At 62.0% G+C, this 54644-nt stretch carries 56 protein-coding genes, 1 other RNA gene and 1 pseudogene (2 of these 58 cut by a window edge); 37 read left to right on the plus strand and 21 right to left on the minus strand.

Annotated elements, in window-relative coordinates; genetic code table 11:
• The 6 genes from tolB to ybgC all read right to left on the minus strand — a co-directional run.
• Positions 1 to 642: the beginning of a Tol-Pal system beta propeller repeat protein TolB gene (tolB, locus tag RLEG4DRAFT_RS28950; RefSeq protein ID WP_003582110.1), read on the minus strand. Its footprint begins 666 nt before the window's first position; 642 of the gene's 1308 nt are visible here — the first part of the coding sequence; it begins with the start codon at positions 640 to 642; its stop codon lies off the left edge, out of view.
• 20 nt (positions 643 to 662) lie between these two features.
• Positions 663 to 1076 (minus strand): TonB C-terminal domain-containing protein, encoded by a 414-nt coding sequence (locus RLEG4DRAFT_RS28955; RefSeq protein ID WP_003582112.1) that lies wholly within the window; start codon positions 1074 to 1076, stop codon positions 663 to 665.
• Complete coding sequence (locus tag RLEG4DRAFT_RS28960; RefSeq protein ID WP_003582113.1) at positions 1077 to 2216, minus strand: hypothetical protein; 1140 nt, start codon at positions 2214 to 2216, stop codon at positions 1077 to 1079. It lies immediately after the preceding gene.
• Positions 2217 to 2224: 8 nt separating this feature from the next.
• Complete coding sequence (gene tolR, locus RLEG4DRAFT_RS28965; RefSeq protein WP_003542730.1) at positions 2225 to 2680, minus strand: protein TolR; 456 nt, start codon at positions 2678 to 2680, stop codon at positions 2225 to 2227.
• An 18-nt stretch (positions 2681 to 2698) separates the two neighbouring features.
• On the minus strand, positions 2699 to 3418 hold the full coding sequence (gene tolQ / locus RLEG4DRAFT_RS28970) for a protein TolQ (RefSeq protein ID WP_003582115.1): 720 nt from the start codon (positions 3416 to 3418) through the stop codon (positions 2699 to 2701).
• 374 nt (positions 3419 to 3792) lie between these two features.
• The gene (ybgC, locus tag RLEG4DRAFT_RS28975; RefSeq protein ID WP_003582116.1) at positions 3793 to 4248 is read right to left on the minus strand and encodes a tol-pal system-associated acyl-CoA thioesterase; all 456 of its coding nucleotides are present in this window, start codon (positions 4246 to 4248) and stop codon (positions 3793 to 3795) included.
• A 161-nt stretch (positions 4249 to 4409) separates the two neighbouring features.
• On the opposite strand from ybgC, the gene RLEG4DRAFT_RS28980 reads away from it, so the two are divergent.
• The 7 genes from RLEG4DRAFT_RS28980 to RLEG4DRAFT_RS29010 all read left to right on the plus strand — a co-directional run bounded on the left by RLEG4DRAFT_RS28980 (position 4410) and on the right by RLEG4DRAFT_RS29010 (position 11072).
• Positions 4410 to 5630: an NAD-dependent epimerase/dehydratase family protein gene (locus tag RLEG4DRAFT_RS28980; RefSeq protein WP_003582118.1), complete on the plus strand. Its 1221-nt coding sequence runs from the start codon at positions 4410 to 4412 to the stop codon at positions 5628 to 5630.
• A 351-nt stretch (positions 5631 to 5981) separates the two neighbouring features.
• Positions 5982 to 6806 carry a glycosyltransferase gene (locus RLEG4DRAFT_RS28985; RefSeq protein ID WP_003582119.1) on the plus strand — a complete coding sequence of 275 codons (825 nt, stop codon included), beginning with the start codon at positions 5982 to 5984 and terminating at the stop codon, positions 6804 to 6806.
• Entirely contained in the window at positions 6803 to 7720 is a 918-nt protein-coding gene (locus tag RLEG4DRAFT_RS28990) for an NAD-dependent epimerase/dehydratase family protein (protein ID WP_003582121.1), read from the plus strand. Before RLEG4DRAFT_RS28985 ends, RLEG4DRAFT_RS28990 begins: the two co-directional genes overlap by 4 nt.
• A gap of 55 nt (positions 7721 to 7775) precedes the next feature.
• Positions 7776 to 8483: a hypothetical protein gene (locus tag RLEG4DRAFT_RS28995; protein WP_003582123.1), complete on the plus strand. Its 708-nt coding sequence runs from the start codon at positions 7776 to 7778 to the stop codon at positions 8481 to 8483.
• Between the two features lie 113 nt (positions 8484 to 8596).
• The gene (locus RLEG4DRAFT_RS29000) at positions 8597 to 9184 is read left to right on the plus strand and encodes a 5-formyltetrahydrofolate cyclo-ligase (RefSeq protein ID WP_003582124.1); all 588 of its coding nucleotides are present in this window, start codon (positions 8597 to 8599) and stop codon (positions 9182 to 9184) included.
• A gap of 3 nt (positions 9185 to 9187) precedes the next feature.
• Complete coding sequence (locus RLEG4DRAFT_RS29005) at positions 9188 to 10012, plus strand: TIGR00282 family metallophosphoesterase (protein ID WP_003582125.1); 825 nt, start codon at positions 9188 to 9190, stop codon at positions 10010 to 10012.
• Positions 10013 to 10226: 214 nt separating this feature from the next.
• Positions 10227 to 11072 carry an MBL fold metallo-hydrolase gene (locus tag RLEG4DRAFT_RS29010; RefSeq protein ID WP_003582126.1) on the plus strand — a complete coding sequence of 282 codons (846 nt, stop codon included), beginning with the start codon at positions 10227 to 10229 and terminating at the stop codon, positions 11070 to 11072.
• 30 nt (positions 11073 to 11102) lie between these two features.
• Here RLEG4DRAFT_RS29010 and RLEG4DRAFT_RS29015 read toward each other — a convergent pair whose 3' ends face one another.
• Complete coding sequence (locus tag RLEG4DRAFT_RS29015; RefSeq protein WP_003582127.1) at positions 11103 to 11606, minus strand: pyridoxamine 5'-phosphate oxidase family protein; 504 nt, start codon at positions 11604 to 11606, stop codon at positions 11103 to 11105.
• A 136-nt stretch (positions 11607 to 11742) separates the two neighbouring features.
• Here RLEG4DRAFT_RS29015 and RLEG4DRAFT_RS29020 point away from each other — a divergent pair, with 136 nt between their 5' ends.
• A complete protein-coding gene (locus tag RLEG4DRAFT_RS29020) occupies positions 11743 to 12177 on the plus strand; it encodes a DUF6636 domain-containing protein (protein WP_003582128.1) in 435 nt (144 codons plus the stop codon).
• A 117-nt stretch (positions 12178 to 12294) separates the two neighbouring features.
• Positions 12295 to 13041, plus strand: coding sequence for a YebC/PmpR family DNA-binding transcriptional regulator (locus RLEG4DRAFT_RS29025; protein WP_003582129.1), 747 nt, complete (start codon positions 12295 to 12297; stop codon positions 13039 to 13041).
• Positions 13042 to 13127: 86 nt separating this feature from the next.
• Here the strand turns inward: RLEG4DRAFT_RS29025 and RLEG4DRAFT_RS29030 are convergent, their stop codons facing one another.
• Together RLEG4DRAFT_RS29030 and RLEG4DRAFT_RS29035 are read right to left on the minus strand one after the other, a co-directional pair.
• Positions 13128 to 14129: an LLM class flavin-dependent oxidoreductase gene (locus RLEG4DRAFT_RS29030; protein ID WP_003582130.1), complete on the minus strand. Its 1002-nt coding sequence runs from the start codon at positions 14127 to 14129 to the stop codon at positions 13128 to 13130.
• Between the two features lie 126 nt (positions 14130 to 14255).
• Complete coding sequence (locus RLEG4DRAFT_RS29035) at positions 14256 to 16571, minus strand: methyl-accepting chemotaxis protein (protein WP_003582131.1); 2316 nt, start codon at positions 16569 to 16571, stop codon at positions 14256 to 14258.
• 243 nt (positions 16572 to 16814) lie between these two features.
• On the opposite strand from RLEG4DRAFT_RS29035, the gene ruvC reads away from it, so the two are divergent.
• The 8 genes from ruvC to RLEG4DRAFT_RS29075 all read left to right on the plus strand — a co-directional run bounded on the left by ruvC (position 16815) and on the right by RLEG4DRAFT_RS29075 (position 21875).
• Entirely contained in the window at positions 16815 to 17324 is a 510-nt protein-coding gene (gene ruvC, locus RLEG4DRAFT_RS29040) for a crossover junction endodeoxyribonuclease RuvC (protein ID WP_003582134.1), read from the plus strand.
• Between the two features lie 57 nt (positions 17325 to 17381).
• A complete protein-coding gene (locus RLEG4DRAFT_RS29045; RefSeq protein WP_003566365.1) occupies positions 17382 to 17633 on the plus strand; it encodes an AbrB/MazE/SpoVT family DNA-binding domain-containing protein in 252 nt (83 codons plus the stop codon).
• The gene (locus RLEG4DRAFT_RS29050; RefSeq protein ID WP_003582136.1) at positions 17633 to 18046 is read left to right on the plus strand and encodes a type II toxin-antitoxin system VapC family toxin; all 414 of its coding nucleotides are present in this window, start codon (positions 17633 to 17635) and stop codon (positions 18044 to 18046) included. The genes RLEG4DRAFT_RS29045 and RLEG4DRAFT_RS29050 overlap by 1 nt, the downstream gene beginning before the upstream one ends.
• A gap of 13 nt (positions 18047 to 18059) precedes the next feature.
• A complete protein-coding gene (gene ruvA, locus RLEG4DRAFT_RS29055) occupies positions 18060 to 18674 on the plus strand; it encodes a Holliday junction branch migration protein RuvA (protein ID WP_003582137.1) in 615 nt (204 codons plus the stop codon).
• Positions 18675 to 18756: 82 nt separating this feature from the next.
• Positions 18757 to 19797 (plus strand): Holliday junction branch migration DNA helicase RuvB, encoded by a 1041-nt coding sequence (gene ruvB / locus RLEG4DRAFT_RS29060; RefSeq protein WP_003582138.1) that lies wholly within the window; start codon positions 18757 to 18759, stop codon positions 19795 to 19797.
• Positions 19798 to 20700 carry a metallophosphoesterase gene (locus tag RLEG4DRAFT_RS29065; RefSeq protein WP_003582139.1) on the plus strand — a complete coding sequence of 301 codons (903 nt, stop codon included), beginning with the start codon at positions 19798 to 19800 and terminating at the stop codon, positions 20698 to 20700. It abuts the gene before it with no gap.
• Positions 20701 to 20707: 7 nt separating this feature from the next.
• Entirely contained in the window at positions 20708 to 21217 is a 510-nt protein-coding gene (locus tag RLEG4DRAFT_RS29070; RefSeq protein WP_003582140.1) for an NUDIX hydrolase, read from the plus strand.
• A 94-nt stretch (positions 21218 to 21311) separates the two neighbouring features.
• Entirely contained in the window at positions 21312 to 21875 is a 564-nt protein-coding gene (locus RLEG4DRAFT_RS29075; RefSeq protein ID WP_003582141.1) for a DinB family protein, read from the plus strand.
• A gap of 60 nt (positions 21876 to 21935) precedes the next feature.
• Here RLEG4DRAFT_RS29075 and RLEG4DRAFT_RS29080 read toward each other — a convergent pair whose 3' ends face one another.
• Positions 21936 to 23318, minus strand: coding sequence for a virulence factor family protein (locus tag RLEG4DRAFT_RS29080; protein ID WP_003582142.1), 1383 nt, complete (start codon positions 23316 to 23318; stop codon positions 21936 to 21938).
• The gene (gene mprF, locus RLEG4DRAFT_RS29085; RefSeq protein ID WP_003582144.1) at positions 23315 to 25918 is read right to left on the minus strand and encodes a bifunctional lysylphosphatidylglycerol flippase/synthetase MprF; all 2604 of its coding nucleotides are present in this window, start codon (positions 25916 to 25918) and stop codon (positions 23315 to 23317) included. The genes RLEG4DRAFT_RS29080 and mprF overlap by 4 nt, the downstream gene beginning before the upstream one ends.
• Positions 25919 to 26154: 236 nt before the next feature.
• Here mprF and RLEG4DRAFT_RS29090 point away from each other — a divergent pair, with 236 nt between their 5' ends.
• Complete coding sequence (locus RLEG4DRAFT_RS29090; RefSeq protein ID WP_003582145.1) at positions 26155 to 26532, plus strand: DoxX family protein; 378 nt, start codon at positions 26155 to 26157, stop codon at positions 26530 to 26532.
• A 6-nt stretch (positions 26533 to 26538) separates the two neighbouring features.
• Here RLEG4DRAFT_RS29090 and RLEG4DRAFT_RS29095 read toward each other — a convergent pair whose 3' ends face one another.
• The 3 genes from RLEG4DRAFT_RS29095 to RLEG4DRAFT_RS29105 form a co-directional block, all read right to left on the minus strand.
• Positions 26539 to 28653 (minus strand): mechanosensitive ion channel family protein, encoded by a 2115-nt coding sequence (locus RLEG4DRAFT_RS29095; protein WP_003582146.1) that lies wholly within the window; start codon positions 28651 to 28653, stop codon positions 26539 to 26541.
• Positions 28654 to 28822: 169 nt separating this feature from the next.
• Positions 28823 to 29854 carry a phosphogluconate dehydrogenase (NAD(+)-dependent, decarboxylating) gene (gene gnd, locus RLEG4DRAFT_RS29100; protein ID WP_003582148.1) on the minus strand — a complete coding sequence of 344 codons (1032 nt, stop codon included), beginning with the start codon at positions 29852 to 29854 and terminating at the stop codon, positions 28823 to 28825.
• 137 nt (positions 29855 to 29991) lie between these two features.
• Positions 29992 to 30474, minus strand: coding sequence for an SRPBCC domain-containing protein (locus RLEG4DRAFT_RS29105; protein WP_003582150.1), 483 nt, complete (start codon positions 30472 to 30474; stop codon positions 29992 to 29994).
• A 70-nt stretch (positions 30475 to 30544) separates the two neighbouring features.
• Here RLEG4DRAFT_RS29105 and RLEG4DRAFT_RS29110 point away from each other — a divergent pair, with 70 nt between their 5' ends.
• The 3 genes and pseudogenes from RLEG4DRAFT_RS29110 (at position 30545) to RLEG4DRAFT_RS29120 (ending at position 33691) form a co-directional block, all read left to right on the plus strand.
• A complete protein-coding gene (locus RLEG4DRAFT_RS29110; RefSeq protein ID WP_003582151.1) occupies positions 30545 to 30880 on the plus strand; it encodes an ArsR/SmtB family transcription factor in 336 nt (111 codons plus the stop codon).
• A gap of 145 nt (positions 30881 to 31025) precedes the next feature.
• Positions 31026 to 31998: pseudogene (locus tag RLEG4DRAFT_RS29115) on the plus strand (NAD-dependent epimerase/dehydratase family protein).
• A gap of 205 nt (positions 31999 to 32203) precedes the next feature.
• Complete coding sequence (locus RLEG4DRAFT_RS29120) at positions 32204 to 33691, plus strand: esterase-like activity of phytase family protein (protein ID WP_003582152.1); 1488 nt, start codon at positions 32204 to 32206, stop codon at positions 33689 to 33691.
• Positions 33692 to 33768: 77 nt separating this feature from the next.
• On the opposite strand, the gene ssrS is transcribed toward RLEG4DRAFT_RS29120, so the two are convergent.
• The 3 genes from ssrS to RLEG4DRAFT_RS29130 form a co-directional block, all read right to left on the minus strand.
• Positions 33769 to 33927: non-coding RNA, 6S RNA (gene ssrS, locus RLEG4DRAFT_RS39420), on the minus strand.
• A gap of 69 nt (positions 33928 to 33996) precedes the next feature.
• Positions 33997 to 34374, minus strand: coding sequence for a cell division protein ZapA (locus tag RLEG4DRAFT_RS29125; RefSeq protein WP_003582153.1), 378 nt, complete (start codon positions 34372 to 34374; stop codon positions 33997 to 33999).
• A gap of 129 nt (positions 34375 to 34503) precedes the next feature.
• Positions 34504 to 34779 (minus strand): DUF4164 domain-containing protein, encoded by a 276-nt coding sequence (locus RLEG4DRAFT_RS29130; protein ID WP_037094330.1) that lies wholly within the window; start codon positions 34777 to 34779, stop codon positions 34504 to 34506.
• A gap of 333 nt (positions 34780 to 35112) precedes the next feature.
• Here RLEG4DRAFT_RS29130 and tkt point away from each other — a divergent pair, with 333 nt between their 5' ends.
• From tkt to RLEG4DRAFT_RS29170, 8 genes are all read left to right on the plus strand, one after another.
• Entirely contained in the window at positions 35113 to 37086 is a 1974-nt protein-coding gene (gene tkt / locus RLEG4DRAFT_RS29135; RefSeq protein WP_003582155.1) for a transketolase, read from the plus strand.
• A gap of 81 nt (positions 37087 to 37167) precedes the next feature.
• Positions 37168 to 38178 (plus strand): type I glyceraldehyde-3-phosphate dehydrogenase, encoded by a 1011-nt coding sequence (gene gap, locus RLEG4DRAFT_RS29140; protein ID WP_003582156.1) that lies wholly within the window; start codon positions 37168 to 37170, stop codon positions 38176 to 38178.
• A gap of 228 nt (positions 38179 to 38406) precedes the next feature.
• Complete coding sequence (locus tag RLEG4DRAFT_RS29145) at positions 38407 to 38721, plus strand: hypothetical protein (RefSeq protein WP_003582158.1); 315 nt, start codon at positions 38407 to 38409, stop codon at positions 38719 to 38721.
• 161 nt (positions 38722 to 38882) lie between these two features.
• Positions 38883 to 39062 carry a hypothetical protein gene (locus RLEG4DRAFT_RS29150; RefSeq protein WP_003582160.1) on the plus strand — a complete coding sequence of 60 codons (180 nt, stop codon included), beginning with the start codon at positions 38883 to 38885 and terminating at the stop codon, positions 39060 to 39062.
• A gap of 298 nt (positions 39063 to 39360) precedes the next feature.
• Positions 39361 to 41235 (plus strand): potassium/proton antiporter, encoded by a 1875-nt coding sequence (locus RLEG4DRAFT_RS29155; protein ID WP_003582162.1) that lies wholly within the window; start codon positions 39361 to 39363, stop codon positions 41233 to 41235.
• A 69-nt stretch (positions 41236 to 41304) separates the two neighbouring features.
• The gene (locus RLEG4DRAFT_RS29160) at positions 41305 to 42507 is read left to right on the plus strand and encodes a phosphoglycerate kinase (RefSeq protein ID WP_003582164.1); all 1203 of its coding nucleotides are present in this window, start codon (positions 41305 to 41307) and stop codon (positions 42505 to 42507) included.
• Between the two features lie 313 nt (positions 42508 to 42820).
• Entirely contained in the window at positions 42821 to 43846 is a 1026-nt protein-coding gene (locus RLEG4DRAFT_RS29165) for a class I fructose-bisphosphate aldolase (RefSeq protein ID WP_003582166.1), read from the plus strand.
• 371 nt (positions 43847 to 44217) lie between these two features.
• Positions 44218 to 45147, plus strand: coding sequence for a PhzF family phenazine biosynthesis protein (locus RLEG4DRAFT_RS29170; protein ID WP_003582168.1), 930 nt, complete (start codon positions 44218 to 44220; stop codon positions 45145 to 45147).
• Between the two features lie 40 nt (positions 45148 to 45187).
• Here RLEG4DRAFT_RS29170 and RLEG4DRAFT_RS41035 read toward each other — a convergent pair whose 3' ends face one another.
• Complete coding sequence (locus RLEG4DRAFT_RS41035; protein ID WP_003582170.1) at positions 45188 to 45352, minus strand: hypothetical protein; 165 nt, start codon at positions 45350 to 45352, stop codon at positions 45188 to 45190.
• Positions 45353 to 45526: 174 nt separating this feature from the next.
• Here RLEG4DRAFT_RS41035 and RLEG4DRAFT_RS29175 point away from each other — a divergent pair, with 174 nt between their 5' ends.
• Together RLEG4DRAFT_RS29175 and RLEG4DRAFT_RS29180 are read left to right on the plus strand one after the other, a co-directional pair.
• The gene (locus RLEG4DRAFT_RS29175) at positions 45527 to 46825 is read left to right on the plus strand and encodes an MFS transporter (RefSeq protein ID WP_003582171.1); all 1299 of its coding nucleotides are present in this window, start codon (positions 45527 to 45529) and stop codon (positions 46823 to 46825) included.
• A 67-nt stretch (positions 46826 to 46892) separates the two neighbouring features.
• A complete protein-coding gene (locus tag RLEG4DRAFT_RS29180) occupies positions 46893 to 47084 on the plus strand; it encodes a DUF1192 domain-containing protein (protein ID WP_003582172.1) in 192 nt (63 codons plus the stop codon).
• A gap of 91 nt (positions 47085 to 47175) precedes the next feature.
• On the opposite strand, the gene RLEG4DRAFT_RS40490 is transcribed toward RLEG4DRAFT_RS29180, so the two are convergent.
• Positions 47176 to 47460, minus strand: a complete 285-nt coding sequence (locus RLEG4DRAFT_RS40490) for a hypothetical protein (protein ID WP_125869666.1) — start codon at positions 47458 to 47460, stop codon at positions 47176 to 47178.
• A 14-nt stretch (positions 47461 to 47474) separates the two neighbouring features.
• Between RLEG4DRAFT_RS40490 and RLEG4DRAFT_RS29185 the strand changes: the two genes are divergently transcribed.
• A complete protein-coding gene (locus tag RLEG4DRAFT_RS29185; RefSeq protein WP_003542804.1) occupies positions 47475 to 47990 on the plus strand; it encodes a DUF1465 family protein in 516 nt (171 codons plus the stop codon).
• Between the two features lie 139 nt (positions 47991 to 48129).
• Here RLEG4DRAFT_RS29185 and rpmE read toward each other — a convergent pair whose 3' ends face one another.
• Positions 48130 to 48351, minus strand: coding sequence for a 50S ribosomal protein L31 (gene rpmE, locus RLEG4DRAFT_RS29190; RefSeq protein ID WP_003566413.1), 222 nt, complete (start codon positions 48349 to 48351; stop codon positions 48130 to 48132).
• 193 nt (positions 48352 to 48544) lie between these two features.
• On the opposite strand from rpmE, the gene RLEG4DRAFT_RS29195 reads away from it, so the two are divergent.
• The 5 genes from RLEG4DRAFT_RS29195 to RLEG4DRAFT_RS29215 all read left to right on the plus strand — a co-directional run bounded on the left by RLEG4DRAFT_RS29195 (position 48545) and on the right by RLEG4DRAFT_RS29215 (position 53686).
• Complete coding sequence (locus tag RLEG4DRAFT_RS29195; RefSeq protein WP_003582173.1) at positions 48545 to 50347, plus strand: ABC transporter transmembrane domain-containing protein; 1803 nt, start codon at positions 48545 to 48547, stop codon at positions 50345 to 50347.
• 144 nt (positions 50348 to 50491) lie between these two features.
• Positions 50492 to 51484 (plus strand): Bug family tripartite tricarboxylate transporter substrate binding protein, encoded by a 993-nt coding sequence (locus RLEG4DRAFT_RS29200; RefSeq protein WP_003582174.1) that lies wholly within the window; start codon positions 50492 to 50494, stop codon positions 51482 to 51484.
• 155 nt (positions 51485 to 51639) lie between these two features.
• Positions 51640 to 51828 carry a YegP family protein gene (locus tag RLEG4DRAFT_RS29205; RefSeq protein ID WP_003566419.1) on the plus strand — a complete coding sequence of 63 codons (189 nt, stop codon included), beginning with the start codon at positions 51640 to 51642 and terminating at the stop codon, positions 51826 to 51828.
• 261 nt (positions 51829 to 52089) lie between these two features.
• Complete coding sequence (locus RLEG4DRAFT_RS29210; protein ID WP_003582175.1) at positions 52090 to 52428, plus strand: YciI family protein; 339 nt, start codon at positions 52090 to 52092, stop codon at positions 52426 to 52428.
• Between the two features lie 7 nt (positions 52429 to 52435).
• A complete protein-coding gene (locus RLEG4DRAFT_RS29215) occupies positions 52436 to 53686 on the plus strand; it encodes an RNA polymerase sigma factor (RefSeq protein ID WP_003582176.1) in 1251 nt (416 codons plus the stop codon).
• Here the strand turns inward: RLEG4DRAFT_RS29215 and RLEG4DRAFT_RS29220 are convergent, their stop codons facing one another.
• Positions 53687 to 54644, minus strand: the 3' portion of a protein-coding gene (locus tag RLEG4DRAFT_RS29220; RefSeq protein WP_003582177.1) for a peptidoglycan -binding protein. It continues 74 nt past the right edge of the window; only the last 958 of its 1032 coding nucleotides appear in the window; the start codon falls outside the window, past its right edge — the gene reads right to left on this strand; its stop codon occupies positions 53687 to 53689.

Below are 54644 nucleotides of genomic sequence, written 5' to 3' on the forward strand. Positions count from 1 at the left end.
CCGGCTCGGCGAGAAGCGCGGCGTCAGCACGAGATCACTGCCATCGGTCAGCATGCGCACGTTGAAGCCGTCCTGGTCCATGATCGCCAGCTGCCGCTTGCGCTGCTGCTTGGTGCCGGATTCGGAAACGAAGACGACACGAGTGTCAAAATAACCTTCCTCACCAGTGATCTGCTTGTAGATCGCATCGGCGATGATGTGCGCCACACGGCGCCAGTTCTCCGGCTGCGTATAGAACTGCTGACCGGTCATCTGCTGCCCGGCGAATGGGTCCCAGAGCCGGAATTCGGCGCGAAGACGACCATCCGCTTCCTTGGTAACCCGGCCGGTGACCAGCGCCTGGGCGTTAATGACCTTCCAGTCCTCGAAACGCGGCGCGGCATCCGGATTGGAGATCTTTTCGATAAAGGCCGTCTTGTTGATCGGGGCAAACAGGCCGGAACGCTGCAGGTCGGCGGCGATGACTTGCGAGACCTGCGCGCCTATGTCGCCCTGGAAGTCAGTCACCGCAATCGGCATCGGCTGGACATTGCCTTTTCGGATGTCGAGGGTAACTAGCGCGTTGGCCGGCGTCGCGAAGACGGCAGCGGTCATCAGACCAGCTGCGACCAAAATGGCGCGAAAAAAGGAATATTTTGTCATACCAAACAGCCTTTCAGCATCTATGGAGTCGGATCGCCGGTTTCGAAGCGCAGGACGACTTCCCTCCAGGAATCGTATTTATCTTTCGGAAGCATGGTGAATGGCGACGAGCGCTGCACCGCCCGGAGAGCTGCAGCCGATAGGCTTTTGCGAGCAGCTTCGTTGCCGCCCGAGGCTGTTACCTCGGGTGAACCAACGATCGCCCCGTTCTTATCGAGCCGCAGATTGATGTTGATCACGACTCTGCCGTCCGTCGCCTGCCCGGGAGGAATATTGAAGGACGAAGCAATAACGTGCTGTAAATCCATGGCTGACTTCTTGGAGGTCGCCGCGTCGACCGACTGTGCCAACACCTCAGGCGCACAAGCCAGAATCGCTCCAAGCATGATAGCGGCTGCAAAAGACATGTTGCCATGGGACAGATCCGTCAGCATCTAGATTCCCATAGAACTCGGATCGAAATTTAGGTCGAACTCATTCCAAGCCTCATACTTGTCCTTCGGAAGCATCGAGAAGGGGGCGGATTTCATGACAGCTCTATAGGCCCCGCCTTCCAACGCACGGCGTGTGGCATCGCTGCCGCTGCCGCCCGATGACTCGACTTCTGGCTGGCCGATAATATTGCCATCCTTGTCGAGTTTCATATGCACCTTGATGACCATGCCGGAAAGGCCTTCCATCCCCGGGGTGACAAGCCAGTTCCCCTCGATCAAGCCGCGCACCGCATCTTCTTCGCTCTGGCTGAGCTTGGAACCACCATTGCTCTTCTTCGCACCAAGCGACGCTTCCTGCGTCGAGCGCTTGGCGCCGCCGGCGGAAGGATCAGTCTTATTCAGCAGCGCAGCAACCTCGTCGGCATTGAAGTCGCTCTTCATCGATGAGGCCGATTTCGCTGTTTCCTGCTTCTTGTCGGCCTTCTTCTTGTCGGTCGGTGTGTCGGCAGTCTTCGGCTGGTCCGGGGTCTTTTCCGGCGGCTTTTCGGCGGGCTTCTGCGGTTCCGGCGGCTTCACCTGCGGTTTGGCGACTGGGGTCGGCACATTGTCGGGCAGCGCCTCGGCGTCCGGCTTCGGCGGCTCCTCAGGCTTGGCCTGTTCTTCCGGCGGCTTTTCCTCGGGCTTCGGCGGCGTCACTTCGACGGGCTTCGGCGGCGGAATGGAAGCGACCTCCTTCGGCTGCTCGACTTCCGTTTCCTCCTTGACGATGTCCTTGACATCATTCGGCTTCGGATCGGTCTTCGGCATCGGCTTTTCGCTCGAATTCGCCGCGGCAGCCTCGCTATTGCTCGGCTTGGCATTCGGCACCGGCGGCGTTTTCAGGTCGACATTGTTGTCGCCGGCGTTCTCCGCGGGTTGGGCGATCGGCGGGCGCGTCGTCGGCACGGGCGCAGACGTCTCCTTCTTCGGAGCTTTCTTGTCGCCCTGCTGCATCTGGGTAATGGATTCCACCGGCACGAGATCGACCGGCATCGCTTCGAAATCCTCCACCTTGAAGGATTCCGGCGCACTGAGCGACACCATCGCCCAGGTAAGCACCAGGCAGTGCAGGACAGCAGATGTGACGACGCTGGTCTTCATCTTGAACGCTATTGGTCCTTCTTCTGCTGCGTCACGAGGCCGATATTCTTGAAGCCTGCGCCCTGGATGCGCGCCATGACGTCGGCGATGACGCCATAGGGTGCCGTTGCGTCGCCGCGCACGAAGATCCGTTCGTTATAGCCGGTCGTGGCGATCGCCTCGAGCTTGGCGGCAATCTCGGCGGCCGGGATCGGCGTTTCCTGCAGGAACACTTCGCCGTCATTCTTGACGGAGATGGTGATCGGCTGCGTCTCGGAATTCAGCGCCTTGGCCTGCGTTTCCGGCAGGTCGATCGGCACGCCGACGGTCATCATCGGTGCTGCGACCATGAAGATGATCAAAAGCACGAGCATGACGTCGACCAGCGGCGTCACGTTAATTTCGGAGATTACGGCCCTGTTCCGACCGCCGCGACGGCGGCGTCCGCCGCCCCCGCCGCCATTGCCTCCAACAGCCATACCCATGTCAGTATACTCCGTTGGTTACTGAGCGGCAGCGCGCGGCTGCAGTTTCTCGTCGATCTGGCGCGAAAGTATGGCGGAGAATTCATCCGCGAAACCTTCCATGCGGCCCGAGAGCTTGCCGGCATCGGCTGAGAACTTGTTGTAGGCGATAACCGCCGGGATAGCGGCAACCAGGCCGATCGCGGTGGCAAGCAGCGCTTCGGCGATACCGGGCGCCACGACCGCAAGGTTGGTCGACTTCGAACCGGCAATGGCCTGGAACGAGGTCATGATGCCGACGACCGTGCCGAAGAGGCCGATGAACGGTCCGGCCGAACCGATCGTTGCCAGTGACCCGAGACGGGCGCCGAGAAATTCCGATTCGCGTGACAGCGTCACGTCCATCGCCCGATCGATACGCATCTGCAGGCCGATCGGCGAACGGGCGCCGCGTTCGAAGGATTTCTTCCACTCGCGCATGGCGGCCACGAAGATCGCCGCCAGCCCCGTATTGTTGCGTTCCGACAGCGAGCGGTAGAGTTCTTCCAGCGACTGGCCCGACCAGAACACCTGCTCGAACTTGTCGAACTGGCGTCGTGCGCGGCCATAGGCCAGGTATTTGTCGATGACAATCGCCCAGGTCCACACCGAGGCCGCGATAAGCCCGAGCATGACGAGCTTGACGACGATACCGGCCTGCATGAAAAGCGACCAGAGGCTGACGTCCGTCGTTGCTGCTGCTAATCCTACTTGTTCCATTGATCCAAAATCCCCGAATCCAAACGCCCGGTGCTGGACCGGGCGGCACAAACTGATCTCGCAAGAAGTGTCCGGCGGCCGCCGCCCAAAGCCCTGGTCAAACTTCCAAGCTCATCTTCCGCCTTCTTGCCGTCAAATTTGGTCAAAGGAAGGCGTGCACCGCACAAACTCCGACTTTCCCAGTAAGACACTATTATGGTTAATAGATCGTTAGTGCCGGACTGTGACAGTAAGCCTGTGTTTGGAAGATTTCGTTCCATGGTTTACTTGACCGGAGCAAGATCCGGTTGCCGAAAGAGCGTTCATCCTGCGGCGCGGGAATTCCTTCACATAAACTCAAGTTTTGGCAAGCCTGAATTCCGGGCGATTCGCGCCTATAGCGGCGTGCTGCCTTCCAGGAATTTTGCCGCCAGTGTTTCCGGCAGCCGCCGCGGCCGCCCCTTGGCGTTGATGACGGCGATGATCACCTTGGCGGCGATCAGCAGCGTCTCGCCCGAACGGATCTGCTGATTGAGCACCATCTTGGCGCCGCCGGCTTTTTCCGTGTGCGTCAAGATCGTCAGCACATCGTCCATGCGCGCCGGGCTCTTGAAGTCGATCTCCATGCGGTGGACGACGAAGACCAGGCCCTCCTCGTCGGCGCTGATCAGCTCGCGCTGCTCGACGCCGAGGCAGCGCAGATAATCGGTGCGGCCGCGCTCGAGGAAATGCAGGTAGCGGGCGTGATAGACCAGGCCGGAGAAGTCCGTATCCTCATAATAGACCCGTTGGACGAGGCGGTGTCCGGCTTCCGTCAGCTCTCCCGAAATGGAAAAAGGGCGTTCCGTCATAATTTTCTCCAAACTTCGGTGCCCTCTTTGGCGCAACGCTTTCCGCCAGGCAAGCATTGAATGCCCGACCGGCAGGCGTTGAATGCCCAGCCGGCAGGCGTTGAATGATTGTCATAATTCCTAACTATTCCCGATAACGAACGAACCAAGGAGACGAAGCGATGAAGATTGCGGTTATGGGTGGAGATGGCTTCATTGGCTGGCCGACATCGCTGCATCTCTCCGATGCCGGTCACGACATCCATATTCTCGACAATCTCTCGCGCCGCTGGATCGACACCGAACTCGGCGTTCAGTCGCTGACACCGATGGATTCGATCCAGGAGCGTACCCGCATCTGGCATGCCGAAACCGGACGCCGCATCCACTTCAACTTGATCGATCTCGGCAAGGACTACGAACTCCTGAAGAACTGGCTTTCCGAGCATCGGCCCGATGCCGTCATCCATTTCGCCGAGCAGCGCGCCGCGCCCTATTCGATGAAGAGCGACCGCCACAAGAATTACACGGTCAACAACAATGTCAGCGCCACGCACAACCTCTTGAACGCGCTGACCGAGCTCAATCTCGACGCCCATCTCATCCACCTCGGCACCATGGGCGTCTATGGCTATTCGACAGTGGGCGCAGCGATCCCCGAAGGTTACCTGCCGGTCGGGATCGAAACCGCGGCTGGCGAAACGGTCAGCCAGGAGATCCTCTATCCCTCCAATCCCGGCTCGATCTACCACATGACCAAGTGCCTGGATCAGCTTCTCTTTCAGTTCTACGCTAGGAACGACGGCCTGAGGATCACCGACCTGCACCAGGGCATCGTCTGGGGCACACACACCGAGCAGACGCGCCGCCATGCGCAGCTGATCAACCGTTTCGATTACGACGGGGATTACGGCACGGTGCTCAACCGCTTCCTCATCCAGGCGGCGATCGGCTATCCGCTGACTGTGCACGGCACCGGCGGTCAGACCCGCGCCTTCATCCATATCCAGGATTCGGTGCGCTGCATCGAGCTGGCGCTTGAGAATCCGCCCGCCCGCGGCGCGCGCGTCGAAATCTTCAACCAGATGACGGAAACCCACCGGGTGCGCGACCTCGCCCAGATGATCGCGGGGATAAGCGGCGCCGATATCGCCTGGCTGCCCAACCCGCGCAAGGAAGCCGCCGAGAACGAGCTGATCGTTCAGAACGAGAAATTCCGCATTCTCGGCCTCGAACCGATCACCCTCGAAGCAGGCCTGCTCGGCGAGATCGTCGACGTCGCCAAGAAATTCTCCTATCGCGTCGACCGCTCGCGCGTGCCTGCTGTTTCCGCCTGGACCAAGGACATTGCCGCGACGATCAATCACGATCCGGAAGGCAAGCGGCTGAAGTCGGTGTCGTGAGCGATGAGATATGACGAACGCTAGGGAGCCTGCGGCCAACCCACAAATTCACCCTCATCACGTCAGCCCAACCATGGGGCGGCATCTCATTTGGACTCGTCAAAGCGGGAGGCTCGCAGCTTGCTCCCTCTTCTCCCCAGCGGGGAGAAGGTGGCCCGAAGGGTCGGATGAGGGGGCCACACGGTACGCCATTCATTGCTCTTCGCTCGCGCTCAGCGCATTCGCTCCTTGCGTCGCTCACCCCCTCAACCGCCTGCCGGCACCTTCTCCCCGCTGGGGAGAAGAGACGGGTAGCAACGCCTTGCCGACTCTCCTTCGCCAGAGCAAGATTTATCGGGGCAGTCAAACCCGATGAACCGCTCGCCCGTATTCGCCTACGTCACCCTCGTCACCAATGCCGACTACGCCATGGGCGCCACCGCCCTCGCCCGCTCGCTTCGCCGCACCGCCACCAGCGCCGACATCGTCGTCCTCCACACCGGCGGCGTCGACGCAGCCGCCCTCGCGCCTCTCGAAGCGCTCGGTTGCCGGCTGATCGAGGTCGCGCACCTGCCGCTGTCCGCCGCCTTCAACGAGCGCCATGCGCGTGGCCAGCTCCATTCGGCTGCCCCCTTCACCAAGGGCCGCAAGCCGGATTTCCATTCGCCGCTCGACAATTTCTGCAAGCTCAGGCTGTGGCAGCTCGTCGAATACGAGCGCTGCGTCTTCATCGATGCCGATGCGCTGGTGCTGAAGAACGTCGACAGGCTCTTCCTCTACCCGGAATTTTCCGCCGCCCCCAACGTCTATGAAAGCCTCGCCGATTTCCGCCGCATGAACTCCGGAGTCTTCGTCGCCAAGCCCTCGCAAGACACATTCCGGCACATGCTCGAAAGGCTCGACAGGCCGGACGCGTTCTGGCGCCGCACCGACCAGACCTTTCTCGAGACGTTCTTCCCGGATTGGCACGGCCTGCCGGTTTATTTCAACATGCTGCAATATGTATGGTTCACCATGCCGGAGCTTTGGGACTGGAACAGCGTTTCGATCCTGCATTACCAGTATGAAAAACCGTGGGAGAAAGATCATCCCAAGGCAGCGCGACTACAACCTTTGATCGATTTGTGGCACCGTTTCCACGATGGCCGCGATGTGCCCGAGATCGCGACGCAGGACAATCCGGAAGGGGCAACATGAAGGTACTGGTATCCGGCGGAACAGGTCTCGTCGGCCGCTATGTCGTCGAGGAACTGCTGACCGCCGGCTATCAGGTGATCGTCGGCGGACGCCGTGCGCCACATCCGCGCCTCTTCTCCCGCCCGGTCGAGTTCGCAGCTCTTTCGCTCGATCCCGACAAGGACCAGATCGATATATTCGACGACGCCTATTTCTTCGTCCATGCCGCCTTCAACCATGTGCCGGGCAAATACCGCGGCGGCGAGGGCGACGATCCGAAGACCTTCCACAAGTTGAACCTCGACGGCACCGTCCGGCTTTTCGAAGCCGCCAAACGCGCCGGCACGCGCCGCTGCATCTTCCTCTCCAGCCGCGCCGCATATGGTCAACATCCCGAAGGAACCGAACTCACGGAAACGATGCTGGCCGAGCCAGAAACGCTCTACGGCCAGGTCAAGCTCGATGCCGAACGTGCACTTACCCATCTCTCCACCCCGGGATTTGCCGGCGTCAGCCTGAGGGCGACCGGCATCTACGGCGATCTCTCGCCGAACAAATGGGACGGTCTCATCGCCGATTACCTCGCCGGTCGGCCGGTGGTTTCGCGCGCGGGAACGGAGCTTCACGGGCGCGACCTCGGGCGTGCGGTACGGCTGATGCTGGAGACGGAAAGCACCCGGATCTCCGGCGAGGTCTTCAACGTCTCGGACATATCGGTCGACACGCGCGATATCCTTTCACCCATCGGGCGCGAGACCGGATGTCGGCACCTGCTGCCGCCCGCCGCCGACAAGGCAGCGCTCAATCCCATGAGCACGGCGAAAATCCGCGCGCTCGGCTGGATGCCGGGCGGCGCGCCGTTGTTTGAGGAGACGATGCAACAGCTCGCCGCGACGCTGGCGGCAGCCCCACAACACAGGTCCACGCAAGTCTGACCTTGCAAGATGCGCCGAAAAGCAATCGAGGCCCCGAACTGTCGGGGGATTGTCCATGCAGGTCGCAACCACGTCTGCCTCCGTCATCTTGCGCGCCACGTCCTCAGCAGCGGGGATATCTGCCGCCGGAAGCGAGACTGATCAGGGGGTGCTGAAGCTGCAGCGCAGCACCCAGACGCTGCAGCAGATGCGGCAGACTTTGGCGAATTCCGGGGACGAGGCCAAGACGAAGGCGCAACGCAAGCTCGACGAGGCAAAGCAGCAATTGGAGATGCTTCGCAGCTCCAATATGCCGCCCGAGGTGGTCGCCCGTCTGGCCGCCGAACTGGCGCGCAAGCTCGGCACCGCCGCCTCGGAATTCACATCATCAGTCGCAACCGGCAGCTCGGCCGCGGTCGCCGCCGTGGATGCAACCACGGATCCAACCGCGGCCGCAACGAGCGGCGCCGATGCTGCGCTGACGGATACTTCAGGAGAAACCGGAACCGCCGCGACCGGCTTGCAGGAACCGGACGCCGCCACCAACGCCCGCAAGGCCTATCAGAGCGTCGCCGAGGATGCCCCGAAATTCTCGAACATCTCGGCCGATGATCGGGAAACGATGGAAGAATTCAAGGCGGTCGTGCGGGAACTCAAGCAATTGCTCGAAAAGGCGATGCACGACCTGCGGCAGCAGAACCGGCAAGCCGGGGCGAACGCCGGTCCTGATATGGCAGCCTTCTCCATCGTCACCGCGACAATACCGACAAGCATCGTCGTCTGACCTTCGGCCGAATCCCGCGGCGTGAAACGGGCGCAGCGCTGTCGCATCCGGCATTTGCATCGGACACCCAGCCGTCTATGCTCGCTCGAACTTTTCCAAATCCGGCGGATCGAATGACCGTGAAAGAACTGAAAGCGCAACTGCGCAACGAACGACTGTCGGCACGCGACGCCATTTCTCCCGAGAACCGCGCCTCCAAAAGTCTTGCGATGGCCGATCATGCCGGCGAGGCAGTGGGCTTTGCGCTGGGCACAATTGTCTCCGGCTTCCTGCCGATCCGTTCGGAAGCCGATCTCAGGCCGCTGATGGCGCGCTTTGCCGTGCGCGGTGCGCGGCTCTGCGTGCCGGCGATCCTTGATCGACAGACCATCGTCTTTCGCGAACTGGCGGACGGAGCGCCGCTTGTCGATACCGGTTTCGGCACGGTCGGCCCTGGTGCGGATGCCGCCATTCTCGATCCGGAAATCATGCTGGTGCCGCTTTCAGCCTTCGATATCAGAGGCCACCGCATTGGCTATGGCGCCGGCCACTACGACCGCGCCATCAGCCGGCTAAGGCAAAAAGGCCTGCATCCGAAGCTGATCGGCATTGCATTCGACTGCCAGGAAGTGGCACATGTGCCCGACGAGCCGCACGACATAAGCCTGGATGCCATCCTGACAGAAAGCGGCCTGCGCTTTTTTGCCTCTTGGATTGGATAGGGAATGCGGCTGCTTTTTCTGGGTGACATGGTCGGCAAGACGGGACGCACAGCGGTCTGGGACCGCCTTCCCGGCCTGATCTCCGACCTCAAGCTCGATTTCGTCGTCGTCAACGGCGAGAATGCCGCCGGCGGCTTCGGCATCACCGAAGACATCTTTCTGGAAACGATCAATGCCGGCGCCGATGTGGTGACGACGGGCAATCACGTCTGGGATCAGAAGGAAGCCGTGGCTTTTGCCGGGCGCCACGATCAATTCCTGCGACCGGCCAACTATCCGCAAGGCACGCCCGGCCGCGGCTCCGGCCTGTTCTATGCCAGGAACGGTGCGCGTGTGCTCGTCGCCAACGTCATGGGCCGGGTCTTCATGCATCCGGAGCTCGACGATCCCTTCAAATCGGCCGAGGTGATCCTGGACGCCTGCCCGCTGAAGGAGCAGGCCGATGCGATCATTTTCGATTTCCACGCTGAAGCGACCAGCGAAAAGCAGTGCTTCGGCCATTTCGTCGACGGCCGCGCCAGTTTCGTCGTCGGCACCCACACGCATGTGCCAACGGCCGACGCGCAGATCCTGAACGGCGGCACCGCCTATATGTCGGATGCCGGCATGTGCGGCGATTACGATTCCTCCCTCGGCATGGACAAGGAAGAGCCGCTCAACCGCTTCATCTCCAAGATGCCGAAGGGCCGCATGGAAGCAGCAAACGGCCCCGCGACGATCTGCGGCGTCGGCGTGGAGATTTCCGATGCCACGGGATTGGCCGAAAAGATCGCGCCGCTCCGGCTCGGACCGCGGCTGGCCGAGACGGTGCCGGAGTTCTGGCGCTAGCTAATGCATGTTGCCCGGAAGTGTGAAGCGGCTCCGGGAAGGCCACACGCATAAAAACAAAGAGCTGAAGCGTTGCGTGAATCACATTTGATGCGACACGCTTCAGCCCCACCTGCGCAACACGCGATTGTGAGCATCCCTAGTCTGGACCGCTGCGACCTCATGCCGCATCCTCCCGCCGCCAATTCAAAATGATGGAGTGCCGGAGGGTGGCATGAAGCCGCAATATTTTGTCCTCGCTATCGCATGCCTTGCGGCCTTCGCCGCGCCGGCTCCCGCCGGAGCACAGAACCAGCGAACGCCCGTCAGCCAGTGCCAGGCAATCGCGCAGAATGTCCCCAAGGTAACCTTCGCAAGCTTTTCCGGCACGGCCCCATTGGTGCCTGCCGTCTCCGAGGGCGAGGACGTCAAACTGACTTTTCTCGGCCATTCCACCTTCGAGATCGAAACTCCTGGCGGCATCGTCATCGCGACGGACTATAACGGCTGGTACAGGCCGGCGACGATGCCGGATGTGGTGACCATGAACAAGGCGCACACGAGCCATTTCACCTTGGCGCCCGATCCTGAAATCAAGCATGTGCTGCATGGCTGGAGCGATGTTCCGGGCGAGAAGGCCGAAATCAAACTCGTCGTCGGCGATGCCTATATCCGCAATGTCGCGACGGACATCCGCTTCAGCTACGGCCTCGGCGGCTCGCAGGAGAACGGTAATTCCATCTTCATTTTCGAAATCGCCGGCCTCTGCATCGGCCATCTCGGCCACCTGCATTACGAGCTGACGGATACCCATTACGCCGAGATCGGCCGCCTCGACATCGTCATGGTCCCGGTCGATGGCGGCCTGACCATGGGCGCCGACAGCATGAGCCGCGTCATCAAGCGGCTACGCTCGTCGTTGATTCTGCCGATGCATCGGCGCGGCCCGCCGGTCGAGGCCTTCGTCTCGATGTTCGGCAAGGATTTCGACGTCGCCAATGCGCCGGATGACAGCATCACCGTCTCCATGCGCACGCTGCCGAAAAAGCCGTTGATCTACGTGCTGATGGGTGTGCAGTAAAAAGGCCAGGTTACATCAGGGCCTTGCGCATCAGGCAAACTGCAGATGGCGCCTGATGCCGATATCCGGCGTCTTGTCGTCGTCGAGATTGGCCTTGGCGATCTCCCACCCGAATTTCAGGCTATTGCCGGTAGAGACCCAGATCTCGGCATCGTCGACATGCAGGGAAAGCATGGTGAGCCTTGGATCCTTCTTGCCGCCGTCATACCAGGCCGCGACGATCGAATTCCAGTATTCCTCGATCTTCGAAGGGTCAGGGCGCACTTCGATCACACCGGCAAGGCAGGCGTGATAGTCGTGATCCTTGCCGATGACGCAGAAATGCGCGCGGCTGCCCGGCTTTATGCCGCGCACAATATCGGCATCGGTCTTGGTATAGAACCAGATCGTGTTGGTGGTGGGATCGGCATGCGGCGCCATCGGCTGCATGTGCATGTCCAGCCCGGAAATTCCGAGCATGCCGGCATGAACATCGTTGACCTGATCCCAGAGCTGACGTGCTGGCTGTTCCTGCGCCTCGCTGAGACTTGCCATGACCGTTCCTTTCCGTTGGGGTGGAGTTCGGTTGAAACGTCATCCTCCTGCCTTTGTTCCGTTCGGAAGCAGCGACGACGCCGGCTTTTCACCGCAAGGGAATATGCGATAGTGCGCCCGACCGGAGAGGATCATAATGCGAACGCGACATTCGATTCTTGCTTTGATATTTTGCGTAACCTTTGCGCCCACAGGCCTTGCGGCGGAAAAGACCTTCAAGCCCGACGAAAACGGTCAGATCGTCTTTGTCACGCCCACAAGAAATATAGGCTGCGTCTATACCCCAAAGGGCGGCGTGGAAATGTATGTTCCCGAAGACGGCGGGCCGGAGCTTGCCTGCGATCGTATCGAACCGCTCTACGTCCGCCTCATCCTGGGGGCGAGCGGCAAGGCCTATATCTTCAAGATGGTCGGCGACACTGCCTGCTGCAGCGACGAGCATGTGCTCGACTATGGCGAGAACTGGAGGGGCGGCCCCTATTCCTGCACTTCCGGCACGGAAGGGATACGGTGCCGACGCCAGGACGGACATGGTTTCTTCGCTAGCCGCAAGCGGCTGACGGTTGATTGAGACAGGCGGCAGCACTCGTGCATCATGCAGCAAATCCACCGCTTTTCCCTTGAACGGGTGCCGTTTCGCTCTTATAAGGCGGCCCATTCCGAACAATGAGACGTGGACAGGGATGCCATGGCTGGCCATTCACAGTTTAAAAACATCATGCACCGCAAGGGCCGCCAGGATGCGGTGCGGTCGAAAATGTTCTCCAAGCTTGCACGCGAAATTACCGTAGCCGCCAAGGCCGGCTTGCCCGACCCGATGATGAATGCCCGTCTTCGCCTGGCGATCCAGAACGCCAAGGCCCAGTCCATGCCGAAAGACAATATCGACCGCGCTATCAAGAAGGCAGCTGGCGCCGACGGCGAAAACTACGACGAAGTCCGCTATGAGGGTTACGGCCCCGGCGGCACGGCGATCATCGTCGAGGCCCTCACCGACAATCGCAACCGCACCGCTTCCAACGTCCGTTCGATCTTCACCAAGGCCGGCGGCGCTCTTGGCGAAACTGGTTCCGTTTCCTTCTCCTTCGACCATGTCGGAGAAATCACCTACAAGCTTTCCGTTGGCGACGCCGACAAGGTGATGGAAGCCGCGATCGAAGCCGGCGCTGACGATGTCGAGACCGACGAAGAGGGCCACTACATCACCTGCGGCTTCGAAGCGCTCGGCGAGGTCTCGAAAGCCCTGGAATCCGGCCTCGGAGAAGCCGAAACCGTCAAGGCCGTCTGGCGCGCCCAGAACAATGTGCCGGTCGATGAGGAAAAGGCCCAGTCGCTGATGAAGCTCATCGACAGCCTGGAAGACGATGACGACGTCCAGAACGTCTATTCCAACTTCGAGGTCTCCGAAGAAGTGCTGGCGAAGCTTTCGGCCTGATTTTTCAGGCAGTCACCCATGAAAAACCCGGCGGCGATGCCGGGTTTTTTCTGTGGGATGCTCAACGGTCGAGAGCGTGCGCCCCCCTATGCGGCGGCCCGCATAAAACTTCCCAATCCCGCAAACAGTTCCACCGACCGTAGCCGCGCCTCGATGTCATGGATCGGCATCGAGATGATCACCTCGTCGGCCTGCGTTTCCTCGAGAAACGCCGTCAGTTTCGCCTCCGCCGTCTGCGGCGACCCCACCACGGCGTAACGCAGCGTGTGTTCGACGTTCATCTTTTCCATCGGCGACCAGAAATTTTCCATATCGGCCACCGGGCGCGGGAACGGGCCGCGGACATTGCGGCGCAGATTGACGAACTGCTGCTCGGCGGAGGTGAAATGATAGCGCGCCTCCTCGTCCGTCGCCGCCACCGCGCCCATGACCCCGACCATCACATAGGGCTTGTCGAGTGTCGCCGAGGGCTGGAAGCGGTCGCGGTAGATCGCGATCGCATCGAGCAGCATGTCGGGCGCGAAATGTGAGGCGAAGGCATAGGGAAGCCCAAGCATGGCGGCGAGCTGGGCGCTGTAGAGGCTGGAGCCGAGTAGCCAGATCGGGATATGCGATGAATTGCCGGGAACGGCAAGGATCGCCTGGTTCTCGACCGGTGTGTCGAGGAGCTGCTGCAGTTCCACCACGTCGTTCGGAAAGCTGTTGGCGCCGGCCTCGAGGTTGCGCCGCAGCGCCTGTGCCGTGCGCATGTCCGTTCCCGGCGCGCGCCCGAGGCCGAGATCGACACGGCCGGGGAAAAGGGCCTCCAGCGTGCCGAATTGCTCGGCAATGACGAGCGGCGAATGATTGGGCAGCATGATACCGCCTGAGCCGATGCGGATGCGCGTTGTCGCCGCCCCGACATGACCGATGACGACAGCGGTGGCCGCACTGGCGATCCCTGGCATGCCGTGATGTTCGGCGAGCCAGAAGCGCTTGTAACCGAATTCCTCGGCCTTACGCGCCATCCGCGCCGAACTGTCGAGCGACTGGCGGATACTGCTGCCGTCGGCAACGGGGGAAAGGTCGAGTATGGAGAAGGGAACCATGGGAAACCTGCCGGCCAGTTGAAGGATGCAGCCTATGTAGGTTCGCGCTTGCACCATTCCAAACCGAGCGCGCAAAGAAAAAGGGCCGCGCGAACGCGACCCTTTTTGCAATACTGCAGGCGGTGGCTACCGGTGACGGCGCAGCACATGCACCTCGGCGCTGGGCTGGTGATGGCCGGGGGGCAGCGTGAAATTGCCGAGCTGGCGGTCCATTTCCAGGGCTTCCGTCGCCAGCCGGTGGATCGCCGCCGTTGTCTCCTCGACCATCGAGGCATTCTGCTGCGTCATCGCGTCGAGTTCGGCCACGGCGCTGTTGATCTCCCGCAGCGTATCGGCTTCCTCGCGAGTCGCACCCATGATGTCGTGGATCTGTCCGTTGATCGCCTCGACATGGGCGCCGATGCCGTTCAGCGCAACGCCGGCCCTTTCCACCAGCGACACGCCGCTTTCGACCTCATGCGTCGATTTCTGCAGCAGGCTGGAGATCTCCTTGGCCGCGCTCGATGAGCGCTGGGCGAGTTCGCGCACTTCCATGGCGACGACGGCGAAGCCTTTGCCGGATTCACCGGCGCGCGCTGCCTCGACGCCGGCATTGAGCGCCAGGAGGTTCGTCTGGAAGGCGATTTCGTCGATGACCGAGATGATCGTGTTGATCTGGCGTGAAGAGGTCTGGATCGCCTCCATCGCCGCGATCGTCTCGCGCATGATCTGGCCGGAGCCGGTCGTCTCCTTCTTGGCGTCGCGGGCGATGCGCTCGGCCTGTTCGGCCCGCTCGATCTGCCGGCGGACGGACTGGGTGATGGCGCTGATCGCATTCGCCGTCTCGGTGATCGAGCCGGCCTGGCGCTCGGTGCGGCCGGCAAGCTCGTCGGCGCCGGTGCGCATCTCCTCGGAGCCGGCGCGCACCGCCATCGAGTTGCCGCCGATGGCCGTCATGGTTTCGCTCAGCGTCGCCAGTGCCTCGTTGAAATTGATGCGCAGGCTTTCGAGCTCGTTCGGGAAGCGCGTATCGATCTGATAGGCAAGATCGCCGCTCGCCAGATGATGCAGGCCTTCGTCGATCGCTTCGACCACCTGCTGCAACGTCTTCGCCTCGGCCTCGCGTTCGGCCAGATTCTGCTGGCGATCCTGCTCGGCCTGCAGGCGCGTCTCTTCGCTGACGGCTTCGAGTTCACGGCTTTCGATCAGCGACTGGCGGAAGCGGGCGAGTGCATTCGCCATCGTGCCGATCTCGTCCTTGCGGCTCAGGCTGCCGATCTCGCTGTCGAGCTTGCCGTCGGCAACGTCGCGGGTGACCCCGGCAAGCCGCGCAAGCGGCGAGAACAGGAGATTGGTGACGAGGCCGGTGGCGATCGCCATGACGATGAGCACGCCGATGCCGATCATCGTCAGCAGAGTGGCGATCTCGATCGAGCCGGCATTGAGTTCGCTGAGCAGCACGCTCTCGACCACCAGGAAACGGTCGCCGCGATAGTCGATGCCGCGGACATAGGCGCGGGCCGGCCCGTCCGCCCGGCTGAAATCGGCAACCGTCATCGCCGAACTGGCAAGTGCATCCTTGATGAAGGTGAAGGGGGTCGCATCGAGCGTCGCAAGCCTGCCGTTCGCGTCGAGCCCGACGGCGGAGCCGTCGCCGGAGACGATCGCCGCCCGCGCCGTGCTGTTCTGGACGATGCCTTTGGCGAGGATGCTGGTGACGATGTCGTCGCGCACCTTGAAGAGGATGATGCCCTTGGTCGCGCCGAGCTTGACGATCGGCACGGCATAGAAGATCGCCGATGTGCCGTTGGCGGCATCGACGCGAACGCCGGAGAAACCTGTCGGTGCGGCATCATCCGTCGCCTTGGCGGTATTCTCGAGTGCCTTGGCGAAAGCGATACCGGCGCCGCTTGCCTTCCAGGTGTCCGTTTTCAGGTTTTCGGCGAAGTCGTCCTGCTTCTTGTAGGAATAGAGGACGGTGCCGTCGAGATCGGCGATCAGCAGATCGCTGAAGGCGGTATCTGCGAGGTCGCGGGCCACTTCGCCCTGCGTCTTCTCGTGGTTCGAATAATAGAAGCCGCTCGGCCCTTCCGGCTTCATCAGTTTCTCGCGCTGGTCGGCCGGGTTGGGATTGCCCGATATGAAAACCTTCTTCAACTCGGCGCGGGCATCGCCGGAGGTCTTCTCGATCGTCTTCCAACCGCTTTTCAGGCTGGTGATCGACATCTGCAGCGCCTCGATGCGCGCAATCGACGTCGCCTGGTTTTCAAGCTGCGTCAGCTGGTCCTGCAGCATGTCGCCGCGAAAGATCAGCACGCTCTCCTTGGCTTTCAGCGCCTGCTCGTCGGAGATCCGGCTGCTGGCGAAATAGGCAAGCACGTCGATCACCGCGATCGACAGCACCGTCAGCAGAATGAATGTGGCAATGACCTTGAAGGACAGGGATTGAAATCTCTGTGCCATGTACGACGAACCCCTTCTGAACACGCCTGCCGGCGCGGGCACGCAGCGCATGCCTGATCGACTGATCTTAAACAGAACATCGGGGGGCTTATCTCGTTGCGACACGAGACCCCCTTCGTATTTGACACTAGAATTCAAGCATCTGTTTTAATTCGCGGTAAATGGCGCGGCCGAAAACCATCAGTGTTTTTGTTTTGTTCACATATCGATGGCAGTTATTTCGCAATCGCTATAGGTTGAACCATGCAAAATACGATTCGCATTATCGGCATCGACCCCGGCCTTCGCCGCACCGGCTGGGGAATCATCGACACGCTGGGCAATTCCCTCCGATTTGTGGCCTCCGGAACCGTGACTTCCGATGGAGAGATGGACCTTGCCTCCCGCCTCTGCCAGCTGCATGACGGCCTGGCGGAGGTCGTCCACGCTTACAAGCCGGACCAAGCCGCCGTCGAACAGACCTTCGTCAACAAGGATGCGGTGGCGACCCTGAAGCTTGGCCAGGCGCGTGGCATCGCCATGCTGGTGCCGGCGCGCGCCGGGTTGCAGGTTTCCGAATATGCTCCGAACGCCGTGAAGAAGGCCGTCATCGGCGTCGGCCACGGCGAAAAACACCAGATCCACTTGATGTTGAAGATCCTGATGCCAAAAGTCGAATTCAAGGGCGACGACGCCGCCGACGCCCTGGCGATCGCCATCTGCCATGCCCATAATCGCGGCAGCAACCGGATGCGCCAGGCGCTGGCCGGCTAATGCGTTCTTGACTTGTTCTTTCAGTAAGGATAATTCTTACTTCGAAGGAGCAGCAAGATGCGCGTCACGTCCAAGGGCCAAGTCACCATTCCTCGCGATCTCAGAGAGCTTGCAGGCATCGAGGCCAACAGCGAGGTCATCTTCTCGATCGAGAACGGTAAGCTCGTTCTCTCGCCGAAGAACGGCAAGCAGGAGATCGAGGATCGGGGTCGGCTGGACCGTTTCCTACAGACGATCCGTCGTCTCGAAGGAACCGGCGATCAGGCGATCGATGCCGAAGACCTCATGTCGATGACCCGCGACCGCTGATGGCGACGCTTGTCGATACAAACATACTCGTCGATCTGGCTGTGACTGGTTCGGACTGGCATGGGTGGTCGCGTCGGAAAATGCTCGACGTCTTCAGAGATGGGCCGGTGCTGATAAACCCGATCATCTATTCCGAATTTTCCGTTCGCTACGACGATATGGATGAAGTTGACCAACTGCTTCCGCAGGATGAATTTCGCCGCGAGAACCTGCCCTGGCCGGCTGCATTTGCCGCAGCTCAAGCCTTCCGGCTTTACCGTCGTGCCGGCGGAGAAAGCGAACGGATACTACCCGACTTCCTCATCGGCGCCCATGCGGCGATCAGGGGCTACACAATTCTGACCCGCGATCCCAGCGGATACCGCTCCTATTTCCCCTCCGTGGAACTTATCACGCCCGAAACCCACCCTTGAGAGACCGCGACCCATGATCGGCAAGCTGAAAGGCACCATAGACGAGATCGGCGAAGACTATGTGCTCGTCGATGTGCACGGCGTCTGCTACGTCGCCCATTGCTCGGCCCGCACCCTGTCCAAGCTCGGTTCGGCCGGCGAGGCCTGCGTGCTGTTCATCGAGACCTATGTGCGCGAGGATCAGTTGAAGCTCTTCGGCTTCATGACCGCATTGGAGCGGGAATGGTTCAACCTGCTCCAGAGCGTCCAGGGCGTCGGCGCCAAGGTGGCGCTTGCCGTGCTCTCGACGCTGACGCCGGCCGAACTCGCCAATGCGATCGCCCTGCAGGACCGCGCCGCCGTCTCCCGCGCGCCGGGCGTCGGTCCGAAAGTGGCGATGCGCCTCGTCACCGAACTCAAGAACCGGGCGCCGGCCTTTGCCGGAGAAGCGATCAATATCGCCCTCAAACAGGAACTCGGCGAAGGCGTCGCCGCCGCACCGGTTGCCGACGCGGTTTCCGCACTGACCAACCTCGGCTACAGCAGAGACCAGGCGGCGAATGCTGTCGCCGCGGCGATGAAGACGGCCGGCGATGGTGCCGACAGCGCCAAGCTGATCAGGCTAGGATTGAAAGAACTGGCGCGGTGAAGGCTCGAAAACCGATGATTGAATGTCGAAACAGCCGACTTTTGGTGTATTGCTGTGACAGGTTTCAAAACGGAATGAGAGCATGAGTGAACCCGCCCGCCTGATATCGCCGGAAAAGCGGGGCGAAGATCTAGATCTCACCCTGCGCCCGCAATCGCTGGACGAATTCACCGGCCAGGCGGAAGCCCGCGCCAACCTGAAGGTCTTCATCGAGGCGGCGAAGAACCGCGGCGAGGCGTTGGATCATGTGCTCTTCGTCGGTCCGCCCGGCCTCGGCAAGACGACACTGGCGCAAATCATGGCGAAGGAACTCGGCGTCAATTTCCGCTCGACGTCAGGCCCGGTCATTGCCAAGGCCGGTGACCTTGCCGCCCTGCTCACCAATCTCGAAGAGCGCGACGTGCTCTTCATCGACGAGATCCATCGCCTCAATCCCGCCGTCGAGGAAATCCTCTATCCGGCCATGGAGGATTTCCAGCTCGACCTGATCATCGGCGAAGGCCCTGCCGCGCGCTCGGTGAAGATCGACCTGTCGAAATTCACCCTGGTGGCGGCCACCACGCGTCTCGGCCTGCTGACGACGCCGCTGCGTGACCGCTTCGGCATCCCGGTGCGCCTGAGCTTCTATACCGTCGAGGAGTTGGAACTGATCGTGCGCCGCGGTGCCCGGCTGATGAACCTGCCGATGACCGAAGAGGGCGCACGCGAGATCGCAAGGCGCGCCCGCGGCACTCCGCGCATCGCCGGCCGGCTGTTGCGGCGCGTGCGCGATTTCGCCGAGGTGGCAAGGGCCGAGGCTGTCACCCGCGAGATCGCCGACGAGGCGCTGACCCGCCTGCTGGTCGACAATGTCGGCTTCGACCAACTCGACAAACGTTACCTCAACATGATCGCCGTCAACTTCGGCGGCGGCCCGGTCGGCATCGAGACCATCGCCGCCGGCCTTTCCGAGCCGCGCGACGCGATCGAAGACATTATTGAGCCCTACATGATCCAGCAGGGTTTCATTCAGCGCACGCCACGCGGCCGTGTTCTGACCGCAATCGCGTGGAAACATCTCGGAATGCAACCGCCCAAGGAAATGGAGGCTGCGCAGTTCCGGCTGTTCCAGGAGGACAACTGAGTGATCACCCGCCGCGGATTTTTCAAGGTTCTTGGCGGCGGTATCGTAGGCGTCATGTCGCTTGGTGGTTACGCCTTCGCTTACGAACCGCTGGCGCGGCTCGGCATCGCCCGCTACAGGCTGACGCCGCCGGGATGGACACCAGGGCTGAAGCTCCGCATCGTCGCACTCGCCGATATCCATGCCTGCGAACCGTGGATGTCGGCAAGCCGCATTGCCTCGATCTGCCACAGGGCCAATGAACTCGAAGGCGATGTCACCGTCCTGCTCGGCGATTACGCCGCCGGCATGAACATGGTGACGCAATATGTGCATTCGAGCCAATGGTCGAAGGCGCTGGCCACCCTGCAGGCCCCTCTCGGCGTCCATGCGATCATGGGCAACCATGATTGGTGGGAGGACAGGACTGCCCAGCAGAATGGCGGAATGGAAACCTTCGGGCACCGGGCTCTCGCCGACGTCGGAATCCCGGTCTACGGCAACCGCGCCGTCCGGCTCGAAAAAGACGGCCGCGGCTTCTGGCTCGCAGGCCTCGAAGATCAGCTGGCGCTGCTGCCCGGCAGGAAGTGGGGCCGTACGCGCATGCTCGGCCTCGACGATCTCGATGGAACGCTGGCTCAGGTGGCCGACGATGCGCCCGTCATCCTGCTTGCCCATGAACCCGATATCTTTCCGCGCGTGCCCGAGCGCGTCTCGCTGACGCTGTCGGGCCACACCCATGGCGGACAGATTCGCTTTCTCGGCCGTTCGCCGATCGTCCCCTCGCGTTACGGCAACCGCTACGCCTATGGCCATATTGTCGAGGAGGGGCGTAATCTTATCGTCTCCGGCGGTCTCGGCTGCTCCATCGCACCGGTGCGCTTCGGCGTGCCGCCGGAAATCGTCGTGATCGATCTTGGATAGGAATGACATGGCCAAGCGCACTCTCATCCGCCTGACCGCGGGCGCTGAGCGTTTCAACTATCGCATCGCCGGCCTCGGTTTCCGCGACGGTCACGTGCTCGTACATCGCGCCATACACGAGCCCTTCTGGACCTTTCCGGGCGGCAGGGCGGAAATCGGCGAGACGTCGGAAGAGACGCTGAAACGAGAGATGGTGGAGGAATTGGGCGTCGAGGTCACCGTCTCCCGCCTGCTCTGGGTCGTCGAGAACTTTTTCCATTACGAGCAGCGCGACTGGCATGAACTCGGCTTCTATTATCTGATGGACATACCGCCGGAATTCCCCTTCGGGCCACACGAAATCATCCATCGCGTCGAGGACGGCGACAACCATCTCGAATTCAAATGGGTGCTTGCGACGCGCCAAGCCCTGACCGCGCTCGACATTCCGCCCTATTTCATTGCCAATGAAATCGAGACACTGCCCGCGGTACCCCGTCATCTCGTCTGGCGCGACGGCAATCTCGATAACGACTGATGTAAGCACGTCTACAGCGCCGCGTGTCTTTTCAGATGCGCAAAGGACGCTGTAACACTTTCAATCCTCGCACGTGCGAAGAGGAGATGCGCCGATGCCGACCTTTGATCCCGTCAGGTCATTTCGCAAGCTCTCCTATAACAACGCCCTTGCCAACCACCGTCTGCTTCAAGCCTGCGCGGCATTGCAGCCCGGCGAATTCGAAGCGCCGCGCACCAGCTTCTTCCCCTCGATCAAGGGAACCCTGAACCACATCATCACGGTCGACTGGTTCTATGTCGATGGCCTGGAAGGCGGCACGCTCGGATTCCAGGCCTTCGAGGTCGACGAACCCTTCGACGATATTTTATCGCTGGCGCAAGCGCAGGCCAAAGTCGATCAGCGCCTGACGGCGCTTTGCGAGGCCCTGACGCCGGAGAGGCTCACCTCGACCGTCAGACTCCATCGCGGCCCCCGCATCCAGGAAGAGCGGATGGACGACGTGCTCGCCCACCTCTTCCAGCACCAGACCCATCATCGCGGCCAGGTGCATGCGATGCTCTCCGGCACCAGTGTCGCTCCGCCGCAGCTCGACGAATTCATCGTCACCGACGACGCCAGGTTTCGCGGCGAAGAACTCGCCGAACTCGGTTGGAGCGAAGAAACGCTGATGCGCTAAAGCTCCTTTGTAACGCATGTCGTTGTCGCAAAACCGCTGCACACATTTGCGCGACATACTTTAATTCTGCAGCCGCTTTTTCAGCCCGTCGATGATCGTCTTGGTGAGAAGATCATAATTCTCGTCGAAGTGATGGTCGCCGGGCAGTTCGACAACCTCGGCGCCGCTCTCCTTCACCGCCGGACAGGCGACATCGTCATCGTCGTCCTTGCCGTAGATGCATTGCACGAGTTTCGGATCGATATTCTTCAGATCGGCGACCGGATCGCCTCCAGCCCCTTCCGTCTTCTGGCCGAGCCAGCCGAGAACGGAGATGACGTAATCGACCTGGTGCGAGAGCGACAGCAGCGACAATTGCGCCACCGCCGACTTTTCGGCTGGTTTGAGGAGCTGATAGGTGGCGGGCACGACGTCGGCGCCGAAGGAATAGCCGACGAGCAGCACATGCTTCACCTTCCACTGCTTGCGGTAGAAATCGATGATCTTCGAAAGATCGGCGGCGGTCTCCTCCGGCTTGCGCTCCGACCAGAAATAGTGAAGCGAATCGACGCCGACGACCGGAATGCCTTCCTTCTGCAGCGTGGCGCCGACCTCCTTGTCGATGTCCCGCCAGCCGCCGTCGCCGGAATAGATCACCGCCATCGTATCGAGGGCGGGGGTCGCCTCGAGGATCGCCAACGGCAGTCCGAGCGGATTGCCGAAGGCGCCGGAGGCGGTAACGAGATCGTCGAGCGTATCGCCAAACACCGTCTGCGCATCGTCGGTGGAATCGCGGATCTCGATCGCAGCATGGATCTTCTTCAGCGCTTCGGCATGCGCCCTGCCATCCTTGTCGGCCTTCGGCGTGAAGACGGTGACGATCGGATCCGGCAGAGCGCCGTCGCTGAGGCCATACATGATGCGTTGGCCGACGACCTTCTTGGACGCCGGCGTGCAAAGCTCCTTGGCCAGCGGAATGCCGGCGACCGGATCGACGGCGAGCGTCTGGCCGATCGTCGCATCCGGCGTCTGGGCGGCGATCGCCAGTGCCAGTGCCCCGCCCTCGCCGATGCCGGCGACGATCGGCAGGTGATAGGCGTTGTTGCCGGTCGCACGCTGCACCTGCTGGCTCAGCGATTCGATGTCCGAGACCATGTAGAGGCAGCCGTCATTGAGGCTAACATCGTAGCGGCTGAGCGCCTCGATATAGGAGGGAAAGTCGACGCCGATGACGACGGCGCCTTCGGCGACCAGCCTGTCGGCCTCGGCTTTCTCAAAGTCGCCCCAGCCGGCGGCATCCGATATCAGCATCACGGTGCCCTTCACCTCCCCTTCCGGCAGGAAGATATGCGGCGACGGGATGAGCCCGCTTTCGAAGCTCTGCGTGGTTTCCTCGGCGGCATTAGACGGTGCGACCGCGAGCATGCAAGCGCACGCCGTGGCAAGAAGGATTGTCTTGATCATTTTCTCACTACCCCTTTCAATCCGCCCCCGATCAGTAATGTCGCGTCCATCAACGCGATCATCGGATTGCCCCCTCCGGATACCGCAAGATAACGCGGTTGCCAGTGCGGATGAAACTTGGATTTGAATGCCCGAAGGCCTTTGAAGTTGTAGAAGCGCTCGCCGTGTTCGAACACCGTGCTGCCGATGCGGTCCCAGACGGGCGCCGCCTCGCGTTTCGACATGCCGGAGAGGGGCGCCATGCCGAGATTGAAGTGAGTGAAACCCTGACCGCGCAGATATTCCATGATCTGCACGAAGAGAAAGTCCATCGAGCCTTTCGGCGCATCCGGTGAGAAACGCATGAGATCGATCGTACCCTCCTCCCTGGACTCGGTGACCAGGATATTGGCGAAGGCAACGATCCTGCCGTCCTTTTTGAGGATGCCGACCGGCTGCGAGGAGACGTAATCGGCATCGAAGGCGCCGAGCGAAAAACCCTTTTCCTTGGCGTTGTGATGCTCGAGCCAGGCCGTGGAAACGGCGGCGAGATCATCGATGACCGAGGGCACTTGCTCCGGTTCGACGACGGCAAATTCCAGCCCGTCGCGCTGGGCGCGGCTCGCGGTCTGGCGAAGGTTCGCCCATTTACCGCCCTTCATTTCGAAGGTTCCAAGATCGGTCACCGCCAGCTCGCCCAACTTGAAGGCGCGGAGGCCGGCATCGGCGCAATGGGAAAGCAGCGACGGCGAGATCTGATAGAACACGGCCCGGCAGCCGGCGGCACGCGCCGCTTCGACGAAACGCCAGACGAGTTCCTGCACGGCGCGATGTTCGCCGACCGGGTCGAACAGCGCGATCCAGGACCGGCCCTGCCGGCCGTACATGATGAAGGCGTCACCCTTTTCCGAAAACATGATGCTCTTGTCGCCCATGCGCACCAGATTGGCGTCGGCATTGCCCTGCTTGCCGACGATCTCGACGGCACGCGTCAGCGCCTCGTCCGTCGCCGGTTCCGGCCGGAAAGTCGCCGGCCGGAGCAGGCTGAAGATGGCGATCGCCGACGAGATAATGGTGATGCCGAGCACGGCGCGTAAGCCCCGCGGCGCTTCGGCGGTGAACTCGAACTGCCACCAGAGCTGGTTGCTATATTCGACATCGCGATAGACGAAGAGCAGGATGACGACGGCGCCGACGACGATGACGGCGATCGCCATCAGCCAGGACGCCGTCAGCGCCTGATTGAGCAGCGAGGCATGGCGGGTAAAGAGCCGCCGGCTGACGAAGAGCCCGAAGATGAGGAAGGCGAGAAAGGCGGCTTCGACGAGCGCAATCGCCTTCAACAGCGACAAGGTCAGCGCCGCAACTGCCGAGAACACCGCCACCCACCAGGCGCCGTCGAGCCGCTGGCCGAGGCCGCGCGCAGCAACGACGAGCGCGAGCCCAAGCAGGCTGGAAAGGAAATGCGCGCCTTCGACCATCGGCAGCGGCAGATAGTTGGAGAGGAATTCGAGGTTCTGGTCCGGTGTCGGCGTGACGCTCGAAAAGATCAGCATGACGCCGAGCAGCAGGGCGAGAGCCGACAGCAGCTGCGGCATCAACCTTCCGCCGATGCGCCGCACGCTGGAGGCGGCCGGATGGTCGACGAAACGGCGCAGCTCCGCCGCCGAGACGGCGAGCACGGCGAGCAGCAGCGGCAGCACATGGTAGATCAGCCGGTAGAGCACCAGCGATCCGAGCACGGCATCGATGTTCACGGCGCTGCCGAGCGAGGCGATGATCACGGTCTCGAACACGCCGAGCCCGGCCGGAACGTGGCTGAGCACGCCGAGACCGACGGCGATCGCATAGACGGCAAGGAAGACCGGCCAGCCGATCGCCGTCTGCGGCAGCAGCACGTAGAGCACGGACGCCGAGGCAGCAATATCGAAGGCGGTGACGAGGAACTGCCGCGACCAGGTGCGCGAATCCGGCAGGCGGATTGCCACGGGGCCGAGATCAAGCACGCGCCCGTCACGGCCGATGATCATCACTGCGCCCAGAATGGCAACGATCGAACCGGCGATCAACCGCAGCAGGAAGGCGCTGACGCCGATCAGCGGGCCGATCTCATCGGCGATGATGATGAGGGCGATCGCCCCGACCCCCGCAAGCCCGAGACCGAAGGACAGCGTGACGAAGGCGATGATGCGGCCGATATCCTCCGGCGAGAGCCCGAGGCGCGTATAGGCGCGGTAGCGGATCGCGCCGCCCGAAAGCGCACCGAAACCGGCGGTATTGCCGACCGCATAGGCGCTGAACGCCGTCAGCGCCACATGCGGAAAGGGCAGCTTCTTGCCGATATATTCTATGGCGTTGAGATCGTAAAAGACCAGCGAGAGGAAACTAAGTGCGGTGAAGAACAGCGCAAGCAGGATGGCGCTCGGCCTGGTGGCCGCCAGCGCATCGACGACATCGTCATAGCGCACCTCGTTGGTGAGCTGCATGATCGCATAGCCGACGAGGCAGAAGACCACGAGTGTCGCCGCCGCTGTCAGCGGTGTCCTGTAACGTCTGAATAAACCGCGAAAAGAAAATCGCTCCGCGTCTTCCATCTCTTTCAAATTGTCGTGGCCCGACATCTCTTATCCTGCTGCAATTGCCAGCTCGGCGGGAATCATTTTTGAAAGACGTAACATGAGAGGCATGCAAGCTCTATGAAGACATGCCGCCGCAACCCCAGCCCGCCGCTTGGGCCTCCATCACTCTCAATTGGGGCGAATTTGCGCAGGCGAGCGTATCGGCGCATTGCATTTTCGTAAGCTTCGGACGAGCTTTATCCGCGACGGCGATTTGAGAAGCAGGAGAACGGTTCGATATGAACGATGGTGCAGCCCTGATGATGATCGTCCTCGGCCGCCTTTTGCTGGGCGGCCTCTATGTCGCTGGCGGCATTCATCATTTTTTCGTCATCGTGCCGCTGACCGACGCGATCGAAGCCCGCGGCATCCCTTTGGCGAAATGGGTGCTGCTCTCCGGCAGCATGTTCCAGATCGTTGCCGGCACCTTGTTGATGATGGGTCTCTTCGTCACGGCAGCGGCATTCGGTCTCATCGTCTTCACCCTTGCCGCCACGGTCATGCTGCTGAATTTCTGGGATATGCAGGGAACGGCCCGCGAAAGCGCGATCAATACCTGGAAAACCAATATGGCGATCATCGGCGGCCTGCTGATGACAGCCGCCGGCGCGATGTGAGAACGCTTATGCCGCCGGCTCGCCATTGGCCCGCGCATGGGCGGCGTAGCGCGCCACGGCAGCATCGACCTCCGCGTCGCGATCACCCGCCACCTGCACCGTCGGCACAGCGAATTCGATGCCATTTTCCTTGAAGGCATTGCGGATCATCGCCAGCGCATTGCGGCGGATGACGAATTGCTCGCCGGGCTTTGTCATCATCGACAGCCGGATTTCGATCGCGAATTCGCCGAACTGCTCGACACCCTTCATCTTCAGCGTTTCGATGATATGCGGGCCGAATTCCGGATTGTCGAGCAGCGTTTGGCCGATCTGCTTGATCACCTTCTTCGCCTTGACGAGATCGGTGTCGTATTTGACGTTGAGGCTGATCTTGTCGATCGTCCAGTCGCGGTTGAGGTTTTTCACCGCGCCGAGTTCGCCGAACGGTACCGTCGTCAGCGGCCCGCGATGATGCCTGAGCTTCACCGAGCGTAGGCTGAAAGCCTCGACCACACCCTTGTGGCTGCCGCTTTCGATATATTCGCCGATACGGAAAGCATCGTCCCAGAGATAGAACATGCCGCTGATGACGTCCTTGACGATCGTCTGCGCGCCGAAACCGACCGCGACGCCGACGACGCCGGCGCCGGCGATCAGCGGCCCGATCTCGATGCCGAGGCCGGAAAGCACCATCAAAACGGCGATGACGGCGATGACGACGGCCAGGATATTCCGGAAGATCGGAAGCAGCGTCTGCATCCGGGCGCGTTTGGCCTTCTCCTCATCCGTCGCGCCCCCGTCGAGCGGCGAGTCGAGCAGCTTTCCGTCGATAAAGGCTCTGACGACGTGCCAAAGCAGATCGGCAGCAAGCAGGATGACAATGCCGCCGATGACCCCGCGGGCGATCTTGTCGACCATGGTGTCGCCGGCAGCCATCGTATCGGCGCCGACGCCGAGCATACGCCCGAGCCAGACGGCGGCAACGGCAATGATCAGCGCCCGCACACCGCGGTCGAGCAGCACGGTCGCAATTCGGCGCGTGGCAAGGAAGCTCGCTTCGGTCTGCTGCAGCGATTTCACCGCAAGCGTCGAAACGGCAAGCACGCGCGGCAGCAGCAGCACGTAGATGCCGAGCCAGAGCAGCCAGTTGAAACCTGCGACCCAAAGGCTCCAGAGCAACAGGAAATAAACGGTCAGCGCCCAGGAGGTCCCGTGACCGCGCTTCTCGTCCTTGTGCGGCCGCGACCAGACCGCTTCGATCGCAATCAGCAGCAGGCCGATACCGAGGATGTAGCCGACGAGGAGCCGCGCACTCGGGGAATAGCCAAGCGGCTCCATCGACTGGATCGCCGCCCAACCAAGCATGAAATAGATGACGAAGGTCGCGCAGCGGCGGTACCAGAAGAGCGCAACGGCACGCTCCGGCATGGTGGGAGCGGAGATGCCCTGCCGTTCTTCCTCGGTCCGCGCCAGCCCAATAAGATCGACCAGCACGCCGCCGAGGCAGATCGTGAAGCGTTGGACGATGAGCGCGACAACGCAGACAATCGCGATGCTCTGGCTGAGCGGCGGCCAGCCGAGGCTGAGAAGCGCAAGCACGGTTGCCGCCGCGAAGATCAGCGCCGGGATGACCCGCGGGGCCAGATGCATGCCGGCCATCTCGGCCAGCCGACGACGGCGGCGGCGGAAGGCATAACGGGCAATGCTCTCGACAATCGCGCCGAGCAGGAAGATGGCCAAGAACTGCGCCGCCATGCGCGGCCAGCCGTTCGCGGCGATTTCACCGAAGAACAGCGATGACGCATTGCTGATCTGAAAGGGCAGCGTCATCGCCGCATCTGAGACCATCGAGACGTGTCGGCGGGCATGCTGCAGCAGGCCTGACAGCACCGACATCTGATCGGCAGCCGCGGAACCGCCCGCCGGTGCCGTCGCCATCTGAGTTGACATCCACTGCTTGACTTCGGGCGTCTGCATGAGTTGCATCATCTCACGCACCTGCGCCGGCGGAGCCGCCGCGGCCGGAACTTGCGCCGGCGATGTCTGGGCAAAGCTTGGCGAGATCACCCCAAGAAGCACGACGAGTGCCAGTATCCCCGAAATGGCGGCCTTCAAGACCCCTGCCCCGTCACGCTCCATCACCGCCTCCAATGGAGTGTCGGCCGCTTGGACGAAGCAGCCCCGACATTTCCCGTTCGGCAATGGATACTCGCGACCGCTGCCGCCAGCAAGCGGTAGAAATCCCATACCGATGGCTAGGAAGGTTGAGGCGCCTCCCTGCCTGGAAGGCGCCGAAAGCCTCCGGCCTTCAAGATTTCGCAGCCGGCTTTTCCACGTGGCCGCCGAAGCCCGCACGCATCGCCGACAAGACCTTATTGGCGAATTCGTCATTGTCGCGCGAGGAGAAGCGACCGTAGAGCGCAGCACTCAGCACCGGCGTCGGCACGCTTTCATCGATTGCCGCCATGATCGTCCAGCGGCCTTCGCCGCTGTCGGAGACGCGGCCGGCATATTTCGACAGTGCCGGATCGGCATGCAGCGCATCGGCCGTCAGATCGAGCAGCCAGGAGGTGATGACGCTGCCTCGGCGCCAGACTTCGGAGACGTCCTGCAGATTGAAGTCGTATTGGAAATGTTCGGGATGTGCGAGCGGCGCGGTTTCCGCATCTGCCACATGCGAAGCAGCGCCGATGTTGGCGTGTTTCAGGATATTGAGACCTTCGGCATAGGCGGCCATCAGGCCGTATTCGATACCGTTATGTACCATCTTGACGAAATGGCCGGCGCCATGCGGGCCGCAATGCAGGTATCCCTGTTCGGCGGTGCTCGCCGCAGCCGCTTCCGCAGTCCGGTTCGGCGAGGCTTCCGTCGTGCCGGCGCCGGGGGCCAGCGTCGCGAAAATCGGCGAAAGGTGCTGAACGGTACCCTTTTCACCGCCGATCATCAGGCAGTAGCCGCGCTCCAGGCCGAAGACCCCGCCGCTGGTGCCGACGTCGACATAATGAATGCCCTTGGTGATGAGTTCGGCGCCGCGGCGGATATCGTCGTGGTAATAGGAGTTGCCGCCGTCGATGACGATATCGCCGTTCTCCAGCAGCGGCACCAGGCTCGCCAGCACCTTGTCGACGATTGCCGCCGGCAGCATCAGCCAGATGGCGCGCGGATGGCTGAGTTTCGAGACGAATTCCTCGAGCGAAGCACTGCCGGTCGCGCCGAGGCCGGCGAGCTCGGCAACGCTTTCCGGCCTGGCGTCGTAGACCACGCATTCGTGACCGCCGCGCATCAGCCGCTGGACCATGTAATTGCCCATGCGGCCCAAACCAATCATGCCAAGCTGCATAATGAAATCTCCTGGAAATCGAGATGAAGTATCGAATCCGGAAATTAGCACCCGCAGTGTGACAGGCAAGCGAAGTCTCGCCCCTATCGGCAGATGCGACGATTGCGCCGTCGATCCGCCTGGGACAGACGCACTCGTCAGATATCAGGCGCGCTGGCCGGCTCTCCCTTCATTTCGCTGAGGAACATTCCCTCGCGCAGATTGATTCCATATTCGACGAAGGCCTTCATGCTGCAAAGCATCTGCGTCCAGCCCTCGCAGTTGAGATAGGTGCCGCGCCGGCCGGCATCGTCGTCGCGCCAACCGGTCTCGGCGATGGTCACCAGCGTACCGCCATCCTCCAGCGGCTTGAAGTTCATCTCCACCTGCGTCTTGTATCTGGTCTCGTCCTCGGCGGCCCCGCCGTCCCAGCTGAGCACGATGCGGCTTTCCGGCACGAGTTCGACCACCTCGACCGCCGCATCCTTCCACCAGGTCACCGTCGTGCCCTGGACGAGCGGCGCGCTCGCCCCGCCGATCGTGGTGAAATAGCTGCTGAGTTTCTTCGGGTTGACGACGGCGTCGAATACCTCGGCGACGGGACGGCCAATACGGCCGGAAACGCGGATTCCGAGAGACATGGTACTTCTCCTCTTCTCCATTGTGTCTGTTTCCATTGTACTCGGCGCCATTATGTTATAAAAACATAACATGTCAAGCGAATCGGCCGACGACCCAGTTTTCAAGGCGCTGGCGCATCATCGCCGCCGCGAAATCCTCGACCTGCTCAAGGATGCCCCCCGCACCACAGGGGCGCTTTGCGAAATGTTTCCGCAGATGGACCGCTGCACGGTGATGCAGCATCTGAAGGTGCTCGAAGAAGCCGATCTGGTCATCGCCAGGAAGGAGGGCCGCGAACGCTGGAACCACCTGAACAGCTTGCCGATCAAACACATCCATGACCGCTGGATCAGCGCCTATGCCGGGCACGCCCTATCGATCCTCGACAGGCTGAGAAGCGATCTCGAAGGCCCGCCGGAACAATGATCGGGCTGGCGTCTCGCCTCGCAACTGCCGTCACGACCACCGACTAAGCCTGCAGCTTTCCTGCACCCCTGTGCATAATTTATGCGTTGCCGGGAAATCCCGGCCTTTATAGCCTCCGGCGCCGAAACACTCAGCAGGCGGGGCGATGACGATACTGGTGACGGGAAGCGCCGGCCACCTCGGCGAGGCGCTGATGCGTAGCCTGAGAGCGCAAGACCGGTCGGCGCGCGGCATCGATATCAAGCCGTCGGCTTTCACCGACATGGTCGGTTCGATCGGCGATCGCGCTTTCCTCAGGCAGGCGATGTCGGGCATCGACCGCGTCGTCCATGCCGCGACGCTGCATAAGCCGCATGTGGCGACCCACGGCAATCGCGATTTCCTCGACACCAATATCGGCGGCACGCTGAGTCTGCTCGAAGAGGCGGTCGCCGCGGCCGTTGCAAGCTTCGTCTTCACCAGCACCACCAGCGCCTTCGGTGCCGCGTTGACGCCGGCCGCCGGCCAGCCGGCCGCATGGATCACCGAGGAGGTGCTGCCGGTCGCAAGGAACATCTACGGCTCGCCGCCGAAGGCCTGTGCGAACTCTTCGCCCGCAAATCCCTCCTGCCGGTCGTCATTCTCAGGACCGCGCGTTTCTTCGCCGGGCGCGACGACGATCCTGATCTTCGCAACGTCTATTCGGCGGAAAACGCTGAGGCCAACGAGTTGCTTCATCGCCGCGCCGATATCGCCGATGTGGTCGGCGCCCATCTGCTGGCGCTGGAAAAGGCCCCGGCGATCGGTTCGGCCGCTACATCATCTCGGCCACGACGCCGTTTTCGTCGGACGATCTCGCAGAGATCAGGCGCGATGCGCCTGCCGCCGTCGAGCGGCTGTTTCCAGGCGCGAGCGCCCTCTATGCAGAGCACGGCTGGAAAATGTTCCCGACCCTCGACCGCGTCTACGTCAACCAACGCGCAAGGCGCGAACTCGGCTGGCAGCCGCGATATGATTTCCGTTTCGTGCTCGATTGCCTGCGCGACAACAGGGAATGGCGAAGCCCGCTGGCGCTCGACGTCGGCTCCAAGGGTTACCACGATGAGGTCTTCGCCGAAGGACCTTATCCGGTCGATTAGGCAACGGCCTGAATTGCAGCTTCGGAAGCGTCATCCAGTTATCATGATCCCGTCATAGACCGTCTGGCGGGGATATGGGGCGACGAAATCCAGGGCGTGTCTGCCATCGGGAAATCGAATCCAAGGCCGGGGTGTCATTTGAAGCGGTGTCCGGCCTGAAGGCGGGCAGCCGTTGCAGGAACGCTTTTGACCGAGAGGGTATTTCATGAAGAACGTCAGATCACATGCATCGCGGCTGTTCGCCGCGGTTCTCGCGGCATCCGCCGCCATTCCGGCCGCCGCAAGTGCCGAAAACTCCGCCGCTGTCGGCGGCCTCACCTTCGTCAACAAGGGCTTGGTCGGCATCGGCCGCATCCCGGCCAACCAGCGTGACAAATTCGGCGAGACCTTCGGTTCCGGCTCCGGCATGGCGATCGGTTCCGCCGCCTGGAGCCGCGACGGCGCCAGCTACAAGGGTACGCTCTATTTGCTGCCCGACCGCGGCTATAACGCCGTCGGCACCGTCGACTATCGGCCGCGCCTGAATACCATCGCGATCGGCCTGACGCCGACCGCTCCGGGTGCGGCACCCGAGGCCGGCAAGGAACAGTCCGGCGTCGACGCAAAGCTGGTCGAATCCACACTCTTTGTCGACGACAAGGGTGGCGACATGACCGGTCTCGATCCGGAATCCGGCGTGCGTGCCGCTACCGGCGACTTCCCGCCACTGCCGCAAGCGGTGAACGGCAAGATCGCGCTCGACGATGAGGCCATCATCCGCATGGCCGACGGTTCCATGTTCGTCAGCGACGAATATGGCCCCTATATCTATCGCTTCGCCGCCGACGGCCACCTGCGTTCGGCTACCCAGCCGCCGAAGGCGCTGTTGCCGATGCGCAAGGGCGCGCTGAGCTTCGCCTCCAACAATCCCGGCCCCGGCGCATCCGCTCCGGATCCGAAGGATCCGGAGACCGGGCGCCAGAACAACCAGGGCCTCGAAGGCATGGCGATGACGCCGGACGGCAAGTTCATCATATCGGTGCTGCAATCGGCCGCCCGCCAGGATGGCGGCGATTCCAGCTCGACCCGCCAGAACACCCGCGCCATGATCTATGACGCCGCCGATCCTGATCACCTGAAACTGGTGCACGAATACGTCGTGCCGCTGCCGGTCTTCAAGGACGCCAAGGACAAGACGGTGATCGCGGCAGAGAGCGAAATCGTCGCCCTTTCCGACAAGACCTTCCTGATGCTTGCCCGCGACAGCGGCAACGGTCAGAGCCTGAAGGGCGATACCTCGCTCTACCGCAAGATCAACATCGTCGATCTCTCCGGTGCGACCGATATTGCCGGCAGCGATTTCGACGCCGGCAAGCCGATCGCACCGAAGGGCGTCGTCGATCCCTCGCTGACACCGGCGACGCTGACACCGTTCATCGACATCAACGACAAGGCCGACCTTGCCCGCTTCGGCCTGCATAACGGCGCACCGAACGATAAGAACAATCTGTCGGAAAAATGGGAAGCCATGGGTCTTGCGAGCGTTCTCGACCCGAACCTGCCGGACGACTATTTCCTGTTCGTCGCCAATGACAACGACTTCCTGACCCAGGATGGTTTCCAGGTAGGCGCAGCCTACAAGGCGGACGGCGGCGCCGATGTCGACACCATGTTCCAGGTCTTCCAGGTCACGCTTCCGGGCTTGAAGAAGTAACCGACGGGCGGAAAGAGGGCGGACGCGCAAGCCGCGTTCGCCCGCGTGACCGGCGTCTTCGACGCAAAAAGGGAAAGGTGCGATCCACGACCACCGGTGGATGTTTACGATCCTGGGTGCCTACAAACGTAGGTGGGCGCCGTGTGTCCAGGCCCACGGGCCTGGCCAGGGACAGCTCCCTTTGGATCGAGTATGGCCCCAGGGATTGTGGTTCCTGTCGAGAGGCGCAGACCGCATCGCGATATATAAGGTCGTTTGCGCCGGCGCGCCAGTGGCGGCGGCAAGTCGTCCTTATTTAATTGAGATCAGTTAAGTTCAGGCCCGGGCCGGCCGTTCAGTTTGTCGGTGATGCCGCGAATGCGGGTTGAAACTTCACTCAGCGCCGCCGCCAGATTTTCTTCGGTGCGGGCGGTGGCCGCAAGCACCGTGTCGCGGTTGCCGCGCAAGGACTCGAGTTCGGATTCCAGCCCGGCGACGCGGCGCGTCAGCTCGGCAATTTCGTCCATGATCATGATACCGGCCATCACCGTGATCCTGAGATCGCCGATTTCACCGAACTGCCCCTTGAGATGGCCGACATAGCGGTCGAAACGGGTGGCAAGATCGGTCAGGTGATCCTCCTGCCCTTCCTCGCAGGCCATGCGATAGGCCTTGCCATCGATCGTTACCGTCACCTGCGCCATATCAAACTCTCTTTATGAGAGCATGATGCCGAAAAGTGTTAGCGGTTTTCGGACGACATCATGCTCTAACTCTTTAAATTAGAACAAGGTTTCTGATTTTGGGCCAACCTGGCCTAAAATCATCCTGTTCTAGCGATCCAGAACCGCGCGGATCGTTTCCATGGCCGTCACCAGCCGCCGCGATACCTCGCGGTTGACTTCCTCCAGCCGGTTGGCCCGGAATTCCGCCTGGTCGAGCTCCTGCGCCAGCCGGGAGCGGTCGGCGTGCACGCGCCGCACCTCGCCCTCGATCTCGCCCTGCTCACGCTCCCGCTCGACGCGCATGTCGACGGCGTTTTCGAGGCTCGAAATCGCCTGTCTCAATTCGTTGAGCGCTGCTTCCATGGTTTTGCCTGTGGGCATCATGCTTTCCCGAGTCCCGCGCAGGATCCGCGAATCGGCACGCCGCGCCGATCCTGCGATTTCAAAAGGATATGCAGCTCGCCGACGGCCCGTCAATAAATCCTGTCACTTGCCCACCGGCCTATCTTGTGGATGAGCGTTTTAGATATCCTCGTCACACAAGATTTGTCTTTTGTACAATCGCACGATCAAATGTCAAAAATCGCGGCGGCCCGCCCGGATTTGGCGTCCCATTTATTGACTTGCCAGCGCCAACTGCTATGTGTCTGCCGCTTTCACTCGATGGTCTTGGAGGCTCGAGGCCATCCCCCGACACCCGGAACTTGCGGAAAAGCCATGACCTCTCCCGAACAACATGACCGGATGGCGAATGCGATCCGTTTTCTCGCCATGGACGCCGTTGAAAAGGCGAACTCCGGTCACCCGGGCATGCCGATGGGCATGGCCGACGTGGCGACGGTCCTGTTCACCAAATATCTGAAGTTTGATCCGAAGAAGCCGCACTGGCCGAACCGCGATCGCTTCGTGCTCTCGGCCGGCCATGGCTCGATGCTGCTCTATTCACTGCTCTATTTGACCGGTTATCCCGATATGACGGTCGAAGATCTGAAGCAGTTCCGTCAGCTCGGTTCGAAAACCGCCGGCCATCCGGAATATGGTCACGCCACCGGCATCGAGACGACCACCGGTCCGCTCGGCCAGGGCATTGCCAATTCCGTCGGCATGGCGATTGCCGAACGCAAGCTGCGTGAGGAGTTCGGCTCCGATCTTCAGGATCACTATACCTATGCGATCTGCGGCGACGGCTGCCTGATGGAGGGCATCAGCCATGAAGCCATCGCCCTCGCCGGCCACCTGAAGCTGAACAAGCTCATCCTGTTCTGGGACAACAACTCGATCACCATCGACGGCGCCGTGTCTCTCTCGGACTCGACCGATCAGCTCGCCCGCTTCAAGGCCGTTCACTGGAACACGATCGAACTCGACGGTCACGATCAGGCTGCCATTGCCGCCGCGATCGAAGCCGCTCACAAGTCCGACCGCCCGACCTTCATCGCCTGCAAGACGATCATCGGCTTCGGCGCCCCGAACAAGCAGGGCACCCACAAGGTCCATGGCAACCCGCTCGGCGCCGAGGAAATCGCCGCCACCCGCAAGGCGCTGAACTGGGAATATGAACCATTCGTCGTCCCGTCGGACGTCTTGGACAGCTGGCGCGCAGCCGGCGCCCGCTCCGTCGATCTTGTCAAGGCATGGGAAGATGGCCTCGCCAACGCCCCCGCCAAGGCTGAGTTCAGCCGCCGCATGGCAGGCGAACTGCCGGAAGGTTTCGACGCCGCGATCAGCGCCTATAAAAAGAAGCTCGCCGAGACCAAGCCGACTGTTGCTACCCGCAAGGCTTCGGAAGACGCGCTTGAGGTCATCAACGGCTTCCTGCCGGAAACGCTCGGGGGCTCCGCCGACCTGACGCCGTCGAACAACACCAAGACCAGCCAGATGCACTCGATCACGCCGACGGATTTCGCCGGTCGGTACATGCATTGGGGCATCCGCGAGCACGGCATGGCCTCTGCCATGAACGGCATCGCGCTGCATGGCGGCCTGATTCCCTATAGCGGCGGCTTCCTGATCTTCTCGGATTATTGCCGCCCGCCGATCCGCCTCGCTTCGCTGATGGGCATCCGCGTCATCCACGTCCTGACGCACGACTCGATCGGCGTCGGCGAAGACGGCCCGACGCACCAGCCGGTCGAACAGCTCGCCGGCCTGCGCGCCATCCCGAACCTGATGGTCTTCCGCCCGGCCGACGCCACGGAAACGGCAGAATGCTGGCAGATCGCCGTCAAGACGCACAACCGTCCGTCTGGCCTTGCCTTGACGCGCCAGAACCTCACGGCAGTCCGCACCGAATACAGCGAAAAGAACCGCTGCGAACAGGGTGCTTATCCGCTGGCCGGCAATGCCGACGCCAAGGTGACGATCTTCGCCTCCGGCTCGGAAGTCGAAATCGCCGTTGCCGCCCGCGCAACCCTGGAAGCCAAGGGTGTGACGGTGCGCGTCGTATCGGTTCCCTGCACGGAACTGTTCTTCGAGCAGCCGGACGCCTACCGCAAGGAAATCCTTGGCAACTCGCCGGTCAAGATCGCCGTCGAAGCCGCCGTCCGCGAAGGCTGGGATGCTTTCATTGGACCGGAAGGCACTTTCATCGGCATGAAGGGCTTCGGCGCTTCCGGTCCGGTGAAGGACGTTTACAAGCATTTCGGCATCACCGCCGACGCCGTCGTTGCGGCCGCGGAAGCAAAGCTTTAATGAGGGCGCCTTGAGGCGCTCTCCATCTCCTCAATTCCAGGCCCGCTCTATCGGGCTCTATTCTATCGGGAGTGAATGAACATGACAGTCAAGGTTGCCATCAACGGTTTCGGCCGCATCGGCCGCAACATCCTCCGCGCTATCGTTGAATCCGGCCGCACCGACATCGAAGTCGTCGCCATCAACGATCTCGGTCCAGTCGAGACCAACGCCCACCTGCTGCGCTACGACTCGATCCACGGCCGTTTCCCGGCAACCGTAAAGGTCGAGGGTGACACGATCATCGTCGGCAACGGCAAGCCGATCAAGGTCACGGCGATCAAGGATCCGGCAACGCTGCCGCACCGCGAGCTCGGCGTCGACATCGCGATGGAATGCACCGGCATCTTCACCGCACGCGACAAGGCAGCCGCTCACCTGACGGCCGGCGCCAAGCGCGTCATCGTTTCGGCGCCTGCAGACGGTGCCGACCTCACTGTCGTCTTCGGCGTCAACCACGACCAGCTCACCAAGGAGCATATGGTCATTTCCAACGCCTCCTGCACCACCAACTGCCTGGTGCCGGTCGTGAAGGTGCTCGACGACGCCGTCGGCATCGACCATGGCTTCATGACGACCATCCACTCCTACACCGGCGACCAGCCGACGCTCGACACGATGCACAAGGACCTGTATCGCGCCCGCGCCGCCGCCCTTTCGATGATCCCAACCTCGACGGGTGCCGCCAAGGCCGTCGGCCTCGTTCTGCCGCACCTGAAGGGCAAGCTCGACGGTACCTCGATCCGCGTTCCGACCCCGAACGTATCGGTCGTCGACTTCAAGTTCGTCGCCAAGAAGGCGACCAGCGTCGGCGAAATCAACGAAGCCGTCCAGGCTGCTGCGAACGGCAAGCTGAAGGGGATCCTCGGCTACACCGACGAGCCGCTCGTCTCCCGCGACTTCAACCACGACAGCCACTCCTCGATCTTCGCAACCGATCAGACCAAGGTCATGGAAGGCAACTTCGTGCGCGTCCTGTCCTGGTACGACAACGAGTGGGGCTTCTCCAGCCGCATGTCCGATACGGCCGTCGCTTTCGCCAAGCTCATCTAAGAGCCCGACGATCGACTATCGCAAGCGGCCCGGGAAACCGGGCCGTTTTGTTATCCGCGCTCATGCCGCATCATTTCCCATTTCCAGCACCGGATCTGGTAGGATAGGCGGCCTTGGGCATTCGACGTGCACAGACCCCTGAGTACCGGCTCGGTTCCGAAGCCGGTCACGGCGTCATCGATAACCCCTGCAGCCGCATCGTCGTCTGGGGGAGATAAAGAGAGATGGATGGATTACTTTACCGTAGAAATCGACGGCCGCGCCGTTGCCAGCTTTCGCTCCGAAAATCACGAGGATGCGACGCATTTCTTCGAGGCGGAAGACTTCCGCGACGACCTGACCATCCTGGAGTCCGAGGGCAAGCCCCTATGGGACCGCAAGGCCGCGCTCAGCCTGCGCAAGGCGACCGCCGAAGAAGCAAGCGAAGTCGAGCATGCCTATGAATTCGACGACGACCCCGAAAGAACCATCGAGGACGAGTTCGTCGTTTTCCTCGTGCCGGTCGCGGATCTGACCGACGAGGGCGAGGACACCGAAGACTGACGCCGGCTTCGAAAGCCACACCGAAGGACGGCTTCGGTGTGGCGTCGCCGCTCGCAGGCAAGGTTGGATGACGGGGTTGGCAATCCGCTGACCAAGCGTGATAGTTTGAGGATATGCGCAACGCTGCAGAATGGCTGGAACGATCCAAATGGAGGCGATAAATGGCAGAGGCACAAAAACGCTTGTCCCACTCCACCCTCAAGCGGCGGCAGCGGTTTCACCCAAAGCGGGACGTCAGACCGGCCGTGCTGGCAAAGGCTAATCGTCTGGTCATCTCGGTTACCGCCCTCATCGGTCTCGCGTTTCTCGCCATCATCATAGTTCAGGCAGTGCTGGGATAGCAAAGCAGCGGCGGACCGGCAGGAAAAATCCGTGCCTGTCTCTTTTGCCCTGCTCCCGCCTGATTTTCCTATACATTCTTTATAGAGATTTTCTCCCGTAGCATTCCAAGTCGGCTGGTCCTCCGGCAGCCGTTCAGCATCATGATGCAGCATCGCGACGAGGTTAAGCCGCAAGGCCTACCCTTCTCTGACATTTTGCCGTTTACTGATGGACTGCCGCGCGTGAGGGAGGGCTTGGATGACGCGGATCGGCCCGAGGTGGCTGGTTTCGTGAAGCAGTCGATGGAAAGGGGTGGGCATGGAAGCGTTCTACATCGTGGTGCTGGTCTCGACGGCGCTCGTGCTTCTTGCCGCTTTTTCAAGCCTGCTCGCCTTCCGGTTCGGCGCCCCGCTGCTGCTGCTTTTCCTGATGATCGGCCTTGCCGCCGGCGTCGATGGCCTCGGCATCGAGTTCAGCAACAATTATCTCGCCTATATTCTCGGCTCCATCGCCCTCGCCGTCATCCTGTTTGATTCCGGCTTCGGCACGCCGATGCAGGCCTTCCGGCTGGCGGCCGTGCCCTCGCTGGCGCTCGCCTCGGTCGGCGTGCTGATCACCGCCTCGCTCTTTGCCGTCGCCGCCATGTGGCTTTTGAATTTCACCTGGCTGGAAGGCATGCTGCTCGGCTCGATCGTCGCCTCGACCGATGCCGCCGCCGTCTTCTTCCTGCTGCGCATCGGCGGCATCAACATCCGCGACAAGGTGCGCTCGACGCTGGAAGTCGAATCCGGCACCAACGACCCGATGGCGATCTTCCTCACCATCGCCCTCGTCGAGGTGCTGGCAAGCGGCGAGCGGTATTCCGGCATCAATATCGGCATGCTCGCCATGTTCGTCCAGCAGATGGGCCTCGGCGTCATTCTCGGCCTGCTCGGCGGCATGATGATCGTGCTGATCGTCAGCAAGCTCGACACCGATCGCGGCCTGACGCCGATCTTCGTGCTGGCGCTTGCCCTCCTTGTCTTCTCCTTTACGGGTGCTGTCGGCGGCAGCGGCTTCCTCGCCGTCTATGTCGCCGGCATTTACGCCGGAAACCGCAAGATGCAGGCGATCGGCACCATCAAACGGTTCCAGGACGGCATGACCTGGCTGGCGCAGATCATCATGTTCCTGGTGCTCGGCCTGCTTGCCACGCCGTCGCAGTTCCCTGTGATCATCGTGCCGGCGATTCTGCTTGCCCTCTTCCTGATCTTCGTCGCCCGGCCGTTGGCGATCTGGCTGTCGCTGCTCCCCTTCGATTACACGCAGCAGGAGATCGGCTTCGTTGCCTGGGTCGGCCTGCGCGGCGCCGTCTCCATCCTGCTTGCCATCATGCCGATCCTCGGCGGCCTGGAAAACGGCCAGATCTATTTCAACACGGCCTTCATTATCGTGCTGGTCTCCCTGCTCATACAGGGCTGGACGATCAAGCCGGTCGCCAAGAAGCTCGGCCTGATCATTCCGCCGCGCATCGGCGCCGTCGACAAGGTCGAGGTCGACCTGCCGGGTGCAGCACACCACGAACTGCTCTCGTACCGCGTCATCAAGGACAGTCCGGTACTGCGCGGCGAGCGCATACCGCGCTGGGCAACCCCTTCGCTGGTCATCCGCGACGGCAAGTCGATGCGCTACCAATATGCCGGCCGGCTGCGCGAGAACGATCTCGTCTATCTCTTCATTGTGCCGAGTTATTCCCGCCTGCTCGACCGGCTCTTCGCCAGCCGTGCGCCGGTGGATGAGGACGATGCCGAATTCTTCGGCGCCTTCGCGCTCTCGCCTGCCCGCCCCGCGGCCGATCTCGACGCCGCCTATGGTCCCGGCCTGCTCAACGAATCCGAAAAGGGCCTGACGATCGCCGAATTGATGCGGCAGCGCCTCGGCGGCAAAGCCGATTATGCCGACCGCGTCCGCCTCGGCTCAATCATCCTCATCGTCCGCGATCTCGACGAGCACGATCATGTCAGCTCCGTCGGCATGTCGCTCGAAGCCGTCGAACCGGCGATCACGCTGCCGATCTTCATCAATCTCAAGGACATTATCCAGCGCATCCGCGACCGGCTGAAGGGGCGCCGGAGCCGAGAGGCAGCCGCCTCCGAAGGCGCTCCGAAAGCAGCAGCCGGACGCGACGAAGGCACACACGAAAACGGTCGCTGAACGCCTTGCGTCTCGAATGATCCTTGCTATGGTCGGCGCAATTTCCGCCAACCAAGACTGGATCTCCCCATGCCTTCCTTCAAGACCCTCGACGATCTCTCCGACATCCGCGGCAAGCGCGTTCTCGTCCGCGTCGATCTCAACGTCCCGGTCAAGGACGGCAAGGTCACCGATACGACGCGCATCGAGCGTGTGGCGCCGACGATCCTCGAACTGTCCGAAAAGGGCGCCAAGGTGATCCTGCTGGCCCATTTCGGCCGGCCGAAGGACGGCCCTTCGCCGGATCTGTCGCTGTCGCTGATCGCCCCTTCCGTCGAGGAAGTATTGGATCATGCCGTGTCGACGGCCTCCGACTGCATCGGCGAGGCCGCCGCCTCCGCCGTCGCGACGATGAATGACGGCGATATCCTGCTTCTGGAAAACACCCGCTTCCACAAGGGCGAGGAAAAGAACGACCCCGACTTCACCAAGGCGCTTGCCGCCAACGGCGACATCTATGTCAATGACGCCTTCTCCGCCGCCCACCGCGCCCACGCCTCCACGGAAGGCCTTGCCCACCACCTGCCGGCCTATGCCGGCCGCACCATGCAGGCCGAGCTGGAGGCGCTGGAAAAGGGTCTGGGTGATCCCGCCCGCCCGGTCGTCGCGATCGTCGGCGGCGCCAAGGTCTCGACCAAGATCGACCTGCTGATGAATCTGGTGAAGAAGGTCGATGCGCTCGTCATCGGCGGCGGCATGGCCAATACCTTCATCGCCGCCCGCGGCACCAATGTCGGCAAGTCGCTCTGCGAGCATGATCTCGCCGAAACCGCCAAGCAGATCATGATCGAGGCAGCGACCGCCGGCTGCGCCATCATCCTGCCGGAAGACGGCGTGATTGCCCGCGAGTTCAAGGCGGGTGCCGCCAACGAGACGGTCGATATCGACTCTATTCCCGCCGATGCCATGGTGCTCGACGTCGGCCCGAAATCCGTCCAAGCCATCAGCGCCTGGATCGAGCGCGCTTCGACCCTCGTCTGGAACGGCCCGCTCGGCGCCTTCGAGATCGAGCCCTTCGATGCCGCAACCGTCGCCGCCGCGCAATACGCCGCCGAGCGCACCTCGGCCGGCAAGCTCACCTCGGTTGCCGGTGGCGGCGACACCGTCTCGGCGCTGAACCATGCCGGCGTTGCCGACGACTTCACCTATGTTTCCACAGCCGGCGGCGCCTTCCTCGAATGGATGGAAGGTAAGGAGCTTCCCGGCGTCGCCGTCCTGAACGCCGCTCGCTAACTGCCTGTGTGCATCGACCCGACAATCAGGCCGGTGCGTCCGTTTGAAATGTTTCAGTGTCCTTCGCGCCTCAAAAAGGCGTGCCACGCTGAAAGCCCGATTCGACAGGTTTTACATGTGGATAGACCGCGGCGGCGAAGAGCCTACCGCGGTCTTTTGCTCACGCACTGCAAAAAATCCCATTTTTTCAAACGATTGAAGTGATTTCAATCGTTTCAGTGACTTAGCCTTCCATTTTCCTCCCTATAAACTTCTGTTATCGCCGTCCTATATTCTTAAACCGCCGATGTTTAATGCTGTGGAGAGAACGAGAATGAGCGAACGACTGGAAGACATTGCAGTGCAGATGGTTGCGGGCGGCCGGGGACTGCTTGCGGCAGATGAATCGACCTCCACCATCAAGAAGCGTTTCGACACGATCAACCTGGAATCGACCGAAACCAGCCGCCGCGATTATCGCGAGATGCTCTTCCGCTCCGACGAGGCGATGAAGAAATATATCTCCGGCGTCATCCTCTATGAAGAAACACTCTTCCAGAAGGCCGCTGACGGCACGCCCTTCGTCGACATCATCCGCGCTGCCGGTTCTATTCCCGGCATCAAGGTCGATACCGGCGCCAAGCCGATGGTGAAATTCCCCGGTGAAACCATCACCGAAGGCCTCGATGGCCTTGGCGAACGCCTTGCCCGCTATTATGAAGCAGGCGCCCGTTTCGCCAAGTGGCGCGGCGTCATCGCCATCTCCTCGACGCTGCCGACCCGCGGCTCGGTCCGCGCCAACGCTCAGGCACTTGCCCGTTATGCCGCACTCTGCCAGGATGCCAAGATCGTTCCGATCGTCGAGCCGGAATGCCTGATGGACGGCAAGCCGGGCGACCACACGATCGACCGCTGCGCCGAAGTCACCGAATCCACGCTGCGCATCGTTTTTGAGGAACTGGCCGACGCCCGCGTCAGCCTCGAGGGCATGATCCTGAAGCCGAACATGGTCATCGACGGCAAGAACGCCCGTAAGGCCTCGGTCGCCGAAGTTGCCGAACGCACCGTGCAGGTGCTGAAGCGCACGGTTCCCTCTGCGGTTCCGGGCATCGCCTTCCTCTCCGGCGGCCAGTCGACCGAAGAGGCGAGCGCGCATCTTTCCGCCATCAATGCCACGACCGACCTGCCCTGGTTCGTCACTTTCTCCTATGGCCGCGCCCTGCAGGACAGCGCGCTCAAGGCCTGGAACGGCAAGCCTGAGAACGTCGCCGCCGGCCAGCGCGAATTCACCCACCGCGCCGAGATGAACAGCCTCGCCGCCAAGGGCAGCTGGAAAAAGGACCTGGAAAAGGCCGCCTGATTTTTGCGCTTGAGATTGGGCGGGGGCGGCACCCGCAACGGTGCGGCCCCTGCCCCACCCTCTCTCCTCCCTCATTCCTGTGCTCGTCACAGGAATCCAGCGCGCCCAAGTCCTTGGGCGCGAAAGACTCTTCCCCTGAGATATTGGCCCCTGGGACATTGGTTCATTCACGGCTCAGACGCGCCGTAGCTGGATTCCTGTGACGGGCACAGGAATGAGGGCCGTCCTACCTATCCGACGAATCGCCAGCAAGGTTTCGTAAGAAATCAGCTCGACGCAAGACATCCCCTCATTGTCACGGCGACAAGAAACCGCTTCGTCCAGTCAAAAAGCCTGATTATTCATAGCGGCCCACTGCAACAGGAGCCGCCATGGACACCCTTTCCTACGTCACCGTCGATGTCTTCACCTCCACCCGCTTCGAGGGCAACCCGCTTGCCGTCATCTCCGATGCGCGAGGGCTGAGCGATGCCGCGATGCAGAGGATCGCCACCGAATTCAACTACTCCGAAGTCACCTTCATCCTGCCGCCGGAAAATCCAGAAAATTCCGCCCGGGTGCGCATCTTCACGCCGACGATGGAAATACCCTTCGCCGGCCATCCGAATGTCGGCACCGCTTATGTGCTCGGCCAGCAGGCGGAGATCTTCGGCCAGCCGGTCGGCGAGACGCTGCGCTTCGAGGAGGAAGCTGGCCTCGTCGAGGTCAGCCTGAAACGCAGCGGCGGAAAAGTCGCGGCCGCCGCCATCCGCGCGCCGCAGCCGCTGGCGATCGGCGATGCCATTGCCGAGGAAACCATCGCCCGCTGCATTGGGCTCGGACCCGGCGCCATCGTCAAATCCAGCCACGCCCCGGTCTTTGCCTCGGTCGGCCTGAATTTCGCCATTGCCGAATTGAGCGGCCTTGAAGCGCTGGCCGCCGCCCGCCCGACCCTTGCCGGCTTCCAGGCGGCCGCCGGCCGGCAGACGACGAGCGGCCACGACTTCTCGCTCTTCGTCTATGTCAGGACACCCGAAGATCCCTGGAAGGTCCGCGCCCGCATGTTCGCGCCGCTCGACAACGTGCCCGAAGACCCGGCAACCGGCAGCGCCTCGGCCGCGCTCGGCGCCTATCTCGTCTCGCTTGCGCCCGACACCGACATGAACGTCCGCATCACCATCGAACAGGGCGTCGAAATTGGCCGCCGCAGCATGATCGCCCTCGATGTCGTGAAATCGGGCGGCATCGTCACCGATGTCGTCATCTCGGGAAGCTGCGTTTCCGTCATGCGCGGAGAAATCATCTGCAAGGCTGACGATTAAAGGTCAGACCGTAAGCCCAGAGGCACCGGAAAACTGAGCATCACATCAGGAAATCGCGCGATAGCAGCGCCAATGCCCAGACCGCGAAAGCGATCAGCGCGATCTTCCAGAAATCCATCCGCCGCTTGAGGCCGGGAAGCCCGAGCGGCTTGATCACCTGTATCGCCATGGCAAGGATCAGCAGCAAGGCTATCAGCTTTGTCATGCTTTATTTTTTCCATTTTTCGGATTGTCACAGGACGGACATTTTTCCGCGCGAACAAGAGGATCTCGACACGCCGTAAAGAAATTCCGGGGCACAATCAATCATCTTGAGGCTGGGCCGACCGAGGTCGTGCCTTATGTCCATTGCAAATCGCTTAAGACCGAGTCTGGGGAAATGAAGAGAAATCTGCTGTCCGTCGCCGCGCTGCTATTTGGCACGCTCTTCCTTTTCATGGGCAATGGTCTGCAGGGCATCCTGCTTCCCGTGCGCGGCAATCTCGAAGGCTACGCCACGACGACGCTCGGCCTGCTCGGTACGTCATGGGCGGGGGGCTTCGTCATCGGCTGCCTGGTGGCGCCGAAACTGGTGCGCCGCGTCGGCCATGTCAGAGCCTTCTCCGGCTTCATCTCGATCATCGCCATCATCGCGCTGGTCAGCGGCATCATCATCCATCCGGTCTGGTGGGTGGTCCTGCGCGCCGTCACCGGCTTCTCCACCGCCGGCACCTCGATGATCATCGAAAGCTGGCTGAACGAGCGCGCCAGCAACGAGAGCCGCGGCGCGATCTTCTCGCTCTATATCGGCATCACCCTGCTCGGTGTCGTCGGCGGCCAGATGATGATCCCGCTCGAGGATGTGCGCACGCCGGTGCTGTTCATGATCTGCGGCATTTTCTATTGCATCGCCATGCTGCCGACGACGCTTTCGACCGCTGCTTCGCCGCAGCCGCTGAAGGCGGTGCGCCTCGACCTGCCGGCGCTTTACCGCAATTCGCCGGTTTCCTGCCTCGGCATCCTGCTTGTCGGCATCGCCAACGGTGCCTATGGCACGCTCGGCGCCGTCTTCGGCGCCGGCGCCGGTCTCTCCGACACCAGCATCGCTATCATGATGAGCTCCACCATCTTCGCCGGCGCGGTGATGCAGCTGCCGGCCGGCCGGCTTTCCGATCGCATCGACCGGCGTTATGTGCTCGCGGCCATGTCGGCGATCGCCGCCGTTGCCGGCTTGCTGATCTTTTTGCTCCACCCGACGTCGCCCGCCCTGCTGATCGGGCTCGTTGTGCTTTACGGCGCGGTGGCCAATACGCTCTATCCGATCGCCGTCGCCCACGCGAACGACTTCGCGGCGTCGGAAGACTTCGTCAAGGTCTCGGGCGGCCTGCTGCTGCTCTACGGCATCGGCACGGTGATCGGCCCGACGATCGGCGGCCCCGTGATGTCGGTCATCACCCCGCATGCGCTTTTCCTCGTCACTGCCATCGCCCACGTGCTGATCACCGTTTACGCCATCGTCAGGAGCCGCATCCGCGCCGCCGTCCCGGCCAGCGACCGCGACGCCTATACGACGATCCCGACCGGCACTTCGCCGATGCTGACGCCGCAAAGCATGTCGCTGGCTGATCGCGGCGCCGGCAAACCTGCTGAAACCGCGAAGTCTCCCGAAAGCGTCGATCCTGCTGTAAAGTTCGGCTAGCAGTTCCGACAAAAGCGCCGGGCGTTTTCCGGGGAATTGCTTCAGGCAGCAAACGGAGGAACGAACGATGAGCTTTATCGATGATGACCGGCCGCAAAAGAAGACCGCCCACGAAATCGGTGCCGATCTCTCCATGCTTTCGGTGGACGAGCTGAAGGCGCGGGTGGAATTGCTGAAGACGGAGATCGCCCGTCTCGAAGCCGAGGCCGCCCGCAAGGCCTCTGGGCGGCAGGCGGCGGAAAGTTTCTTCCGCTCGTGATCCGATAGACCCCGAAAAACAAGGCTATAGGCGGGAAAAATGAACCCGCCCCAAGTCTTACTTCGGCACAATGTTAATAAAATATTAAGCTTTATAAGATATTACTGTACTCATCCAGATTTTCTCTGGATTTCAGACAGTTTTCCAAGCGGTGAATTGGTCTGATTTTTCTCCCTGTTTTACCTTGAGAGCCGCTTTTGCGGCTCTTCTTTTTCCTATGCCCGGCGCCTTTCCACGAAACTGTGGAGATTAACCCTTTCTTAAGAAACGGCTTGCGCATTTGGGCTAATGATACCATCTTAAAGTCATAAAGACCGGCCCAGGAAACTTTTCCGTCTGTGCCGGCGTTACCTGAATTATAAGTAGCTGCGTGCAACAGGGACTCTTGCGATGTCGGAAGTTGGATTGAACACGATCAGTTTTGCGGGCCGCGCCGCTGCATCCTCGCAGTTCAAGGCACTTTATGCGGAAGGCATGTCGCTGGTCGAAGAGACCGCCGCCTATCTCGATGGCCAGGGCCGCGCCGCTTCCAAGGTTCTGCCGCGGATGGCTTCGGTTCTCTACGCCGCAGAATCGATGCGTCTCACCACTCGCCTGATGCAGATGGCCTCCTGGCTGCTGCTGCAGCGCGCCGTCAACAATGGCGAAATGTCCCGCGACCAGGTGCTGGCCGAGAAGAACAAGGTTCGCCTCGACGGCTTCAACGTCGACCGCGCCGCGCCCGGCTGGGGCGACCTGCCGGAATCCTTCCGCGACCTCGTCGAACGCTCTCTGCGTCTGCAGAACCGCATCGCTTTGCTCGACCGCGAGATCTACCGCCCGTCCGAAGCCGTGATCGTTCATGATAATCAGAACAGCGTCCAGGCGCAGCTTTCCCTGCTGCAGACCGCCTTCGGCAACAACTGACCAGATCTGCGAATTCGATACAAACCGGCTGCGTCTTGCGCGGCCGGTTTTTTCTTTGCCTGAAAAAGCCGGCTTCCCCAACACGCAAAAAAGCCCGGCAAAAACCGGGCTCTTTTCGAATTCCGTCGAGCAGAAGCGATTAGAGGCCGAGGCCGCCGAAACGCTTGTTGAACTTGGAGACGCGGCCGCCGCGGTCCATCAGCTGCTGGTTGCCGCCGGTCCAGGCCGGGTGCGACTTGGAATCGATTTCGAGGTTCATGACGGCGCCTTCCGAACCCCAGGTCGAGCGGGTTTCGTATTCGGTGCCATCGGTCATGACCACCTTGATCATGTGATAGTCGGGATGGATGCCTGCCTTCATAACAATCTTCCTGCGATACCGGAGTTCAATTTGCCGCATGCAGTTGCGGCCACCGAACCGATTGAATAAATGAAGCCGCAGTCGTGATGGCTACGGCTTCCCATTAGGATGGCGTGCCTATACATGAAGGGCGCCTAGATAACAAGAGCCAACAGGCCGCATTGCGCGGGTCCTGAGGGTGATCGGAGACGATTTGGCAGAGCAGGCACGGGCTGAGGAAAACAAAAGGCGGTCGCTAGGGCCGCTCGGCAGGCTGACGCCCTACGTCATGCGTTATCGCGGCCTGGTGGCCGGTGCGCTGACGTCGCTGGCGCTTGCCGCCATCACCTCGCTGGCGCTGCCGCTCGCCGTGCGTCGCATGATCGACCACGGCTTCACCCAGTCCGACGGCCGCTTCATCAACAGCTACTTCGCCATGCTGATGATCATGGCTGTCGTTCTCGCGGTCGCAAGCGCACTGCGCTATTATTTTGTCATCACCATCGGCGAGCGCATTGTCGCCGATCTCCGCCGCGATGTCTTTTCTCATGTGACGCGACTGTCGCCCTCCTTCTTCGACGTCAACCAGTCCGGCGAGATCGTCTCGCGCCTGACTGCCGATACGACACAGATCAAATCCGCGGTCGGCGCCACCGCCTCGGTGGCGCTCAGAAACCTCATCCTCTGTATCGGCGCGATGGGCATGATGATCGTCACCTCGCCGAAGCTTTCGAGCCTGGTCATCGGGGCGATCCCGCTGATCGTCTTCCCGCTCGTCGCCTTCGGCCGCTCGGTGCGCAAGCGCTCCCGCGCCGCCCAGGATACGCTTGCCGATGCCTCCGCCTTCGCCAACGAGACGATCGCCGCGGCACGTACCGTACAGGCCTTCAACGGCGAGGATGCCGCAGCGACACGCTACGGCACCGCCGTCGAATCCGCCTATGAAGCGGCCCGCGCCGCCATCCGCTCGCGCGCGCTGCTGACCGGGATCGCGATTACGCTGATCTTCGGCAGCGTCGTCGCCGTGCTCTGGGTCGGCGCCCACAGCGTTCTCGCGGGCACGCTTTCGGCCGGCACGCTCGGCCAGTTCCTGCTCTATGCCGTCATATCAGCCGGTTCGCTGGGCGCCTTGTCGGAAGTCTGGGGTGAACTTTCGCAGGCAGCCGGTGCCGCCGACCGGCTGACCGAGCTTCTCGACGAGGTCTCGCCGATTGCAGCCCCCGCCCATCCGCAGGCTCTTCCGTCGCCCAGCCTTGGCCGCGTCGAATTTTCCGACGTGCATTTTGCCTATCCCTCGCGACCCGGCAAATCGGCGCTGCATGGCTTGAGCTTCACCATTACGCCGGGCGAGACCGTTGCCATCGTCGGCCCTTCCGGCGCCGGCAAGAGCACCGTCTTCTCGCTGCTGTTACGTTTCTACGATCCGCAGCAGGGCAGCGTGAAGATCGACGATGTCGACGCGCAGCTGACGACGCCCGACGAGCTGCGCCAGCGCATTGCCATCGTGCCACAGGACGTCACCATCTTTGCCGCCTCGATCCATGACAACATCGCCTTCGGCCGTCCCGGCGCCTCCCGCGACGAGGTCCGCGCCGCAGCCCTTGCCGCCCAGGCCGATGAATTCATCACGCGGCTGGATCAGGGGTATGAGACCGAGGTCGGCGAACGCGGCATTACCCTCTCCGGCGGCCAGCGCCAGCGCATAGCCATTGCGCGTGCCATCCTGAAAAACGCGCCCGTGCTGCTGCTCGACGAGGCAACCTCCGCGCTTGACGCCGAAAGCGAGACGCTGGTGCAGAAGGCGCTCGACGGCCTGGTGGATGGCCGTACGACGCTCGTCATCGCCCATCGGCTGGCGACCGTGTTGAAGGCCGACCGTATCCTCGTCATGGATCAGGGGCGCGTCGTCGAGGAGGGCACCCATCAGAGCCTGATCCGCCACGGCGGCATCTATGCACGGCTGGCACGGCTGCAGTTCGACGCCGCCAATGAAGATGTGCTCGCCGCCGCGAAATAGGCGGGCATGCGCTTCTCCGCCGATAGCGACTAAAGTCTGACCTCTCACACGCCTGCCCGCGGTTGTCATTCGCGTCTCCTGCCCTACCCTCTTCATGCCCCGGGGTGGGGATATTGCTGTTGAGATTCTTGGGAGGAGATAGGAATGGCGCCTTTCGATATGACGCGACGTGCGGGCCTTGCGCTCGGGTTCGGTGTGCTTGCGGCCTTTGCATCAGGCGCGTCTGCCGCGGCTGCGGATTTTCCCGACCGGGCGATCACCATGGTCGTGCCCTTCGCGGCCGGCGGCTCGACCGATGTGGTTGCCCGCATCATTGCCCAGAAGATGTCCGAGGATCTCGGCCAGCAGGTGATCGTCCAGAACGTCGCCGGCGCCGGCGGCAATCTCGGCGCCGGTAACGTCGCCCGCGCAGAACCCGACGGCTACACCATTCTGATGGGCACCGTCGCGACCCACGCGCTCAATCCCTTGATCCTCAAATCGACCCCCTATGATCCCGAGAAGGATTTCGCGCCGGTCTCGCTGCTTGTCGTCGTGCCGAACGTGCTGGTCGTCAATCCGGAATTGCCGGCAAAGACCGTGCAGGAGCTGATCGCGCTGCTGAAGGCCGAGCCTGACAAATACAGCTATGCCTCGTCGGGCAACGGCACGCCGCTGCATCTGTCCGGCGAACTGTTCAAGTCCATGGCCGGCGTCAGCATGCAGCATATTCCCTATAAGGGCGCCGGCCCGGCCTTGAATGACGTCATCGGCAACCAGGTGCCGATCATGTTCGACAACCTGCCCTCGTCATCGGGCCATATCAAGGCCGGCACTTTGCGGGCGCTGGCCGTGACCACGGCCAAACGCGCACCCTCCTTCCCCGATGTGCCGACGGTCGCCGAGTCAGGCATACCGGGTTACGAGACCTATACCTGGAATGCGCTTTTCGCCCCGGCTAAGACGCCGAACGAGGCCGTGATGCGTCTCAACGCCTCGGCCAACAAGGCGCTTAAAGACCCCGCCGTTGCCGAACGGATGAAAGAATTCAGCGCCACCATCGTCGGCTCGACTCCTGATGAACTCGCTGCCCATGTCAAGGCCGAGCTCGCCAAATGGGGTCCGGTGGTCAAGGGCGCGAACATCCAGATGGAATGACGTCGGCGGCGTAGACGCCTCCGGTTGCGCCGGATGGAAACGGTGACAATTGGACGCTAAGCAGCCAATTCTAATTAAGGCAGTGGAAAAGCTCGCCATTTTGATCTAGCCTCCCTGACGCTGATGGTTGCAATTCAGCGTTTCGGGAGACATCCATGTATAAATTCGAAGTTTATAAGGATAAGGCCGGCGAGTTCCGCTTCCGCTTCAAGGCATCGAACGGGGAAACCATGTTCCTTTCCGAAGGCTACAAGGCGAAGGCGTCCGCCATGAGTGCCATCGAATCGATCAAGAAGAACACGCCCAGCGCCGACGTCGTCGACCAGACGAAGGCCGAGGCCTGAGCAGAAGCAGCGGCGGCGTGAAACGCCGCCCTGCCCGCCCCTGAGCGCCGCCGGTGCCCTTGAGCCCGGCGCACTTGTTTGCGACCTTCGCGTCATTTCTCTTTTTTCGCATATTTCTTTGAAGGCCATGTCGAAATGACCACTGGCCGCGCCTCATTGTCTCGGAACGGCCGAACCGCTCCGCCGGGCGTCACTATGGGATATCAGTCGCCGATATCGGGATGCCTGGATCAACGCCAACAACGAGATCAGGAGTTTTCCATGCAATATGCTCTCATCATTCGCGAAGCCCCGGAAGATTTCGCCCGCCGTGACGATCCAGCCTATCGCGACGGCTGGATCGCCTACAGCAAGGCGCTGGCCCAGGCAGGGATCATGACCGGCGGCGCCGGGCTGACAGCGCCCGAGACCGGCACGGTCATACGCCGCAAGGGCGAGGAGCACGATGTCCAGGACGGCCCCTATCCGGAAGGCAAGGAACAGCTCGGCGGCTTCTATCTGATCGAGGTTCCCGATATGGACACTGCGCTCGAATGGGCAACCCGCGTGCCGATCTCCGACAAGGGTTCGGTCGAGGTGCGCCCGCGCCTGCAGATGTGAGGCGACGATGCCGACCGATGCCGGACGCGCTGCCGAACAGGTGGCGCGTCAGTCCTACGGCAAACTGATCGCCTTTCTCGCCGCCCGCTCGCGCGATGTGCCGGCGGCGGAAGACGCATTGTCGGAAGCGCTGGCTTCGGCCCTTCGCGTCTGGCCGGAGCGCGGCGTTCCCGACAAGCCGGAAGCCTGGCTGCTGGTGGCCGCACGCCGCAACCTGATGCAGGCGGCCCGCCACCGCGCCGTCGCGGCCAATGCGCAGGCGACGATAACGGTCGCCTTCGAGGAGGCGGAGGAACGCATGAACGAGGCTGGCAACGCCGTCTTTCCCGATGAGCGGCTGAAGCTGCTCTTTGCCTGCACTCATCCTGCCATCGACAGCTCCGTGCACACGGCGCTGATGCTGCAGACCGTTCTCGGCATCGAGGCAAAAACCATCGCACGGGCATTCATCGTTTCACCGGAGGCGATGAGCCAGCGGTTGGTGCGGGCCAAAGTAAAGATCCGCGATGCCGGCATTCCCTTCGCCGTTCCCCCTCGACACGCCTTGGCCGATCGGCTCGCCGCCGTACTTTCGGCGATCTACGCCGCTTACGGTCTCGGATGGGACGGTCTCGACGGCGAGGAAGAGCACCATTCGCTTGCCGGCGAAGCGATCTGGCTCGGCCGCGCGCTGCTGGCGGTGTTGCCCAATGAACCGGAAGCGATCGGCCTCCTGTCGCTGATGCTTCACTGCGAGGCTCGCCGCAGCGCCCGGCGCGACTGCAATGGCCGATATGTGCCGCTGGACGACCAGGATACGGCGGGCTGGAACGCGATCATGATCGCCGAGGCGGATGCGCTGCTGCGCAAGGCCGGAGGCTTCGACCGTTTCGGCCCTTTCCAGTGCCAGGCTGCGATCCAGTCCGTGCATGCGGCGCGCCGGCTTTCGGGAACGACCGACTGGCAGGCGCTGGCAACTCTCTACGCGGCGCTGGTAACGATGAAACCCACGCTCGGCGCACGCGTCGCCCAAGCTGCAGTGCTCGGCAGGGCCTTGAGCGCAGCCGCCGGCCTGGAGCGGCTCGACAGGCTCGATCCGCGCGACATCGCGGCCTATCAGCCCTATTGGGCCGTGCGGGCCTTTCTGCTGGCAGGAGCCGGCGACGAAACCGCAGCAGTGGACGCCTACATGACGGCGATCGGCCTCAGCGACAGTCCCGCCGTGCGCGATTTTCTCGCCGACCGGCTGAGGGAGGCGCGGCAAGCCACGCCGGGCTGATCATTTCTCGGTCAGCTTCAGTTCGATGCGGCGGTTGGTGGAGCGTGCATCCGGCGTATCGCCCGGCGCAATCGGCTGGAATTCGCCGAAGCCGGCGGCAACGAGCCGGTCGGCCGGCACGCCCTGCGCGATCAGGAACTTGACGACCGAAATCGCGCGCGCCGAGGAGAGTTCCCAATTGTCGCGATAGCGGCCGGTTCCGGCAAGCGGCACATTGTCGGTATGGCCGTCGACGCGCAGCACCCAGTTGATCTCCGGCGGAATCTCCTTGGAGAGGTCGAGAAGGGCGGCCGCGAGTTTGCCCATTTCGGTCTGGCCCTCCGGGTTGAGATCGGCGCCGCCCGAGGGAAACAGCACTTCCGATTGGAAGACGAACCGGTCGCCGACGATGCGAATATTCTCGCGGTCCGAAAGGATCTCGCGCAGGCGGCCGAAGAAGTCGGAACGGTAGCGGTTCAGCTCCTGCACGCGCGCGGCGAGCGCAACGTTGAGGCGGCTGCCGAGATCGGCGATCTTGGTCTGCGATACGCGGTCTTTCTCCTCCGAAGCCTGAAGGGCTGCTTCGACGGCGGCGATCTGGCTGCGAAGTGCGGCGATCTGCTGGTTCAGCAGCTCGACCTGGCTGAGCGCCCGCTCGCTCACCTGCTTCTGCTCGTCGAGCTCCTGCGTCATCGAGCCGATCTTCTTCTGCGCTGCATCCTGGCCGCCCGAACCGGCATTCAGCAATGCTTGCAGTCGCGAACGATCGCCTTCGGCACTGGCAAGCGAAGCCTGCAGATTGGCAACCGAATCCTGGAGGTCCTGATTGCTGCCCTTTTCGAGCGCAAGAAGCTGCGTGAGCTCGTTGATCTGACTGTTGAGGCGACTGAGCACCTCATCGCGTCCGGTGATCTCGCGGCTGAGGATGAATTGACCGACGACGAAGACCGTCAGCAGAAACATGATCGAGATGAGCAGC

This window comes from Rhizobium leguminosarum bv. trifolii WSM2297, assembly GCF_000271845.1.

What these genes read in the sequence shown, in the direction of transcription:
- RLEG4DRAFT_RS29030 (WP_003582130.1), bottom strand. Translation starts at nt 14,129, where the DNA reads ATGGTTCCCTTCTCCATACTCGACCTTTCCCCCGTTGCCGACGGCAGC.
- gap (WP_003582156.1), top strand. Translation starts at nt 37,168, where the DNA reads ATGACAGTCAAGGTTGCCATCAACGGTTTCGGCCGCATCGGCCGCAAC.
- RLEG4DRAFT_RS29120 (WP_003582152.1), top strand. Translation starts at nt 32,204, where the DNA reads ATGAAGAACGTCAGATCACATGCATCGCGGCTGTTCGCCGCGGTTCTC.
- RLEG4DRAFT_RS29205 (WP_003566419.1), top strand. Translation starts at nt 51,640, where the DNA reads ATGTATAAATTCGAAGTTTATAAGGATAAGGCCGGCGAGTTCCGCTTC.
- ybgC (WP_003582116.1), bottom strand. Translation starts at nt 4,248, where the DNA reads ATGACGGAACGCCCTTTTTCCATTTCGGGAGAGCTGACGGAAGCCGGA.
- RLEG4DRAFT_RS29175 (WP_003582171.1), top strand. Translation starts at nt 45,527, where the DNA reads ATGAAGAGAAATCTGCTGTCCGTCGCCGCGCTGCTATTTGGCACGCTC.
- RLEG4DRAFT_RS28985 (WP_003582119.1), top strand. Translation starts at nt 5,982, where the DNA reads ATGAACCGCTCGCCCGTATTCGCCTACGTCACCCTCGTCACCAATGCC.
- RLEG4DRAFT_RS28995 (WP_003582123.1), top strand. Translation starts at nt 7,776, where the DNA reads ATGCAGGTCGCAACCACGTCTGCCTCCGTCATCTTGCGCGCCACGTCC.
- gnd (WP_003582148.1), bottom strand. Translation starts at nt 29,854, where the DNA reads ATGCAGCTTGGCATGATTGGTTTGGGCCGCATGGGCAATTACATGGTC.
- tkt (WP_003582155.1), top strand. Translation starts at nt 35,113, where the DNA reads ATGACCTCTCCCGAACAACATGACCGGATGGCGAATGCGATCCGTTTT.
- RLEG4DRAFT_RS29215 (WP_003582176.1), top strand. Translation starts at nt 52,436, where the DNA reads ATGCCGACCGATGCCGGACGCGCTGCCGAACAGGTGGCGCGTCAGTCC.
- RLEG4DRAFT_RS29015 (WP_003582127.1), bottom strand. Translation starts at nt 11,606, where the DNA reads ATGGCAAGTCTCAGCGAGGCGCAGGAACAGCCAGCACGTCAGCTCTGG.
- RLEG4DRAFT_RS29185 (WP_003542804.1), top strand. Translation starts at nt 47,475, where the DNA reads ATGTCGGAAGTTGGATTGAACACGATCAGTTTTGCGGGCCGCGCCGCT.
- RLEG4DRAFT_RS29110 (WP_003582151.1), top strand. Translation starts at nt 30,545, where the DNA reads ATGTCAAGCGAATCGGCCGACGACCCAGTTTTCAAGGCGCTGGCGCAT.
- RLEG4DRAFT_RS29000 (WP_003582124.1), top strand. Translation starts at nt 8,597, where the DNA reads ATGACCGTGAAAGAACTGAAAGCGCAACTGCGCAACGAACGACTGTCG.
- RLEG4DRAFT_RS29020 (WP_003582128.1), top strand. Translation starts at nt 11,743, where the DNA reads ATGCGAACGCGACATTCGATTCTTGCTTTGATATTTTGCGTAACCTTT.
- RLEG4DRAFT_RS29045 (WP_003566365.1), top strand. Translation starts at nt 17,382, where the DNA reads ATGCGCGTCACGTCCAAGGGCCAAGTCACCATTCCTCGCGATCTCAGA.
- RLEG4DRAFT_RS28955 (WP_003582112.1), bottom strand. Translation starts at nt 1,076, where the DNA reads ATGCTGACGGATCTGTCCCATGGCAACATGTCTTTTGCAGCCGCTATC.
- RLEG4DRAFT_RS29165 (WP_003582166.1), top strand. Translation starts at nt 42,821, where the DNA reads ATGAGCGAACGACTGGAAGACATTGCAGTGCAGATGGTTGCGGGCGGC.
- RLEG4DRAFT_RS29090 (WP_003582145.1), top strand. Translation starts at nt 26,155, where the DNA reads ATGAACGATGGTGCAGCCCTGATGATGATCGTCCTCGGCCGCCTTTTG.
- RLEG4DRAFT_RS29130 (WP_037094330.1), bottom strand. Translation starts at nt 34,779, where the DNA reads ATGATGCCCACAGGCAAAACCATGGAAGCAGCGCTCAACGAATTGAGA.
- RLEG4DRAFT_RS29150 (WP_003582160.1), top strand. Translation starts at nt 38,883, where the DNA reads ATGGCAGAGGCACAAAAACGCTTGTCCCACTCCACCCTCAAGCGGCGG.
- tolR (WP_003542730.1), bottom strand. Translation starts at nt 2,680, where the DNA reads ATGGGTATGGCTGTTGGAGGCAATGGCGGCGGGGGCGGCGGACGCCGC.
- RLEG4DRAFT_RS29005 (WP_003582125.1), top strand. Translation starts at nt 9,188, where the DNA reads ATGCGGCTGCTTTTTCTGGGTGACATGGTCGGCAAGACGGGACGCACA.
- ruvC (WP_003582134.1), top strand. Translation starts at nt 16,815, where the DNA reads ATGCAAAATACGATTCGCATTATCGGCATCGACCCCGGCCTTCGCCGC.
- RLEG4DRAFT_RS28990 (WP_003582121.1), top strand. Translation starts at nt 6,803, where the DNA reads ATGAAGGTACTGGTATCCGGCGGAACAGGTCTCGTCGGCCGCTATGTC.
- RLEG4DRAFT_RS29155 (WP_003582162.1), top strand. Translation starts at nt 39,361, where the DNA reads ATGGAAGCGTTCTACATCGTGGTGCTGGTCTCGACGGCGCTCGTGCTT.
- RLEG4DRAFT_RS29095 (WP_003582146.1), bottom strand. Translation starts at nt 28,653, where the DNA reads ATGGAGCGTGACGGGGCAGGGGTCTTGAAGGCCGCCATTTCGGGGATA.
- RLEG4DRAFT_RS28960 (WP_003582113.1), bottom strand. Translation starts at nt 2,216, where the DNA reads ATGAAGACCAGCGTCGTCACATCTGCTGTCCTGCACTGCCTGGTGCTT.
- RLEG4DRAFT_RS41035 (WP_003582170.1), bottom strand. Translation starts at nt 45,352, where the DNA reads ATGACAAAGCTGATAGCCTTGCTGCTGATCCTTGCCATGGCGATACAG.
- RLEG4DRAFT_RS28980 (WP_003582118.1), top strand. Translation starts at nt 4,410, where the DNA reads ATGAAGATTGCGGTTATGGGTGGAGATGGCTTCATTGGCTGGCCGACA.
- RLEG4DRAFT_RS29180 (WP_003582172.1), top strand. Translation starts at nt 46,893, where the DNA reads ATGAGCTTTATCGATGATGACCGGCCGCAAAAGAAGACCGCCCACGAA.
- RLEG4DRAFT_RS29080 (WP_003582142.1), bottom strand. Translation starts at nt 23,318, where the DNA reads ATGATCAAGACAATCCTTCTTGCCACGGCGTGCGCTTGCATGCTCGCG.
- RLEG4DRAFT_RS29025 (WP_003582129.1), top strand. Translation starts at nt 12,295, where the DNA reads ATGGCTGGCCATTCACAGTTTAAAAACATCATGCACCGCAAGGGCCGC.
- rpmE (WP_003566413.1), bottom strand. Translation starts at nt 48,351, where the DNA reads ATGAAGGCAGGCATCCATCCCGACTATCACATGATCAAGGTGGTCATG.
- RLEG4DRAFT_RS29210 (WP_003582175.1), top strand. Translation starts at nt 52,090, where the DNA reads ATGCAATATGCTCTCATCATTCGCGAAGCCCCGGAAGATTTCGCCCGC.
- tolQ (WP_003582115.1), bottom strand. Translation starts at nt 3,418, where the DNA reads ATGGAACAAGTAGGATTAGCAGCAGCAACGACGGACGTCAGCCTCTGG.
- RLEG4DRAFT_RS29010 (WP_003582126.1), top strand. Translation starts at nt 10,227, where the DNA reads ATGAAGCCGCAATATTTTGTCCTCGCTATCGCATGCCTTGCGGCCTTC.
- RLEG4DRAFT_RS29160 (WP_003582164.1), top strand. Translation starts at nt 41,305, where the DNA reads ATGCCTTCCTTCAAGACCCTCGACGATCTCTCCGACATCCGCGGCAAG.
- RLEG4DRAFT_RS29170 (WP_003582168.1), top strand. Translation starts at nt 44,218, where the DNA reads ATGGACACCCTTTCCTACGTCACCGTCGATGTCTTCACCTCCACCCGC.
- mprF (WP_003582144.1), bottom strand. Translation starts at nt 25,918, where the DNA reads ATGTCGGGCCACGACAATTTGAAAGAGATGGAAGACGCGGAGCGATTT.
- RLEG4DRAFT_RS29050 (WP_003582136.1), top strand. Translation starts at nt 17,633, where the DNA reads ATGGCGACGCTTGTCGATACAAACATACTCGTCGATCTGGCTGTGACT.
- RLEG4DRAFT_RS29105 (WP_003582150.1), bottom strand. Translation starts at nt 30,474, where the DNA reads ATGTCTCTCGGAATCCGCGTTTCCGGCCGTATTGGCCGTCCCGTCGCC.
- ruvB (WP_003582138.1), top strand. Translation starts at nt 18,757, where the DNA reads ATGAGTGAACCCGCCCGCCTGATATCGCCGGAAAAGCGGGGCGAAGAT.
- RLEG4DRAFT_RS29125 (WP_003582153.1), bottom strand. Translation starts at nt 34,374, where the DNA reads ATGGCGCAGGTGACGGTAACGATCGATGGCAAGGCCTATCGCATGGCC.
- ruvA (WP_003582137.1), top strand. Translation starts at nt 18,060, where the DNA reads ATGATCGGCAAGCTGAAAGGCACCATAGACGAGATCGGCGAAGACTAT.
- RLEG4DRAFT_RS29145 (WP_003582158.1), top strand. Translation starts at nt 38,407, where the DNA reads ATGGATTACTTTACCGTAGAAATCGACGGCCGCGCCGTTGCCAGCTTT.
- RLEG4DRAFT_RS29200 (WP_003582174.1), top strand. Translation starts at nt 50,492, where the DNA reads ATGGCGCCTTTCGATATGACGCGACGTGCGGGCCTTGCGCTCGGGTTC.
- RLEG4DRAFT_RS29070 (WP_003582140.1), top strand. Translation starts at nt 20,708, where the DNA reads ATGGCCAAGCGCACTCTCATCCGCCTGACCGCGGGCGCTGAGCGTTTC.
- RLEG4DRAFT_RS29035 (WP_003582131.1), bottom strand. Translation starts at nt 16,571, where the DNA reads ATGGCACAGAGATTTCAATCCCTGTCCTTCAAGGTCATTGCCACATTC.
- RLEG4DRAFT_RS29075 (WP_003582141.1), top strand. Translation starts at nt 21,312, where the DNA reads ATGCCGACCTTTGATCCCGTCAGGTCATTTCGCAAGCTCTCCTATAAC.